At 65.1% G+C, this 54,777-nt stretch carries 53 protein-coding genes (2 of these 53 running past the window's edge); 30 read left to right on the top strand and 23 right to left on the bottom strand.

Annotated features, from left to right (window positions below):
• The 3 genes in view from AC1RJW_RS13035 to AC1RJW_RS13025 are tightly spaced (at most 5 nt apart) and all read right to left on the bottom strand, a layout consistent with a single transcriptional unit that may run on beyond the window.
• Window positions 1-1,878: the 5' portion of a transglutaminase TgpA family protein gene (locus AC1RJW_RS13035; protein ID WP_493045298.1), read on the bottom strand. It extends 144 nt beyond the left edge of the window; 1,878 of the gene's 2,022 nt are visible here — the first part of the coding sequence; it begins with the start codon at window positions 1,876-1,878; the stop codon falls past the left edge of the window.
• Window positions 1,875-2,861 carry a DUF58 domain-containing protein gene (locus tag AC1RJW_RS13030; protein ID WP_493045297.1) on the bottom strand — a complete coding sequence of 329 codons (987 nt, stop codon included), beginning with the start codon at window positions 2,859-2,861 and terminating at the stop codon, window positions 1,875-1,877. The genes AC1RJW_RS13035 and AC1RJW_RS13030 overlap by 4 nt, the downstream gene beginning before the upstream one ends.
• Window positions 2,862-2,866: 5 nt before the next feature.
• Window positions 2,867-3,775 carry an AAA family ATPase gene (locus tag AC1RJW_RS13025; protein WP_493045296.1) on the bottom strand — a complete coding sequence of 303 codons (909 nt, stop codon included), beginning with the start codon at window positions 3,773-3,775 and terminating at the stop codon, window positions 2,867-2,869.
• A 226-nt stretch (window positions 3,776-4,001) separates the two neighbouring features.
• Here AC1RJW_RS13025 and AC1RJW_RS13020 point away from each other — a divergent pair, with 226 nt between their 5' ends.
• The gene (locus tag AC1RJW_RS13020; RefSeq protein WP_493045295.1) at window positions 4,002-4,928 is read left to right on the top strand and encodes a histone deacetylase family protein; all 927 of its coding nucleotides are present in this window, start codon (window positions 4,002-4,004) and stop codon (window positions 4,926-4,928) included.
• 14 nt (window positions 4,929-4,942) lie between these two features.
• Here the strand turns inward: AC1RJW_RS13020 and AC1RJW_RS13015 are convergent, their stop codons facing one another.
• Together AC1RJW_RS13015 and AC1RJW_RS13010 are read right to left on the bottom strand one after the other, a co-directional pair.
• The gene (locus tag AC1RJW_RS13015) at window positions 4,943-5,269 is read right to left on the bottom strand and encodes a hypothetical protein (RefSeq protein ID WP_493045294.1); all 327 of its coding nucleotides are present in this window, start codon (window positions 5,267-5,269) and stop codon (window positions 4,943-4,945) included.
• Window positions 5,270-5,429: 160 nt separating this feature from the next.
• The gene (locus AC1RJW_RS13010; protein ID WP_493045293.1) at window positions 5,430-6,227 is read right to left on the bottom strand and encodes a hypothetical protein; all 798 of its coding nucleotides are present in this window, start codon (window positions 6,225-6,227) and stop codon (window positions 5,430-5,432) included.
• A 201-nt stretch (window positions 6,228-6,428) separates the two neighbouring features.
• Here AC1RJW_RS13010 and ylqF point away from each other — a divergent pair, with 201 nt between their 5' ends.
• Window positions 6,429-7,376, top strand: a complete 948-nt coding sequence (gene ylqF, locus AC1RJW_RS13005; protein WP_493045292.1) for a ribosome biogenesis GTPase YlqF — start codon at window positions 6,429-6,431, stop codon at window positions 7,374-7,376.
• Window positions 7,377-7,447: 71 nt separating this feature from the next.
• Here ylqF and AC1RJW_RS13000 read toward each other — a convergent pair whose 3' ends face one another.
• Window positions 7,448-8,251: a DODA-type extradiol aromatic ring-opening family dioxygenase gene (locus AC1RJW_RS13000; protein WP_493045291.1), complete on the bottom strand. Its 804-nt coding sequence runs from the start codon at window positions 8,249-8,251 to the stop codon at window positions 7,448-7,450.
• 114 nt (window positions 8,252-8,365) lie between these two features.
• Here AC1RJW_RS13000 and AC1RJW_RS12995 point away from each other — a divergent pair, with 114 nt between their 5' ends.
• Window positions 8,366-9,256 (top strand): LysR family transcriptional regulator, encoded by an 891-nt coding sequence (locus tag AC1RJW_RS12995; protein WP_493045290.1) that lies wholly within the window; start codon window positions 8,366-8,368, stop codon window positions 9,254-9,256.
• Here the strand turns inward: AC1RJW_RS12995 and AC1RJW_RS12990 are convergent, their stop codons facing one another.
• Both AC1RJW_RS12990 and AC1RJW_RS12985 read right to left on the bottom strand, forming a co-directional pair.
• A complete protein-coding gene (locus AC1RJW_RS12990) occupies window positions 9,257-10,141 on the bottom strand; it encodes a hypothetical protein (protein WP_493045289.1) in 885 nt (294 codons plus the stop codon).
• Window positions 10,138-12,390: a M1 family metallopeptidase gene (locus AC1RJW_RS12985; RefSeq protein ID WP_493045288.1), complete on the bottom strand. Its 2,253-nt coding sequence runs from the start codon at window positions 12,388-12,390 to the stop codon at window positions 10,138-10,140. The genes AC1RJW_RS12990 and AC1RJW_RS12985 overlap by 4 nt, the downstream gene beginning before the upstream one ends.
• 228 nt (window positions 12,391-12,618) lie before the next feature.
• Here AC1RJW_RS12985 and AC1RJW_RS12980 point away from each other — a divergent pair, with 228 nt between their 5' ends.
• The 5 genes from AC1RJW_RS12980 (at window position 12,619) to AC1RJW_RS12960 (ending at window position 16,877) form a co-directional block, all read left to right on the top strand.
• Window positions 12,619-14,160: a TonB-dependent receptor domain-containing protein gene (locus AC1RJW_RS12980; protein ID WP_493045287.1), complete on the top strand. Its 1,542-nt coding sequence runs from the start codon at window positions 12,619-12,621 to the stop codon at window positions 14,158-14,160.
• A gap of 146 nt (window positions 14,161-14,306) precedes the next feature.
• Window positions 14,307-14,978: a thiol:disulfide interchange protein DsbA/DsbL gene (locus tag AC1RJW_RS12975; RefSeq protein WP_070219418.1), complete on the top strand. Its 672-nt coding sequence runs from the start codon at window positions 14,307-14,309 to the stop codon at window positions 14,976-14,978.
• A 14-nt stretch (window positions 14,979-14,992) separates the two neighbouring features.
• Window positions 14,993-15,217, top strand: coding sequence for a hypothetical protein (locus AC1RJW_RS12970; protein WP_493045286.1), 225 nt, complete (start codon window positions 14,993-14,995; stop codon window positions 15,215-15,217).
• A gap of 234 nt (window positions 15,218-15,451) precedes the next feature.
• Window positions 15,452-16,198 (top strand): SDR family oxidoreductase, encoded by a 747-nt coding sequence (locus tag AC1RJW_RS12965; protein ID WP_493045285.1) that lies wholly within the window; start codon window positions 15,452-15,454, stop codon window positions 16,196-16,198.
• 130 nt (window positions 16,199-16,328) lie between these two features.
• Window positions 16,329-16,877, top strand: a complete 549-nt coding sequence (locus tag AC1RJW_RS12960; RefSeq protein WP_493045284.1) for an ester cyclase — start codon at window positions 16,329-16,331, stop codon at window positions 16,875-16,877.
• A gap of 9 nt (window positions 16,878-16,886) precedes the next feature.
• On the opposite strand, the gene AC1RJW_RS12955 is transcribed toward AC1RJW_RS12960, so the two are convergent.
• The 7 genes from AC1RJW_RS12955 to AC1RJW_RS12925 all read right to left on the bottom strand — a co-directional run bounded on the left by AC1RJW_RS12955 (window position 16,887) and on the right by AC1RJW_RS12925 (window position 23,513).
• Window positions 16,887-17,804: a LysR family transcriptional regulator gene (locus tag AC1RJW_RS12955; RefSeq protein WP_493045283.1), complete on the bottom strand. Its 918-nt coding sequence runs from the start codon at window positions 17,802-17,804 to the stop codon at window positions 16,887-16,889.
• Window positions 17,801-18,697, bottom strand: a complete 897-nt coding sequence (locus tag AC1RJW_RS12950) for an efflux RND transporter periplasmic adaptor subunit (protein WP_493045282.1) — start codon at window positions 18,695-18,697, stop codon at window positions 17,801-17,803. The genes AC1RJW_RS12955 and AC1RJW_RS12950 overlap by 4 nt, the downstream gene beginning before the upstream one ends.
• Before the next feature lie 38 nt (window positions 18,698-18,735).
• A complete protein-coding gene (locus AC1RJW_RS12945; protein WP_070224633.1) occupies window positions 18,736-18,936 on the bottom strand; it encodes a DUF1656 domain-containing protein in 201 nt (66 codons plus the stop codon).
• Window positions 18,926-21,070 carry an FUSC family protein gene (locus AC1RJW_RS12940; RefSeq protein ID WP_493045281.1) on the bottom strand — a complete coding sequence of 715 codons (2,145 nt, stop codon included), beginning with the start codon at window positions 21,068-21,070 and terminating at the stop codon, window positions 18,926-18,928. The genes AC1RJW_RS12945 and AC1RJW_RS12940 overlap by 11 nt, the downstream gene beginning before the upstream one ends.
• A gap of 10 nt (window positions 21,071-21,080) precedes the next feature.
• A complete protein-coding gene (locus AC1RJW_RS12935; RefSeq protein WP_046682655.1) occupies window positions 21,081-21,587 on the bottom strand; it encodes a MarR family winged helix-turn-helix transcriptional regulator in 507 nt (168 codons plus the stop codon).
• 64 nt (window positions 21,588-21,651) lie between these two features.
• A complete protein-coding gene (locus AC1RJW_RS12930; protein ID WP_493045280.1) occupies window positions 21,652-23,064 on the bottom strand; it encodes an efflux transporter outer membrane subunit in 1,413 nt (470 codons plus the stop codon).
• Between the two features lie 131 nt (window positions 23,065-23,195).
• Window positions 23,196-23,513, bottom strand: a complete 318-nt coding sequence (locus AC1RJW_RS12925) for a DUF4148 domain-containing protein (protein WP_071650291.1) — start codon at window positions 23,511-23,513, stop codon at window positions 23,196-23,198.
• Between the two features lie 286 nt (window positions 23,514-23,799).
• Between AC1RJW_RS12925 and AC1RJW_RS12920 the strand changes: the two genes are divergently transcribed.
• The 3 genes from AC1RJW_RS12920 to AC1RJW_RS12910 all read left to right on the top strand — a co-directional run bounded on the left by AC1RJW_RS12920 (window position 23,800) and on the right by AC1RJW_RS12910 (window position 25,147).
• Window positions 23,800-24,129, top strand: a complete 330-nt coding sequence (locus tag AC1RJW_RS12920) for a hypothetical protein (RefSeq protein ID WP_493045279.1) — start codon at window positions 23,800-23,802, stop codon at window positions 24,127-24,129.
• 115 nt (window positions 24,130-24,244) lie between these two features.
• Window positions 24,245-24,562, top strand: a complete 318-nt coding sequence (locus AC1RJW_RS12915; RefSeq protein ID WP_493045278.1) for a hypothetical protein — start codon at window positions 24,245-24,247, stop codon at window positions 24,560-24,562.
• Between the two features lie 96 nt (window positions 24,563-24,658).
• Complete coding sequence (locus AC1RJW_RS12910) at window positions 24,659-25,147, top strand: DUF2244 domain-containing protein (RefSeq protein WP_493045277.1); 489 nt, start codon at window positions 24,659-24,661, stop codon at window positions 25,145-25,147.
• A gap of 5 nt (window positions 25,148-25,152) precedes the next feature.
• Here the strand turns inward: AC1RJW_RS12910 and mgrA are convergent, their stop codons facing one another.
• Complete coding sequence (mgrA, locus tag AC1RJW_RS12905) at window positions 25,153-26,193, bottom strand: L-glyceraldehyde 3-phosphate reductase (protein WP_493045276.1); 1,041 nt, start codon at window positions 26,191-26,193, stop codon at window positions 25,153-25,155.
• Between the two features lie 120 nt (window positions 26,194-26,313).
• On the opposite strand from mgrA, the gene AC1RJW_RS12900 reads away from it, so the two are divergent.
• A complete protein-coding gene (locus AC1RJW_RS12900; RefSeq protein ID WP_493045275.1) occupies window positions 26,314-27,876 on the top strand; it encodes a CYTH and CHAD domain-containing protein in 1,563 nt (520 codons plus the stop codon).
• Between the two features lie 52 nt (window positions 27,877-27,928).
• Here the strand turns inward: AC1RJW_RS12900 and kdoO are convergent, their stop codons facing one another.
• The 4 genes from kdoO to AC1RJW_RS12880 all read right to left on the bottom strand — a co-directional run bounded on the left by kdoO (window position 27,929) and on the right by AC1RJW_RS12880 (window position 31,293).
• A complete protein-coding gene (kdoO, locus tag AC1RJW_RS12895) occupies window positions 27,929-28,804 on the bottom strand; it encodes a Kdo hydroxylase KdoO (protein ID WP_493045274.1) in 876 nt (291 codons plus the stop codon).
• A gap of 79 nt (window positions 28,805-28,883) precedes the next feature.
• Window positions 28,884-29,243 carry a lysozyme inhibitor LprI family protein gene (locus tag AC1RJW_RS12890; RefSeq protein WP_493045273.1) on the bottom strand — a complete coding sequence of 120 codons (360 nt, stop codon included), beginning with the start codon at window positions 29,241-29,243 and terminating at the stop codon, window positions 28,884-28,886.
• 240 nt (window positions 29,244-29,483) lie between these two features.
• Window positions 29,484-30,062: a superoxide dismutase gene (locus AC1RJW_RS12885; protein ID WP_076567501.1), complete on the bottom strand. Its 579-nt coding sequence runs from the start codon at window positions 30,060-30,062 to the stop codon at window positions 29,484-29,486.
• A 211-nt stretch (window positions 30,063-30,273) separates the two neighbouring features.
• Window positions 30,274-31,293 (bottom strand): LacI family DNA-binding transcriptional regulator, encoded by a 1,020-nt coding sequence (locus AC1RJW_RS12880; protein ID WP_493045272.1) that lies wholly within the window; start codon window positions 31,291-31,293, stop codon window positions 30,274-30,276.
• Between the two features lie 415 nt (window positions 31,294-31,708).
• Between AC1RJW_RS12880 and AC1RJW_RS12875 the strand changes: the two genes are divergently transcribed.
• The 6 genes from AC1RJW_RS12875 (at window position 31,709) to AC1RJW_RS12850 (ending at window position 39,855) form a co-directional block, all read left to right on the top strand.
• A complete protein-coding gene (locus AC1RJW_RS12875) occupies window positions 31,709-33,001 on the top strand; it encodes an extracellular solute-binding protein (RefSeq protein ID WP_493045271.1) in 1,293 nt (430 codons plus the stop codon).
• 43 nt (window positions 33,002-33,044) lie between these two features.
• The gene (locus AC1RJW_RS12870; protein WP_493045270.1) at window positions 33,045-34,040 is read left to right on the top strand and encodes a carbohydrate ABC transporter permease; all 996 of its coding nucleotides are present in this window, start codon (window positions 33,045-33,047) and stop codon (window positions 34,038-34,040) included.
• Window positions 34,037-34,855, top strand: a complete 819-nt coding sequence (locus AC1RJW_RS12865) for a carbohydrate ABC transporter permease (protein WP_493045269.1) — start codon at window positions 34,037-34,039, stop codon at window positions 34,853-34,855. The genes AC1RJW_RS12870 and AC1RJW_RS12865 overlap by 4 nt, the downstream gene beginning before the upstream one ends.
• 32 nt (window positions 34,856-34,887) lie before the next feature.
• Complete coding sequence (locus tag AC1RJW_RS12860; protein ID WP_493045268.1) at window positions 34,888-36,255, top strand: GH1 family beta-glucosidase; 1,368 nt, start codon at window positions 34,888-34,890, stop codon at window positions 36,253-36,255.
• A 1-nt stretch (window position 36,256) separates the two neighbouring features.
• Entirely contained in the window at window positions 36,257-37,297 is a 1,041-nt protein-coding gene (locus AC1RJW_RS12855; protein WP_493045267.1) for an ABC transporter ATP-binding protein, read from the top strand.
• Between the two features lie 107 nt (window positions 37,298-37,404).
• On the top strand, window positions 37,405-39,855 hold the full coding sequence (locus AC1RJW_RS12850) for a TonB-dependent receptor (protein WP_493045266.1): 2,451 nt from the start codon (window positions 37,405-37,407) through the stop codon (window positions 39,853-39,855).
• Between the two features lie 95 nt (window positions 39,856-39,950).
• Here AC1RJW_RS12850 and xseA read toward each other — a convergent pair whose 3' ends face one another.
• Together xseA and AC1RJW_RS12840 are read right to left on the bottom strand one after the other, a co-directional pair.
• Window positions 39,951-41,312, bottom strand: coding sequence for an exodeoxyribonuclease VII large subunit (gene xseA, locus AC1RJW_RS12845; protein WP_493045265.1), 1,362 nt, complete (start codon window positions 41,310-41,312; stop codon window positions 39,951-39,953).
• Window positions 41,313-41,628: 316 nt separating this feature from the next.
• Window positions 41,629-41,760 carry a hypothetical protein gene (locus AC1RJW_RS12840; RefSeq protein ID WP_493045264.1) on the bottom strand — a complete coding sequence of 44 codons (132 nt, stop codon included), beginning with the start codon at window positions 41,758-41,760 and terminating at the stop codon, window positions 41,629-41,631.
• 880 nt (window positions 41,761-42,640) lie between these two features.
• On the opposite strand from AC1RJW_RS12840, the gene AC1RJW_RS12835 reads away from it, so the two are divergent.
• The 9 genes from AC1RJW_RS12835 (at window position 42,641) to AC1RJW_RS12795 (ending at window position 50,164) form a co-directional block, all read left to right on the top strand.
• Window positions 42,641-43,246 (top strand): MotA/TolQ/ExbB proton channel family protein, encoded by a 606-nt coding sequence (locus AC1RJW_RS12835; RefSeq protein WP_070224614.1) that lies wholly within the window; start codon window positions 42,641-42,643, stop codon window positions 43,244-43,246.
• Window positions 43,243-43,686: an ExbD/TolR family protein gene (locus AC1RJW_RS12830; RefSeq protein WP_493045262.1), complete on the top strand. Its 444-nt coding sequence runs from the start codon at window positions 43,243-43,245 to the stop codon at window positions 43,684-43,686. The genes AC1RJW_RS12835 and AC1RJW_RS12830 overlap by 4 nt, the downstream gene beginning before the upstream one ends.
• 113 nt (window positions 43,687-43,799) lie before the next feature.
• On the top strand, window positions 43,800-44,855 hold the full coding sequence (lpxK, locus tag AC1RJW_RS12825; RefSeq protein ID WP_493045261.1) for a tetraacyldisaccharide 4'-kinase: 1,056 nt from the start codon (window positions 43,800-43,802) through the stop codon (window positions 44,853-44,855).
• Window positions 44,836-45,012 (top strand): Trm112 family protein, encoded by a 177-nt coding sequence (locus AC1RJW_RS12820; protein WP_010395789.1) that lies wholly within the window; start codon window positions 44,836-44,838, stop codon window positions 45,010-45,012. The genes lpxK and AC1RJW_RS12820 overlap by 20 nt, the downstream gene beginning before the upstream one ends.
• A 2-nt stretch (window positions 45,013-45,014) precedes the next feature.
• A complete protein-coding gene (gene kdsB / locus AC1RJW_RS12815; RefSeq protein WP_493045260.1) occupies window positions 45,015-45,773 on the top strand; it encodes a 3-deoxy-manno-octulosonate cytidylyltransferase in 759 nt (252 codons plus the stop codon).
• Between the two features lie 320 nt (window positions 45,774-46,093).
• Complete coding sequence (gene adk / locus AC1RJW_RS12810; RefSeq protein ID WP_034782090.1) at window positions 46,094-46,750, top strand: adenylate kinase; 657 nt, start codon at window positions 46,094-46,096, stop codon at window positions 46,748-46,750.
• Between the two features lie 178 nt (window positions 46,751-46,928).
• Window positions 46,929-49,052, top strand: coding sequence for a sodium-translocating pyrophosphatase (locus AC1RJW_RS12805; RefSeq protein WP_493045259.1), 2,124 nt, complete (start codon window positions 46,929-46,931; stop codon window positions 49,050-49,052).
• Window positions 49,053-49,245: 193 nt separating this feature from the next.
• Window positions 49,246-49,650 (top strand): hypothetical protein, encoded by a 405-nt coding sequence (locus AC1RJW_RS12800; protein WP_493045258.1) that lies wholly within the window; start codon window positions 49,246-49,248, stop codon window positions 49,648-49,650.
• Between the two features lie 13 nt (window positions 49,651-49,663).
• Complete coding sequence (locus AC1RJW_RS12795; protein WP_493045257.1) at window positions 49,664-50,164, top strand: glycine zipper family protein; 501 nt, start codon at window positions 49,664-49,666, stop codon at window positions 50,162-50,164.
• Here the strand turns inward: AC1RJW_RS12795 and AC1RJW_RS12790 are convergent.
• Entirely contained in the window at window positions 50,161-52,218 is a 2,058-nt protein-coding gene (locus AC1RJW_RS12790) for a TonB-dependent receptor domain-containing protein (protein WP_493045256.1), read from the bottom strand. The two genes, AC1RJW_RS12795 and AC1RJW_RS12790, sit on opposite strands and share 4 nt — an antisense overlap.
• Before the next feature lie 286 nt (window positions 52,219-52,504).
• Here AC1RJW_RS12790 and AC1RJW_RS12785 point away from each other — a divergent pair, with 286 nt between their 5' ends.
• From AC1RJW_RS12785 to ggt, 3 genes are all read left to right on the top strand, one after another.
• Window positions 52,505-52,921, top strand: coding sequence for a hypothetical protein (locus AC1RJW_RS12785; RefSeq protein ID WP_493045255.1), 417 nt, complete (start codon window positions 52,505-52,507; stop codon window positions 52,919-52,921).
• Window positions 52,922-53,081: 160 nt separating this feature from the next.
• Entirely contained in the window at window positions 53,082-53,840 is a 759-nt protein-coding gene (locus tag AC1RJW_RS12780) for a 3-hydroxyacyl-CoA dehydrogenase (RefSeq protein WP_493045254.1), read from the top strand.
• Between the two features lie 210 nt (window positions 53,841-54,050).
• On the top strand, window positions 54,051-54,777 hold the beginning of the coding sequence (gene ggt, locus AC1RJW_RS12775; RefSeq protein WP_493045253.1) for a gamma-glutamyltransferase. It continues 1,049 nt past the right edge of the window; the window shows 727 of its 1,776 coding nt (coding positions 1-727); it begins with the start codon at window positions 54,051-54,053; the stop codon falls past the right edge of the window.

The raw sequence follows: 54,777 nt of genomic DNA, 5'->3' as shown, positions 1-54,777 counted from the left end.
GGCCAACCTGGCAGCATAACCGTGCGGGCCTTCATGCGGCGCACGGCTGTAGCCGCGCCGCGCCTGCTGGCGGCAAAACTGCGCGTACAGGCGGTCGAGCGGATCGCCTTGCCGCGCCTGCCGCCACCAGACCAGTGCGCCGCCCCCGGCGGACAGCAGGGCCAGCACGGCGCAAGCGAGTGCCAGCTTGTTCGCTGGCAAGTTTCTCAAGCCATCGAGCATGGCGCGCTGGCGCTGCGGCGTGGTGTCGAGCACCCAGCTGCTCCAGGCGTGCTCGGCCTGCTGCCATTGCTGGCGCCAGGCGGCAAGCGCCCCGCGCGCGCCGCCGTCGAGGCCGGCCAAGGCGCGCCATGCCGTCAGCGGCGACGGGGGCGGCGGCAGGGCGGCATCGAGGTTGCGCTCCGTGCGCAGGGGCGCGACGGCGCCGGTGGGATCGATGCGCACCCAGCCCCGGCCCGCCAGCCACACTTCGCTCCAGGCATGGGCGTCGGACTGGCGCACGCTCAGGCTGTTGTCCGTACCGTTGCGCTGGCCGCCCTGGTAACCGGTCACGACGCGCGCGGGGATGCCCATTGCGCGCATCAGCACGACAAAGCTGCCCGCGTAATGTTCGCAAAAGCCCGCCTGCGTGCCAAACAGGAAGTCGTCGACGCCATGCTTGCCCAGCAGCGGCGGCTGCAGGGTGTAGCGGAAGGGTGCGCGGCGGAAGTGATCGAGCACGGCGGCGACGGCATCGGCGGGCGCCAGCGCGTGCGCGCCGCTGCCGCGCAGGGCGCGGGCCCAGGCCACGCTGCGCGGATTGCTGCCAGGGGGCAAGGCCAGCCATGGCTGTTGCTGGGCCAAAGACAGCTTGGCCTGCAGCCGGTAACGCGGCTGGGAACTGACGCGGTAACGCACGGTCGAAGTAATGGGCTGGATGGTCAGCACTTCCAGCGCGGACGAGACGACATACGGGTTGCCGGGCAAGCGTTCGATGCTGCGCGGCACGTCAAGCGCGAAGATGCGCCGCTGGCCGCTCGCCTGCAAGGTCACTTCATATTGGCTGGGCTGGCCTTCCAGCGCGATGTCGATGCGGCTGTCGCCGGCAGGCGCGCGCCCTTTCGCACCCCGGCGCGTCCAGGTGGCGCCGTCGAAGTCGCCCAGCACCACGCCGCGCCAATACAGCTGCTCTTGCGGCGGGAGCGGCGTGCTGAAACGGGCCGTGAAGACGGGGTCGCTTGACAGGGCCAGCGAGGCGATGGCACCCGGCTGCATGCTGTCGGACAAGCCCGTGCGCGCCTGCGCGTCTTCTGGCGCGGCGCCCCACAGGGGGCCGTCGACGCGCGGCACGGCAAGAAACATCACGGCCGACAGGGGGACGGCCAGCGCCAGCATGCGTCCCAGCAAATTTAACCGTTGCGCCAGGCGTGGCTGCACGGCGCCGTACTGGGCCGACAGCAGGGCGGCCAGCAGGACGATGACGGTGGCCAGCATCCACGCGGCGCTGAGGATGCCTTGCGCATGAAAGAAGTTCGCCAGCAGGAGGAAAAAACTGAGGAAGACAAAGACGAAGATATCGCGCCGGCCATGCATTTCCAGCGATTTCAAGGCGAGCAGCAAGGCCAGCAGGGCTACGCCGGGATCGCGTCCCAGCACGGTGCCATAGCTGGCGTACACGCCGGCGATGCCGAGCAGGGCCAGCGGCGCGAGCATTGCCAGCGGCGGCTGGCGCCGGCCCCGCACGGTGATTACGGCGCGCCACAGCAGCAGGGCGGCGCTTGCCGTCGACAGCCACGGGGGCAGGTGCAGCGCGTGCGGCGCCAGCACCATGGCGGCAGCCAGCAACAGCAGCACAATGTCCGCCTTGTCGCGTGGCAAGTTGGTCAGCCATTGCCTCATGCCATGGCCTCATGCTGTGGCAAGCCGTGCAGGGCCAGCGCGCGCAAACAGGCGTCGCGCTGGCTGGTGCCCAGGGCCGGCGCCAGCGTCAGTTGGCCCAGGCGCAAGCCGTACGGCAAGCCCGTGCGTTCCGCCTGCAGCACCCAGGCGGCCAGGCGCGACAGGCGCGCTTCCGGCGCCAGCGCGTGCAGGGCGGCTTCGTCGAGCATGAGGTTGCCATGCGCTGTGCGCTTTGGGGCGTCGGCGCCAGGCTGGAATTGCTTGCTGAATACATGCTCGCCGTCATGGCGGGCGATCTGGCGCCAGGCCAGGCGGTGCAAAGGGTCGCCGGGCTGGTAGGCGCGCACGCCGGCCAGTTCCGGGGCGCAGCCGGGCGAGTCTGGCTGCCGTGCCTGTTTTGCCTGTCGCAACGTGCCGGCAGGCAAGGGCAGCGGCGGCGCGTGGTGCTCGGGCTGCGGATACACGAGCACGCGGGCCTCGGGCTGCCAATGGCACCAGGCAACAAACAGGCCCAGCGGAAAACTGCCCGACAGGCGCACGGGAGGAGCAGCGAGCCATCCGCGTTGCCGCGCCGCCACGACGATGCTGACGGCCGTTTCGCCGTGGGCGGCGATGTCGGCCAGGCTGGGCGCTCCCGGCGAATCGCTTGCGGCCAGGTGGATTGCATGGCGCGGGCGCGTACTGCGGTTGATCAGGCGCAAGGTGAACGAGGCGTGGCTGCCCGCGAACACGGGGCTGCCCGGCGCGGCGGCCAAGGCCAGGCCCGCCAGGTTGCGGCTTGTAAACAGCATGTCGGCGATGGCGCAGGCGGCGGCGAAATACGTGAGCGCATAACCGAGGCCCAGGCGGTAATTGACGGCGGCGATCCACAGCGCCAGCAGCAGCGCGGCAAACGCCAGGCCCGCGCGCGAAGGGCGGATGTGCACGCGCTGCGCGCCCAGCCAGGGGCGCGCCGGCAGCCAAGAGATATTGCGCCAGCGCATGCCGGTCAGACGGGAATGCTCAAGAGCATGTGCTGCAGCAGCGCGCGGCTATCCGTGGATCCTTGCGCCGCATGCAGGCGGTGGGCGCAGACGGGCAGCAGCACGGCTTGCACATCGTCGGGCGTGACGTGGTCGCGTCCGGCCAGGGCGGCCCAGGCGCGCGCCGCCTGCAGCAGGGCCAATGCGGCGCGCGGGCTGAGGCCATCGGCAAACACGCCCGGCGCGCGGGTGGCATGCACGAGGGCCAGCACGTAGTCGACCACGGCGGCCGAGGCGTGGATGGCGCGCAGGCCCGCTTGCGCCTGCAGCAATTCTTCCGCGTTCATGACGGCCGGCAAGGTTTGCAGCATGGCGCGGCGGTCGGCGCCCAGCAGCAGCGCCCGTTCCGCGGCCGCATCGGGGTAGCCCAGGGTCACGCACATGAGAAAGCGGTCGAGCTGCGATTCGGGCAGGGGGAAGGTGCCCAGCTGGTGCGCGCAGTTCTGCGTGGCGATGACGAAAAACGGCTGCGGCAGCGCATGCGTGACGCCGTCGAGCGTCACTTGCCGCTCTTCCATCGCTTCGAGCAGGCCCGATTGCGTCTTTGGCGTGGCGCGGTTGATTTCGTCGGCCAGCAGCACCTGGGTGAACAGGGGGCCGGGATGAAAGAGGAAGCTGCCGCTGCCCCGGTCATACACGCTCATGCCGGCTACGTCGGCGGGCAACAGGTCGCTGGTGAATTGCTGTCGCTTCCATTGCAGGCCCAGCGAGATGGCCAGCGCATGGGCCAGGGTTGTCTTGCCCACGCCGGGCACGTCTTCGATCAGCAGGTGGCCGCCGGCCAGCACGCAGGCGAGGGTCTGGCGGATCTGCAAGTGTTTGCCGACGAGAACTTCGCCGATCTGCTGTGCGGCCTGGTGTATTTTCGAAAACATGCTATTTCTATCACAGTAAGTCGGATTATTTAATTTACAATCGCTTTGGCCAGGTCAAACCGTGCCGCCCGCCCGTTGCGCGCTCGTGGTAGATTAGAGAGGCAGCAAGGACGGCAAGGGCGGCACAGACCAGCCAGTGATTTTATGCGAGAACGCGCAGGGCGGACAGGAATGCCATGCAGTGTTCCCGGAGAATGGATAGAGACAGAGGTAACCAGTACAGCGCATGAGCACAGCCATTTATACCCATCCCGATTGCCAGCGCCATGAAATGGGCGACTGGCACCCTGAATCGCCGGCCCGCTTGCAGGCCATCAATGATCAATTGATCCTCGCGCACATCAGCGACCTGGTCGAGCACCGCGACGGCGTGCGCGCGCAATTGTCCGATATCGAGCGCAACCACAGCGCCACGGCCATCGGCCTGGTGCGCGACAATGTGCCGCCCGAGGGCGACTACTATCCGCTCGACGGCGACACCCTGCTCAATGCGCACAGCTACGAGGCGGCGCTGGCTGCCGCTGGTTCGGCCGTGGCCGCCACGGACGCCGTCATCGATGGCGAGATCAGCAACGCTTTCTGCGCGATCCGTCCGCCCGGCCACCATGCGCGGCCCAGCGAACCCATGGGTTTTTGCCTGTTCAACAATATCGCCATCGCCGCCAAGCATGCGCTCGACGTGCGGGGCCTCGAGCGCGTCGCCATCGTCGACTTTGACGTACATCATGGCAATGGCACGGCCGAGTCCGTAGCGCACGATCCGCGCATCCTGATGGTGAGCTTTTTCCAGCACCCGTTCTATCCGTACAGCGATGTCGAGTCCTACACGGACACGCGCGTCAACGTGCCCGTGCCCGCCCGCTCGAAGGGCGATGCCGTGCGCCAGCTGGTGCTCGACCACTGGCTGCCGGCGCTGCACCGGCAGCAGCCGCAGATGATTTTCATTTCCGCCGGTTTCGACGCCCACCGCGAAGACGACGTGGGCGGCATGGGCCTGGTGGAGGCCGACTACACGTGGATGACGCAGCAGATGATGGCCGTGGCCAGTCTGTACGGCAAGGGCCGCATCGTCAGCTGCCTGGAAGGGGGCTACAACCTGTCATCGCTGGGCCGCAGCGTGGCGGCGCACGTGAAGGCGCTGGCGGAACTGTAACGGCGCAGTTTTCACTACAGCAAGGTGGGACGGCTGCCGGAATTCGTGTGGCGGTGGGTCTGGTAGTCGAGCGCATCGCCGGCCATGAAGCGGCGCCAGGCTTGCGTGTAGACGAGCGATGATTTCTCCGCATCGAAGCTGTCGAGCTGCAGCATGTCGCGGTGGTGCTTGATTTCATTGACCAATTGGTCATACAGCATTTGCAAGCCATAACTGTCCGCGCTCTGGCGTTTCAATCGCTCTTCCAGCTGCGCCACTTGCCCCTGCAATTGCCGGCATTCCCTCTTCCAGTCATTGCGCGGCGGGCGCTTGGGCGCCATGCCAGTGTGTTCCATCATCATATCTACCTATCCCCATCGCGTATCTCCCTGCACCTGGCGGAGCCAGCCTGGAAATAATTGCTTTTCATTTAAGAGGCGATATTAGAGCACATTTTTTTATTACTCTCAGTAAATATAAAAATCCTTGTGGAAATACTTGACCTGGCTTCCCGGGCGCGCCTTACTGGTGCTGCGCTGCCTTCAACGGTGCCGCAGGGGCGGCTCCGGCCATTTTTTCATCGTCGGCGTAAGTCAGGGTCAGCAGGGTATTGTCGTCCCAGTTCGCGTCATGCAGCGGCGGCACGTAGCGCTGGCGGTCGTCCGTGATGCGGATGTCCAGCGTGCGCTCGCCCGAGCGTGCTTGCACGGCAAGCAGCTTGCGGAACACGGGAAACGGCACGTGGATCAGCGACGAGTGGCACGGCCCGCCCGCCAGGCGGAACAGGTTGCGCCGCACAAACGGCAGATCATCCTGCTCGACGGCCCAGCGGATTTCGCATTCCAGGCGCAGGTCGCCCAGGCGGCGCACATTCTGGGGCAGGCCCGGCGTGTGGATGTCGGCGCGCCAGCGCAGGGTGTCGCGCTTCTTGTTGCTGACCAGGTCGGCATTCGCATCGTAGGCGGTCTTGTCGCGCGTCAAGGTGAAGCCGCCGTCCGCGGCCAGCGGCACGGGGATGGACAGGTTGTCGGCCGACAAATGCAGGGTTACGCCATCGAGCCTGGCCTTCGGCGTGGCGGGGATCAGCATGAAGCGCAGCGGCGCACCGGGCGCCAGGCGCTGGTAGTCGGCGTACGCGTCGAGTCCCTTGAGCATGGTGCGGTAGGGGCGCAGGTCGGGATCGCGCGTGCCTTGCACATCGACAATCTGCTGCATTTCCTGGTTCACTGCGTCGCCTGGCCCCACCGGCTGTTCCTGGGCCATGGCGGGCAGCAGGCAGGCGCAAAGGGGGGCGAGGAGGAGGAAACGGGGAAGATGCATGGAAGGCGTGCCAGGTTGTGCTTGCAATGGGGAAACCGGCCAGGCTGGACGGACTGCGGATATTATCATTCGTGTAACTGCTAAATTATCACCAATTGTCTCGTTCGCGTCGCACGGCTGGCGCTGGCGGCGGAAAATGGGACGTCGCGGCGGCAACCACGTAAAATAGCGGATTGACCGAACGATTTTGAAAGCAAGAGCATGGCGATACAATGGTACCCAGGACACATGAACGCGGCCCGCAAGAAAGCGGCCGAGACCATGGAAAACACCGATCTGGTGATTGAAGTGGTGGACGCGCGCCTGCCGGCAGCCAGCTGCAATCCCATGGTGGACGAGCTGCGCCTGTTCCGCCAGCGCCCTTGCCTGAAAATCCTCAACAAGACCGACCTGGCCGACCCTGCCGCGACAGCCGCCTGGGTGGCGTACTTCAATGCCCAGGAAGGCGTGACCGCATATGCGATGACGACCAAGAAGCCGGGCGACGTGGCGCGCATTCCGGACCTGGCGAAATCGCTGGCGCCGCACCGCGGCGTGCCGACCAAGCCGCTGCGCATCATGATCATGGGCATTCCCAACGTGGGCAAGTCGACCCTGATGAACGCGCTGCTGAAAAAACGCGTGGCCAAGGTGGGCGACGAGCCGGCCGTGACGAAAATGCAGCAAAAGCTGTACTTGGACAAGAACACCATCCTCGTCGACACGCCCGGCATGCTGTGGCCGAAGATCGCCATCCCCAGCGACGGCCTGATGCTGGCGGCCAGCCACGCGATCGGCTCGAACGCGCTGATCGAAGAGGAAGTGGCCGTCTTCCTGGCCGAGGAATTGCTCAAGCGCTATCCGGACTTGCTGGCGGCCCGCTACGGCACCAAGGTCGGTGAAGTCGACGCCATCGGCGTGGTCGAGGGCATCGCCGCCAAGCGCGGCTTCCGCATCAAGGGCGGCGACTACGATTTCGAGAAAGCGTCGCACACCCTGCTGCTCGACTACCGCAGCGGCATCCTGGGCCGCATCTCGCTGGAAACGCCGGACACGCGCGCGGCCCTGATGGCCCAGCACGCGGCCGAGATGGCGGAAAAAGCGGCGAAAGCGGCGGAAATTGCCGCCGAAAAGGCGAAGAATGCGGCGCGGGGCAAGCGCGGCACCTGATTCAAGTTATGCCCTCCATGCAAAAAGCGCCGCGACATCACTGTCGCGGCGCTTTTTTATGCGCTGGCGGATTATCCGAATCTGAAACTGGTCACCGCCAGCGCCCCAAAGAAATCCTCCTCGTTGTACACGACCTGCGCCGCTTCCTGCTCGGCCGCGCCGAGCGCCACCATCAGCGGCAGCAGATGGTCTTCCTGCGGGTGGGCCTGGCGCGCGCCCGGGGCCCGGTCCCAGGCCAGCAACTGTTGCAGCCGCTGCTGTGGCGGCAAGGCCATCGTCTGGCGCAGCCAGGCGTCGAACTGGTGCGAGGCGACGGCGCCCGCCTGGCCGAACTGGCGCAGGTTATGGTAACTCAGGCCGCTGCCCAGTATCAGCACGCCTTGACGGCGCAGGCCGGCCAGCGCGCGGCCCACCTCGACGTGCGTCAGCGGATCGTAGCCGTGTTTCAGCGACAGCTGCACCAGCGGCACGTCCGCTTTGGGGTAGATGGGGAACAGGGCGCTGAAGGTGCCGTGGTCGAAGCCGCGCTCGTGGTCGAGGCGCGCCGGGTGGCCGGCCGCATCGAGCAACTGTTTGACCTGTGCCGCCAGTTCCGGCGCGCCCGGCGCCGGGTACTGGATTTGATAGGTGTGCGGCGGAAAACCCGAATAATCGTAGATCATGCCCGGCTTGGGGCTGGCCGAGACGAGAAACTGCGGCCCTTCCCAGTGCGCCGTCACGACCAGCACGGCTTTCGGGCGCGCGCCGATCTGGCGCGGGATATCCTGCAACGATGCTTCGAGCACGTCGTAGCGGCCGCCGAACTGGTCTTTCATGAATGGCCACGGGCCGCCGCCGTGCGACAGGAAGTAAGTAGGGAATGTGTGCTCTTGCATGGCGGCTCCTGGTGGGAATGGCTGATGATGGAATGATGATAGTCATGCGCGGTCAGTTGATCAAGATCGCAATTATTGATATATCATTTCCATTTTGTTGATGATTGGGCAGTCATGGATACCTTGCGCAGCATGCGCGTGTTTCGCGCCGTGGTGGAACTGGACAGCTTCGTACGCGCCAGCGAGCGCCTCGATCTGTCGCCGGCCATGGTCAGCAAGCACGTGATGCACCTGGAACGCCACCTGGGCGCGCGCCTGCTGAACCGCAGCAGCCGCCACCTGAGCCTGACGGAAATCGGCAAGGTGTATTTTGAACAGTGCCGCGACATGCTCGACAACCTCGACGAGGTGGAAGCGACCGTGGGCCGCACGACGGTGGTGCCGCGCGGCATGCTGCGCCTGAGCGCCCCCGTCTGGTTCGCCAATGCCATCTTTACGTGCACCCTGGTGGCTTACCGCGAGCGCTTCCCGGAAGTCACGTTCGACATCGATTTGAGCGGCAGGGTGGTCAACCTGGTGGAAGAGGGGTTCGACCTGGCCCTGCGCGTGAGCCAGGCGCCGTCGCCGGCCCTGATCGCGCGGCCCATCGGCAGCATCGCCTTTCACCTGGTGGCCGCGCCCGCCTACCTGGCGCGCGCTGGCCAGCCGCACACGCCGCAAGACCTGGCGCAGCACGCCATGATCAGCTATTCCTTGTTGTCAAACGGTAATGAATTGACGTTCGACGGGGCGCAGGGACGCGAGACGGTAAAGTTTACGCCCGTGCTGCAATGCAATAACGAAAGCCTGCTGCACGCGGCCGCGCTCGACGGCATGGGCATCGCCCTGCTGCCGTCGTGGCAAACGGATGCGGACCTGGCGGCGGGGCGGCTGGTGCGCCTCTTCGACGATTTCAAGCTGGCGGGCGGCAAGGTGTACGCCGTCTACACGAGCCGCCGCTACCTGTCGTCGAAAGTGCGCACCTTCATCGACTTCCTGGCTGATGAAGGGCGTCTGGGGGCCTGATTAGGCGATTGAACGCTTGACGCCGATCAAGGCGAACAGGCGCGCGCTGCGCATCCACGCCAGCACCAGCGCCGCCAGCTGCGTCGCCAGCAAGCCGGCCGCGATGGCCAGCGGACCCGGGCCGGCCAGGTTCAGCCGTGCCACGCCCAGCAGCGCATACAGCGCCAGTCCCAGCAAGGTGATGGCGAGGTAGATGGCCAGGCAGGCCAGCGGACGCCGGCGCAGCATGCCGAGACCGCGCCACCAGGCCTTGACGGCCGAGGTGCGGCGCCGGTCGACGGCCAGCGCCGCGCGGCCCGCGTCGAGCGTGGCGCAGGCCAGCAGGAACAGCACGCCCGCGAGCAGCAAGGCCAGGTGGCGGGCCAGGTCGGCGTCGGCTTCCAGGATGGCTGTCGCCGCGTGCCTGTCGGCCAGTTTCAGCGCGCCGGCGCCGATTGCCAGCGCCACGCCCAGCGGCACGATGCTCCACAACAGCATGCGCAGCATGCGGCCGTATTCGCTGAAGGCACCCGTCAGCAGGGCACCGAAACCCGGTGGCGCGGGGGCGCGCGCGGCCGTCACCACCAGGCCGCTCAGCAGCGGCGACAGCAGCAGGGTCAGGGCGATGGCGGCGATGGCGGCCTGGCTGATGGCGGCCCCATTGCGGCTGGCATTGGCGGCCAGGTCGGCCACCGTCATCAGGTCGAGCTGCTGTGCCAGCGCCGCCGCATGGATGGCCTGATCGAGGCTGGCGCCCAAGGTGCGCCAGAGGGGAATGACGGCAATGATGGCGGGGATCAGCAGCAGGCCCGCCCACAGCAGCAGCAAGCGCCATTGCAGGGCGGCGCGGCTGGCGCGCGTGGTCAGGGTCAGGCCGCTGGCCCATGGCGTGGAAGTGGCGCTCATACGATGGCGATCAGGGAAAGGAGGTATTGGAAGGCGGCGGCGATATCGAGGCTCCAGCGCCGCGCGGCGGACGTATCGGCTTTCAGGGTGCGGCTGTCATCGAGCTTGTTGACGTCGAGGTAGTGCACGCGGTCGGGGTCGAGTTCGGCCGAGACGGCCTTCACGGGCTTGCTCCAGGTGTAGCGCTGCCACAGCTGCCCGTTGTCCCACACCACGCGTTCGGAACTGCCGTCGGCGAACTTCACCAGCAGCACCTGCGGCACGGGCGCGCCGCGGCGGCGCAGCACCACGCTGGTGAGATAGGGATAGGGCCCGGTGCCGGGCTTGGCGTCCGGGTGCGCCTTCTCCCACGCCGCGCGCACCTTGTCCTCTTCTTTTTCCAGCGCCTCGGGCGTGTGTTCCACGCGCTTGCCGTTCACCAGCGCCAGGCCGGCCAGCGGCGTCTGCTCTTCGCTGGTGAAGCTGCCGATGCGGTCGTCGATATTCGCGCTGGCATGGACTTGCTGCGCGAAGACCTGTTCCACGATGCGCCGCTGGCCCGTCGCTTCGGCCAGCGCTTCGCGCAGGTCGGCCACGCTGGGGTGGCGGAATTTCCATTGTTCGTAATAGGCCTTGAAGCCCCGTTCCATGGCTTCGCTGCCGATGCGCGCTTCCAGGTCGCGCAGGGTGACGGCCGTGCGGCTGTACACGGCCCCCACGCCCTGCAGGCGGTTCCAGGCATTCTGACCCAGCGGGTCGGCCGCGTCCTGGCGCGGCGCGGCCATGCGCTCGGCCTCGAAGACCTTGAAGGCGGGAGCGAAGCCCAGGCGCTTGAGCAGGGGCGTGGTGGCGTGGATGTCCTGGCCGCGCGCGCGCAGCATGCGCTGGTCCCAGTACTCGTTCAAGCCTTCGTCGAGGATGGGTTCCTCGAATTCGTTCGAGGCCAGGATGCCGTAGAAATAGCCGTGGCCGAATTCGTGGATGGTGACGAAGTCGAGGCCGAATCCGGCGATGGTCTTCGGCTGCAGGCTGGCGAAGCTCGAGGCGGTGATGAAGGTCGGGTATTCCATGCCGCCCGCTTCGGCCGCATTAAACGGCGGGATCACCACCGTCAGGGTCTTGTACGGATACGGGCCCAGGGTGCGCGAGAAATACGTGAGCGAGTCCTTGGCCGCCTGCAGCGCGGGCGCCGCATTCGATGCGTACTCGGGCGGGTACAGCACCCGGATGGCCACGGGCGGGCTGCCAGGGGCGCTCCAGCTGCCCGTCAATGGCGCTGCGCTGCGCTTGTCGGCCGTCCAGGCGAAATCGTGCACGTCGCCCTGCACGTAGTGATGCGTGAGCATGCCGTCCTTTTCCTGCGGCGCGCCCTGCAGTTCGCCCGTGGCGCCCACCGTGTACTCCTTGGGCACGGTCAGCTTCACGTCGTAGTGGCCGAAGTCGGCATAGAACTCCGAATTCAGGTGGAATTCATGCGCGTTCCAGCGCGGCGCGGTGGCGCCCCGTTCGCCGGGCAGTTCCAGCACGGCGATCTTCGGGAACCACTGGCCCACCAGGTGGAAGCTGCCGAAATAGCCGGTGCGCGCGATGACGCGCGGCAGCTGGTCGAAGAAGCGGATGTCGAGCGTCGTCTCGGCGCCCGGCGCGACGGCCTGCGGCAAGTCGACGCGCACCACGGTGCGGTCGGTGGCCGGGCCGTTGTCGGGCTGGACGAAATGCCAGGGCGCCGTGGCGCCGTTCTGCGTCATGCTGCGCAGTTCCATGTAGCCCCACTCGCCGTCGCGCGTGCCGACGCCCGAGCGGAAGCCCGTATCGAGCTTGCGCTTCTCGGTAAAGAAGGTCGAATGCTCGCCTTCGAACGCATTCAGGTACAGGTGCAGGTACACGCTGCTGACGGCTTGCGCGCTGCGGTTGCGCCAGCGCAGTTTCTGCCGGCCGTCTATCGTGTGCTTGACGGGATCGAGCGTCGCTTCGATCTGGTAGTCGACCACGCGGTCCGACAGGGTCGCTTGCGCGCCCGTACGCGCGCCGCCCCAGGCGTTGCTGGCGCTGGGCGTGGCGACGGCGGCCGCGTGCGGCGACGCCAGGGCGATGCCGTCGGCGGACGGCGCCGGCGGCACGGCCGCGCTGGCCGGCTTGCCCTGGTCAGGCTGGGCGAACAGGTCGGCCTGCAGGGCCAGGCCGGCCAGCAGCAGGGCAGTGATGGCAAGGGCTTTGAGCTTGCCCGGGAGGGGGGCAATGCGGCGGCGCTGTATGCTACGACTTTCCATGCGTGACTCCCACAGTGGCTTGTTGATTTTCAAATGCGGCCGGCTGCGCCCAGGATCGCCGGACGCTCGTTAATATACCCGTAAAAATTACAAATAAGCAATGAATTATGCTGGCAGCCCCGCGCGCTGTTGCGGCGCCGCGCGCCGTGCGTATAATGATTCGCTTTTGCCATCCCTCCGTCCCCTTACCGTGCGTCCGCGCCCCACTAGCGCACCCAGCTATCCGCCATGATGCCTGCCCCTTCCGCCCTGACCATCGCTACGCGCACCTTGCTGTTGTGCGCTCTGGCCATGCCGGCGTGCGCGCAGGAGCTGGCGCCGCCGCCCGTGCCGCAGGCCGGCGTCACGCACGGCGACTTGTCCGCCGAACTGGCGCACGGCGGCCAGCACAGCGTGCGCGCCGCCCTGTCGCGCGACCAGGACGGCATGTCGCTCGATATGGCCATCGACGGCCTGCGCAATGGCAATTACCGCGATGGCAGCGTGTTTCACCAGCGCGGCTTCAACGGCGGCGCGGAATGGAAGCTGCGCCAGGGCCGCTTCGGCTTCAGCGCCGACCAGCTGAAGCAGGACACCCGCTATCCCGCGCCCGAGGCGCCGTTCCTGTCCTTGCTGGCGGCCCGTCCGGAAGACCTGTACCGCTATGAGGTGCGGCGCGCCAGCGCCTTCGTGCAGCGCTATGTGGGCAGTTTCGAGCTGGGCGTGGAATTGTCGCAGCGGGAAAAGCGCGCCACGGCCCACTATGCGGGCGAGGATGGCAGCAGCGAGTCGAGCTACAGCAGCCGCCGCCGGCAACTGGCGCCCCGCGTGCGCCATTACGGCAAGGTGGGCGGCGTGGGCACGGATACGGAAGTGGGCCTGGACCTGATGCAGTGGCAGCGGCGCTCGGGCCGCGCGGGCGATGCGCAGCGCCGCCAGTACTCGCGCGCGCTGCTGCTGCGCGAAGAGCTGGCCTTCGGCGGCGCATATGCGCCGCGCCTGCTGCTGGGGCTGCGGCATGAACAGTTCCAGCTCGACCCGGCCGACATGCCCGCCGGGGGCAGCGACTGGGAAAACCAGAATGCCTGGGACTTGCAGGGCAGCCTGCAGCTGCGCCCGCAGCTGAGCGTGTACGCCAGGGCCGCGCGCAGCTACCGCATCGATGACGATGGCTATACCCGCGCCGGCTACCGCCCCCTGGCGGGACAGCTGCGGCGCGAAACGGAGGTGGGCGCCACCTACGGCGACGCGGCGCGCAGCGCTTCCGTGCGCGTGTTCAGCGAGCGCCTGAGCAACCAGATCGTCTTCGACCAGAGCCTGGGCCAGCTGGGCTTTGCGGGCAACCTCGATCCCTCGCGCCGTGCCGGCATCGCCATCGAGGCCAGCATGGCGCTGGCGCGCGACTGGCGCCTCGACGCCCAGGTGCGCCAGGTGCATGCGCGCTATGACGATTACGCCTACGACGGCCCGGACATCGCCCTCGTGCCCAAGACCCTGGCCAGCCTGCGCCTGTACTGGACGGGGCAGGGCGGCGCCAGTGCCGACGTGGGCGTGCAATGGCTGCGCGCCTTGCGCTACGGCCCCGATTTCGCCGGCAGCTGCCTGGCGCAAGTGCCCGCGTTCGCCACCGTGGACGGGCGCTATGTGCGCAAGCTGGGCGCGTGGGAGCTGGAACTGGCCGGCAGCAACCTGGCCAACCGCCGCCATTACGGCGATGCGCCGGGCTGCCGCTCCAGCATTTACCTCAACGATGCGCGCCAGCTGCGCGTGTCGGCGCGCTACCATTTCTGAGGCAGCGGCGCGGCGGCGCTTAAAAGTGGCTTAATCGGGCGCAAACGGGGCGTGTAAAAGCGCTTTTTTTCCGGCCGGGCCTCATCGCCCGGCGCAAAAAGTGGTAATCTCGCCCCGTTCACGACCACTTATGATGAAGGATTATTATGCGTTTTCTGCGTTTCTTGCGTCCCCTGCTTGCCGCCGTCACCCTGGTGGCGGCCACCGGCGGCGCCATGGCGGCCGATACCGGCTTTACCACGCTCCCGACGCCAGTGCGCACGGACACGGGCAAGAAGGTGGAAGTGGTCGAGTACTTCATGTACTCCTGCCCGCATTGCTATGCGCTCGATCCGCTGATGCACGACTGGGTCAAGAAGCAGGGCGACAAGATCGCCTTCCGCCGCATCCACCTGGCCTTCTCCGGCCCGAAAGACCCGCAGGCACACGCCTATGCCACGCTCGAAGCGATGGGCCAGCTGGACCAGTTCCACGACAAGATCTTCCGCGCCATCCACGTCGAGCGCAACCGCCTGAACCGCGATGACGCCATTCTCGACCTGCTGGTGAAGAACGGCATCGACAAGGCCAAATACCTGGACATGTTCAACTCCTTCGGCGTGCAGACCAAGCTGAAACGCAATGAACAATTGATCGCCGCCAGCAAGATCGACAGCGCGCCGACCATCGTCATCGACGGCCGCTTCGTGACGTCGCCGGCGCAGTTGTCGCGTCCGGGCCAGTCCGAGCCGCAGACCCAGGCGGCGACCCTGCGCGTGATGGATGAACTGGTGGCGCGCGTCCTGAAAGAGCGCGCTCCCGCGCCAGCGAAGAAGTAACACTGGAGAACACCATGAAACAGCTGCCCTGGACCCTGTGCGTGCTGGCCGTCGCCCTTGTGGCGTGGTTGTCGATTGCCATCGTCAACGTGGAAAACCAGCGCAATGCGCTGGCCAGCAAGGCTTGCGTGGACCCCGCGTTCAAGAACGAGGTCGATGCGAAATGCCTGGCGTCCGTGCAGACGCGCGAACACTGGTGGCAGCACCTGACTTATGCCATGACGCACTTCAGGTCATAGAACGCCGGATAAAATCTACTGCGCGTCGCGCTTTGCGGCCGGCGATGCTCACCGGCTCGGCGCCCCCGTACAAAGTACGGTTGCGCTTCTCGGCCACAAATCACTGCCGCTCGCTACGATTTTCTCCGGCGTCGTGACGATGAGGGATGGATCGGCAAACTGCCCGCTTTGTGCGGGCTTTTTTACGTCTGCACCTTGCGGGTATCATGAGACCACAACCATCGAGGAGGGGTAATGAAGGAAGTGATCCTGATTACGGGCAGCAGCCGCGGCATCGGTGCGGCGACGGCGCTGCTGGCGGCGCGCCAGGGCTATGCCGTCTGCGTCAACTATGTGCGCGATGCGCAGGCGGCCGGGGAACTGTGCGCGCGTATCGTGGCCGAGGGCGGCGAGGCCATCGCCGTGCAGGCCGACGTCAGCGATGAGGCGGACGTGGCGCGTTTGTTCGATGAAGTCGATGCGCGCCTGGGCACGCTCACGGCGCTGGTCAACAATGTGGGCGTGCTGGAGCAGAAATGCCGGCTGGCCGACATTTCCGTGCAGCGCCTCGAACGCGTGCTGCGCACCAACGTGATCAGTTACTTTTTGTGTTGCCAGCAGGCCGTGCGGCGCATGTCGACGGCGAACGGCGGGCAGGGCGGGCGTATCGTGAATGTTTCGTCGGTGGCCGCGCGCATCGGCTCCCCGGGCGAATACATCGATTACGCCGCTTCCAAGGGCGCCGTCGATACCCTCACCTTGGGCCTGGCGAAGGAAGTGGCGGCCGAAGGCATCCGCGTCAACGGCGTGCGGCCCGGCATCATCTACACGGACATCCATGCCTCGGGCGGCGAACCGGGCAGGGTGGCGCGCCTGGCATCGGGCGTGCCCATGCAGCGGGGCGGCCAGCCGGAAGAAATCGCCGACGCCATCCTGTACCTGCTGGGGACGGGGGCCAGCTATGTAACGGGCAGCATCCTCGACGTGGCCGGCGGGCGCTGATTTTCAGGGCATTTTCAACTTATTTTCAATCCTGGCAAGCAATTGCTTCAAGCGCGGGGTCAATTATCAAGCAGGGCAAGCGAGCCCAGAATGGCGGTGTGCCATGTGCACGCCGATCAACTCACCTGGAATGACCATGTCCGCTTCTGCCTCTGTTCTTGCTCCCGCCATCCTGGCACTGTCCCTGCTGGCCGCCGCGCCAGCCCATGCCGCCATCAATCTGCCTATGCCCGCCCATTTGTCCGGCGCGAAAGCCGACGCCACGGTGGCGCTGGCCGCGCGCCGCTATGCCGCGTTCTGGGAAAGCGGCGACCCGGCCCTGGCGCGCCTGGCGCTGGCCGACGATTTTACGGACCGCACCCTGCCCTCAGGCCGCCCGCAGGGACTGGCCGGCCCGCTGCAGGCGTCGCAGGTGTTCCACGCGGCCGTGCCGGACTTGAAGGTGGTCATCGAGGACATGCTGGTGGCGGGCGACCGGGTCACCCTGCGCCTGCATTTCACGGGCCGTTTCACGGGCGTCTTCCCCACGCCGCAGGGGCCCTTGCAGGGGCAGGGGCAAGCCATCGATTTCCATGCGTTTGATTTATATCAGGTCAATGCGCAGGGGCGCATCAGCGACAACTGGCACCTGGAAGACAACCTGACCCTGCTGCGCCAGCTGGGCGTGCTGGCGCAGTAAGGGCGGCCGTCAGGTTTGCAGCGCGGCGAACTGCTGCTGCAGGAAGTCGGCCAGCAGGGCGACGCGCGGCGGCTGGAAGCGGCTGCGCCGGTACAGCAGATTCAGGGGGACGTTGTCGGCAAAATAATCGTCGAGCACCGTCTGCAGGCGCCCCGCGCGCAGGTCGTCGCCGATGTCGAGCAGGGATTTGTAGGCATAGCCATGGCCGGCCACGGCCCAGCGGCGGATGATTTCGCCGTCGTTGCTGTGCCAGGCGCCTTGCAGGCGCAGGCTGTGGCGCTTGCCGTCTGCGCGGTAGCGCCATTCCTGCGGCGCGCCGTCGCCGGCCGTGAGCACGAGCGTGGGCAGCTGTGCCAAGTCGCGCGGCGCGGCCGGCACGCCGACCCTGGCGGCCAGCGCGGGCGCCACGCAGACCACGCGCCGTCCCGGGTGCAGCAGGCGCGCCACCATCTCGCTGTCGGGCAGCTCGCCGTAGCGGATGGCCAGGTCGATATCGTCCTGCACCAGGTTGGCCGTGATGTCCGTCAGGGTCAGCGCATGGCGCAGCTGCGGGTGCAGCGCGGCGAAGCGGTCGAGCATGGGCAGCAGCAGCTGGCGGCCGATGTCGGACGGCGCCGAGATCCGCACCATGCCGCGCACGGCGCCGCCGCCCCCGTGCAAGCCGTCTTCCGCCTGCGCCAGCAAGTCCAGCGCCTGTTCGCTGTACTGGCGGTAGTGCAAACCCTCTTCCGTCAGGCGCAGCTGGCGCGTGGTGCGCTCGAACAGGGTGGCGCCCAGCGCCGTTTCCAGGCGCGCGATGGCGGCGCTGGCGGCGGCCGGCGACAGGCCGTGCTTGCGGCCGGCGGCGGAAAAGCTGCCCAGCACCGCGGCGTCGAGGAACAGGGCGATTTCCGCCAGGCGTCCGGCGCCGCCGCGCATCATGATCATGCCGGGTGCGCCGCCGCAGGCTTGGGCGCCGGTGCCGACTGAGGCGTGATCACCACGGTGCAGGTGGTGCCCGCCACCAGCAATTGCCCCTTCGGCTGCTCGTCGATGTGGATGCGCACGGGCACGCGCTGCGCCAGGCGCACCCAGTTGAAGGTGGGATTGACGTCGGCCAGCAGTTCGCGGCCCGTGGCGGCGTCGCGGTCGGTGATGCCGCGCGCGATGCTCTCGATATGGCCATGCAGGGTGCCGCCGCTCATCAGGTTCATTTCCGCCTTGTCGTCCTGCGCCAGCATGCCCAGCTTGGTCTCTTCGAAGTAGCCGACGACGTAGTACGAGGCGCTGTCGATGACGGCCAGCTTGGCCGCGCCGACGGCGGCAAAATCGCCCTTGTGCACGTTCAGGTTCGTCACGTAGCCGCTGACGGGGGCGCGCACGGTGGTGCGTTCCAGGTTCAGTTGCGCCAGCGCGCGGGCGGCCACGGCGGCCTGCACTTGCGACGAGGCCGATGTGGCGGCGTAGGCGGCGCTTTCGCGGCTTTCCGTCGAGATGATGCTGGCGTCCAGATTGGCGCGGCGCTGCGCTTCCTTGCCGCGGCGGCCCATTTCCGTTTTTTGCGTGGCCAGCACTGCGTCGGCCTGCGCCAGCGCGCTGGCATAGCGTTCCTTGTCGACGACGAACAGGATATCGCCCTTCTGCACCACCTGGTTGTCGCGCACCAGCACCTCCGTGACGGTGCCGGCCACGTCGGCGCTGATGTTGACGATGTCGGCCTTGATGCGCCCGTCGCGCGTCCACGGCGACTCCATGTAGCGGTCCCAGACGGTCTTGCCTATCCATAGGGCTGCGGCCAAGAGCAGCAGGGTGATTGCATAGCGGGTCAGTTTGCTTACCATGTCGGCAGCCTTTCCTTGATCAGGTTGAACAGTTTTTTTTATTTGTAAAGCGATAGAGCCAGTGCACCGAAGATGGCGATGAAGATGCACAGCCGCGCCAGCGACGGGTGCCACACCATGCGGTACACGCCCAGCCAGCCCAGCACGCGGTCGAGCAGGGTTTGCAGGCCGATGCTGAGGATGAACAGGGGCAGCAGGGTAGGAATCAGAATTCCGAACAGGGCGAATTCACGCGGCATGGTGGTCTCCGGCGCCAGGCGCCATGTGGTCGAGTAATGAGGTGTAGATCGAATGCAGGTCGGCCAAGGCCGTCTGCAGGCGCGCGCTGCGTTCGGCTGTCGCATCGGCTTGCGTCTGGGCCGCGCGCACCACGGCGCCCGCCTGCAGGGTGGCGTCCAGCGCCGCCTGCAGTTGCGCATCGCCGCGCGTGCGCAGCCAGGCGGCGATGCCGTCCACGCACTGCTGCAGCGCATGGCGCGTGGCGCCCGGGCGGGCGGTCGCGATCAGTTCGCGCAACTCGATCACGGAGTGGCCGATTTCCAGCAGGGTCAGGGCCTGGCGCACGACGGCGCGCGTGGCCTCGCCCGGCGCCGGTCCGGCCGCTGCATTGAGCTGGCTGAGCAGGTCGCGCACGCGGTTGTCGAAGCGGTGCTTGACCCGGCGCGCCGGCGCCGTGCACGCCTGCAGCGCTTCGCGCCAGAGGGCCGGGCCGATATGGTCCTTGTGGCCCATCGTGTGCTCGGGCAGCAGCACGGCGAACACGAGGGCGGCCAGCATCAGGCCTACGATCAGCGCCATGCCCGTGTTCAAAAAGGCCGCGCCGTCGACGTGCATCAGATTCGTCGGCGCCATCTGCGTGATGAAGGTCGACACGCCCAGGCCCACGCCCAGCTTGGCGGGATTCGTCATCAGGTACAGGCCGACGGCGAGGAACGGTGCAAAACTCAGTACCAGCATGGGGAAGCCGTCGCCGTGCACCAGCACGAAATACACGCAGACGAGCGACAGGGGCATGGCGATCAGGAAGCCCGCCAGCACTTGCCGGATCATCATGATGGGGCGCGGCGAGGACGAGGCCAGCGCGCAGAACACGGCCGCCATCAGCATCGCCGTGCTGGCGTAGGGCCAGGCGAGGAAGTAGGCGCCCAGCGCCAGCAGGGCCAGGCTGATGCCGGCGCGCGCGCCGCTGGCGAGCACCAGCGCGGGCGGCGTCTTCGGCGCATATGCCTGCGGCGTGCTCACCTCGAGCGGCGTGTCGTGCACGAGGCTGAAATACACTTCGTGAAAGCGGCTCATGTCGCGCGCGAAGCGCTCGAGCAGCTCGCACACGGTGTCGAAGTCGATGCGCTGCGCATGCATGATGGCCGCGCTGTCGATCTCCGCGCGTGCCTGCGCCAGTGCCGTCTGCAGGTGGCGCTGCATGGTGTCGAGCGAGTCTTGCGAAGGCGTCGCCTGCAGCGCCTCGGCGACGATGGCGTACAGGGGCGCGCAGGCCTGCATGACTTGTGTCTCGCCATCGCGCTGCAGGCGGTCGAACAGGCGGTGAAAGGTATAGAAGGTGGTCAGCGCCGTCATGAAGGTGGCGTTGAAGGCGTGCAGCTTGCGGTTCTGCGCACGCACGTGGCTCACCTTGCTGGTGACTTCGAACAGCGCGGCCGAGCGGCCCAGTTCCAGCGCCGCCACGTCGGCGGCAAACTGCAGATGCGTCAGTTCCACCTGGGCCGGCGTGAGCTTTTGCTGCAGCACGTCATGGCAAAAGGTGAGGAATTTGCCGTAGCGGGCCTGCACCGTGCGCATCACCTGCGTGCCCTGGTGGCGCGGCAGCAGCACGCTGGAGACTGCCGCCGAGCAGATGATGCCCAGGCCGACTTCGGCCACGCGCGTGACGGCCAGCGCGAACACCTGCATCGGCTGTTCGATGGCGGGCAGCACGATCATGCAGGCCGTGTAGCCGGCCAGCACGTACACGTACGACTGGGCGTTGCGGTGCAGGGCCGAGCCGCTCGTGCACAGGCCCACCCACAGGGCCAGGCCGGCGAACAGCAGCACGGGCTGCTGCGGGAACAGGCCGATCAGGGTCAGCGCGGCCGTGCATCCGAGCAGGGTGCCGCACAGACGGTAAAAGCTTTTTTCCAGCACCATGCCGCTGCTGGGCAGGGCCAGGATGATGGTGGTGGTCATCGCCGTGCTGGGCGAGTCGAGGCCCAGGCGGTAGGCCAGCCACAGGGCGCAGAACGATGCGATGAGGTTCTTGCCGACGTAGATCCAGCGTTCGCCTTCCGTCGCGCGCCAGTCCTGCAGCGCCAGCGCCAGCCAGTGGGCCGCCCGGGTCAGGGGGCCATATGTGGGTTTTGTTGCTGTGGCTGGCGTCATCGATAGGCTATCAGTTCTGGTTGTTGAGATTATTGAGGTTGCGCAACTGGCGCATGTACAGCTTGTCGAGCACTTGCAGCTCTTCTTCCGTGAACCCTTCGTACAGGGCCGAGGTTTCCTGGTACACGTCGGGCAGCGCCGTTTCGATCAGCGCGCGGCCCTTGTCGGTCAGCGAAATCATCACGGAGCGGCGGTCGCCGGGGCGCGTGCCGCGGTGGATCAGGCCACGCGTTTCCAGGTCGTTGCACACGCGCGTCAGGTTGGCCGGCTTTTCATGGCACGCCATGCCCAGGGTGCAGGCGTTCGAGGTTTCGTCGTCCGTGCCGTACAGCACGGCCAGTACCATGTAGCTGGCATCGACCAGGTCGTGCTTTTTCAGCGCGGCATTGGTCAGGTCCTTCATGCCTTTTTGAATGTGGTACGTCATGCGCAACAGGCGCATCAGTTCCATGGGGAAGCCTGGCATGCGCGTGCGGATGTTTTGCAGCCGCTTGGAGGTGGCGTCAAAAGCGGTCATGTCATATTCCTTCATGTGTGAATAAAGCTCCGATTGTATCTTGTTGGGCTATGGCAACGCGAGCCTAGATGCCGCCTCCCAATGCATTCATCAAGGAAACGTACAGATCGAGCTCGCGCGCTCCATTCTGCGCCTGCTGTTGTTCTTCCGCCAGCAGCGCCACTTGCGTGTTGAGCATGTTGATGGCGTCGCTCATGCCCGCCTTGTACGCTTTTTCCGCCAGGTCGCGCGCGCGCTGCGCCGTGGCCAGCGCCTGCACGGTTAGCTGGTGCTGCTTTTCCAGCGATTGTGCCTTGGTGACGGCGTTGGCCACGTCCGACATGGCGTTGATGACGGTGGCGTTGTATTGCTCCACGGCACCGTCGTACACGGCCGTCTGGCTGCCCAGCTGGGCGCGCAGGCGGGCGCCGGCAAAGATGGGCAGGCTGAGTGCGGGAGAGGCGCCGCGGATCTCAGAGTTGGCGTCGAGAAAGTGGCTGAAGCCGAAGGCCTGGAAGCCGGCAAAGGCCACCAGGTTGACGTTCGGGTAGAACTCGGCCTTGGCCGCGTCGATGCGCTGCGCTGCCGCTTCCACTCTCCAGCGCTGGGCGGCGATGTCGGGACGGCGGCCGATCAGGTCGGCCGGCAGGGCGGCGGGAATGGCCAGCGGCTGGTCCAGGCGCAGCACGGGGCGCGTGAGCGCCGCGCCGGCGCCCGGGCCCTTGCCCGCCAGCGCGGCCAGCTGGTTGCGCAGCAGGGCCAGCGATTCGGCCGACTGCTCCAGCTGGCGGCGTCCCGCGGGCAAGGTGGTTTCGATTTGCGCCACGTCAACATCGGTGCCGATGCCGGCCGCCTTGCGCTGGCGCGTGATGTCGAGGATGCGGGCGCGCTGCGCCAGGCTGCGTTCGATCACGTCCTGCAGCTGGAATTCATACGACAGCTGGATGTAGGTGCGCACCAGCGCCGTTTCCAGGGCCAGGCGGGCCATCTGCGATTCGGCCGACGCCATCTGCACGTCGCCCAGCGCGGCGGACAGGGCGGCGCGATTGCGGCCCCACAGGTCCAGGTCGTACGAGGCCGTGACGGTGGCCTGGTTGCGCCAGGCATAGTTGCCGGCCAGCGGCGCGGGCGTGCTGCCGTGCTGCGAATACAGTTCGCGGTTGATGGAGACGTTCGCGTCCGCCTGCGGGCGGGTCTTGTCTTCCGCCGCACCGGCCAGCGCCTCGGCCTGGCGCACGCGCGCCTGGGCGCCGCGCAGGGTGGGGCTGTCGGCCAGCGCCTGCTCCATCAGGTGGTTCAATTGCGGGTCGTGCAAGTCTTGCCACCATTGCGTGCGCGGCCATTGTATGGCGGCGCTGGCGGCGGCATCCATGGCCTGGCTGGCCTGCAATTTATTGGCGTCGAGCATGGCCGATTGCGGCGCGATATGGCCCATGTCGGCGCAAGCGCTCAAGGCAAGGATCAGGCTGGCGGCAAGCAGACGGCGGTGCAGGGACATGCAGGAACTCCGGGAGAGATATGTTGGGGGTGCTGCGGGGAAATCACAGCTCGCCGCGGGGAGCTTCGGGAGTGGCCCGAGTGCTGCGCCGCAACTGAGTTGTTACTGACTGAAACCGGCTGACTGGTTTCTTATTGCACGACGTGCTTGGCCGTTTGCGCGACATCAAAGTCCGCTTCCGTTTGCGGGATCAGGCCAGCCTTGCGGGCGGCGTAGAACTCGGCCATGACTTGTTCGCGCGTCACCTTGCTGGCGGCGGTGGCCGGCGTTTTCGGGTAGTCGACTTCGCTGGTGGCGATTTCGCCGGCGTTGCGGGCACGGATGTATTCGGCCGTGACGTCAGCGCGCGTGAGTTGCTGGCTGGCAGCGGCAGGCGCGGCGCTTTGGGCGAAAGCCGAAGTGGCGGTGGTGATGGCAAACAATGCTGCGATGAGTGATTTGGCTTGCATGATAAGACTCCAAAATGTGCATGATGGCTGGGTGGATGGGCCGGATCGCCACGTACCGGTCGGTTCGGCGGCGCCGCGCTGGTGGGCGCCGTGCCGCCGATGAAGCAGTTTCTGGATGAGAAGATGCTTACTTGAATTAACTATAGCAATGAATAGTACATTTGTGAAGTAATTTTTGAAAATATTTGTGCGTCGCCGCATTTTCCCCTTGGAAAAGGTCGTGCAGGCGTGCGCCGCTGGCCGGGCCAGGGGAGTAAGCTGGTTTTTTTGTTAACGGGAGTCAGCCATGAGCAGCAGCACACTCGATCCGGACAATTTGCCCGTCACGCCCGACCGCGTCCTGGGTAGCGGCCATGGCAAGGGCGCGCTCGGTCCCAGCGACAGTTCCGACAGCGGCAGCGACATGCAGGGCGTGCCTGGCCAGGACGCGGAAGCGTTGGAGAACGACAGCGATGCGGCCGGCACGGGCGAACGGGCCGGCGTGGAACCGCGCAATACGGCGCCCGATGGCGGCGACATCGACGTCGATCATGTGGAAAGCCTGGCGCCCGTGCTGCCGGCAGAGGGGGACGATGGCGAGCCCGGCGCTCCCCAGGCGCCAGCGCCGCGACCCTGATGCCGGCGTCCGGCCGCAAATTGCCGCCGCTCTGGCGCCATCAGCGTAAAATGAGGGCAAGGCGGCGTGCGCGCCGCCATGGCCAGCCGGCCGGCACAGGATAGGATGTCAGAGGATGCAAACGCAGATGTCGGAAGAGAAAGAAAAAGACTTGATGTCGATGTACCGCGAGACGCGGCCACGCGAGTTTTTTGGCGAAAAAAGTAACACCAATCACCTGGCCTGGAGTGCGCTGGTGATCTTGCTGGCGCTGGCGTTCTGGCTCGTCGTGGCCCTGGCCGCGGCGGAAAACCAGCGTTATGCCCTGGAAACGAAGGTGTGCCAGGATCGCGTGTTTCCCACGGAAATCGACATGTCTTGCCTGAAACAGGCCAAGTCGCGCGATCACTGGTGGCAGCATGTGGGCCATGCGCTGGTGAGGATGGGCGCCTGAGCCGGGCGTGAGCTGGCGGTGGTGTGAGCCGCCGCAGTGACAGGGGAACGGGGCGACAGGTAAATGGGGCAGTAGTGCGACAGTGCGGGAGGCGCCATGCCACGCGATCACTCGCGCGAGCAGCCGCAATGGCTGCTGGCGCGCCACAGTGCCTTGACGGCGCGCCAGTTGCTGCGCGCCTATGGCTTGCTATGCCTGTTTTCCCTGACGATTGCCGCCGCCTTTGCGCTGCGCGGCCTCTGGTACATTCCCGTCTTTTCGTTCGCCGAACTGGGCCTGGTGGCCGTCGCCCTGCTGCATTACCTGCGCCATGCGCGCGACTATGAGCACATCGCCCTGCGCGATGGCGAACTGATCATCGAACAGGTCAGCGCCGGCCACTGCCGGCGCCACCACTTTTCGCCATGGCGCACGCGCGTCGAAGTGCCGTGCTGGCCGCGCCAGTTGATACGCATCAAGGATATCGGCCGTGGCGGCGTGCAGGTGGACGTGGGCGTCTTCGCCACGCCCGAACGGCGCCGGCAGGTGGCGCAGGAACTATGCGCGCTGCTGCCAACGCCCCTGTCGCCGCCAGCGCTGCCCTGAACGCCTTACACGGCCCGCGACGGGCCTTCCCACAGATTGATATGGCCTTCGCGTGCCTGCACGTCGATGGCGGCCAGCTCGTCGGCCGTGAACGACAATTGCTGCAGCGCTGCCACGTTTTCGCGGATTTGCGCGCTGCTGCTCGCGCCGATCAGGGTCGAGGTGACGCGCGGATCGCGCAGCACCCAGGCCAGCGCCATCTGCGCCAGGGTCTGGCCCCGCTGCGCGGCGATCTGGTTCAGCGCGCGCACGCGGGCCAGGTTTTCCGCGCTCAGGTGCTGTTGCAGCAGCGAGCCGCCGCCGGGGCGGTTGACGCGCGCATCCTGCGGCACGCCGTCCAGGTATTTGTCGCTGAGCAATCCCTGCGCCAGCGCCGTGAACGTGATGCAACCCATGCCTTCTTGCTGCAAGGTATCGAGCAAGCCGTCTTCCTCGATCCAGCGGTTGAGCATATTGTAGGCAGGCTGGTGGATCAGGCACGGCACTTTCCACTCCTTCAGCAGGGCGGCCGCCTCGGCCGTCTTTTGCGGCGAATACGACGACAGGCCCACGTACAGCGCCTTGCCCTGCTGCACAGCGGTGGCCAGCGCGCCCATGGTTTCTTCCAGCGGCGTGTCGGCGTCGTAGCGGTGCGAGTAAAAGATGTCGACGTAATCGAGGCCCAGGCGCTGCAAGCTCTGGTCCAGGCTGGCCAGCACGTATTTGCGCGAACCGCCGCCCTGGCCATACGGACCCGGCCACATGTCCCAGCCTGCCTTGGTGGAAATGATCAGTTCATCGCGGTACGGTAAAAAATCGTCGCGCAGCAGCTTGCCGAAATTGCTTTCTGCGCTGCCATACGGCGGGCCGTAGTTATTCGCCAGGTCGAAATGCGTGATGCCCAGGTCGAAGGCCGTACGCAGCATGTCGCGCTGCGAAGCCAAATTGTTGCTGTCGCCAAAGTTGTGCCACAGTCCCAGGGACAGCAGCGGCAGTTTCAGCCCGCTGCGCCCGCACGTGCGGTATTGCATGCTGTCGTAGCGGTTCTCGGCGGCATGGTAGGTCATGGCATCTCCTTGTAAATGAATCGCCTATTTTCGCGCAAAATCAAGGTGTGCGTGCGTGATCCTTGCGCGCGGCCGGACGCGCCTTACAATGGGCGTTGAGGAATCTCGCAAGGAGCGGTCATGGAAATCGAATTGAAATTGCTGCTGGCGCCGGAGGACGCGTCCCGCCTGCGCGCCCACCCGCTGCTGGCGCAGACTGCGCAAGCAGAGGTGCAGCTGCTGCAGATGCACGATATCTATGTCGATACGCCCGATTTGCAGTTGTGCCGCCACCATGCGGGCTTGCGCGTGCGCCAGGTGGACGGGCACTGGGTACAGACCCTGAAGGCGGGCGGCACCGTCAACGGCGGCTTGCACAGCCGCCACGAATGGGAGGGCGACGTGCCGGGGCCGCAGCCGGATCTCGCCGCGCTCGATTCGGCCATCGGCCGCAAGCAGCCCGTCCGCGCGCTGCTGCGCCAGGACGCCGTCCGCGACGCCTTGCAGCCCGTGTTTACCACGCGCATCGAGCGCACCGTCTGGCAGTTGCGCACGCCGCAGGGCGACCAGATCGAATGCGTGCTGGACCAGGGTGTCATTGAAAGCGGCGCGGACGGGGCCGCGCGCAGCGTGCCCGTCAGCGAGGTCGAACTGGAATTGAAGCAGGGGCAAGCGGCCAGCCTGTTCGACGTGGCGCTGGCCCTGCTGCAGGACGTGCCGCTGCAGCTGGGCCACATGAGCAAGGCGGAACGCGGTTACCGGCTGGCGGCGTCGCAGCCTCTGCGGGCCGTCAAGGCGCAACCGCTGGCGCTGGACGCGGCGATGTCGGTGGAGCAAGTGTTCCTGGCCATCGTCAACAATTGCCTGGAACAGGTCAGCGGCAACCAGGATGGCGTGGCGGCGGGCGAGGATGTGGAAAGCGTGCACCAGATGCGCGTGGGACTGCGCCGTTTGCGCTCTGCGCTGGGCATGTTCAAGACCTTGCTGGCCTTGCCTGACGCCTTGAAGGCCGAACTCGACTGGCTGGGCGGCGCGCTGGGCGAGGCGCGCGACTGGGATGTGTTGGCTGGCAATACTCTGGCGCAGCTCGATGGCGAGGCGCAGGCCGATGCGGCGGCGCTGGCCGAGGCGGCGCACGCGCAGGCGCGGCTCAAGCACGTACAAGCCGCCCAGGCCGTCACCTCGGCGCGCTACACGGCCTGCATGCTGGGCTTGCAGCGCTGGCTGCAGGCGCGCGCCTGGCGCGACGGTTGCTCCATGCGCCAATTGCGGCGCCTGGACGCGCGCGTGTTCCCGTTCGCCCGCGCTACCCTGCGCAAGGACCAGCGCCGCCTGATGAAGCGCGGCAAGCGCCTGCTGCATGCCACGCCGCAGCAGCGCCATCAAGTGCGCATCGCGGCCAAGAAGACGCGCTATGCGACGGAATTCTTTGCCTCGCTGTTTGCCGCGCGCGCCGTGAAACCGTATGTGGGGCGGCTGTCGGCGCTGCAGGATGAACTGGGCTGGCTCAACGATGTGCAGGTGGCCGACCGGCTGCTGCAGCAATTGCCCGATGCCCAGGCTGACGTGCCCGCCCAGGACGGCTTGCGGCTGCACGCGGCCTTCATCCGTGGCTACTTGGCGGCGCGCGCGCAGGCGCAGGGCGCCGATGGCCGCATGCACAAGGCCTGGCGGCGCTTCAAGGCGGCCCGCTTGCCGGCCTGAGCCTAAGTCTGAGCCTGAGCCTGAGCCAGCGGCATGGCCAGACCAAATCAGGCTAGGCCAGCGGACGTTGCAACTGGCGCTCGAGGATGGCCAGCGGCGACTTGTGCGGCGCGGCCATGGCGGGCACGGGCAGCAGCCAGGTTTGTTCCAGCGCATGCTGTCCCCGCAGGGCCGCGTGCGATACGGCGTCGCTGAAGACGATCCACGTCTGGCCCGGCGCGAATGCGTGGGTGTGCTGCTCCACCCGCGCCTGGTAATCGAGATCGGCCTTCATGGCGTCGTGCAGCTGCAGCATGTAGTGATCGTAGGCCGTGCGCCGCGACTTTGTGATGCGCAGCCATTGCAGCAGCGCCGCCAGCACGGGCTGCGGACGCTTCGCGACGGGTAGAAAACGCTGCGCCACCTGCTCGAATGGCGGGCCCAGTTTCCACACGCGGGGCGCGTCGCGCGGATGGATGTTGGTGAAGACGCGCAGGATGCGCCGGCCCTGCGTGGGCGAGGCGGGAAAGCTGTCGACATGCAGGCGCGTATCGTCCTTGCGCCAGGAGGTGATGCGCCCGGCGATTTCCACCGGGCGAAAGCTGCCCTTGCCTTGCTGCAGATGGGGAGCATAGCCGGGCAGCAAGCCGGCCAGCAAGCGCTGCGTGTGCCGCGCGTAGCGCCGCATCAGCGCGGCCAGCAGGGCCGCATCGCAGGCATCGCCCTGGCCGCGCACGCCGCGCGCCGGTTCCCAGCTGATGTTCTTTGTGCTGCTGGCGCTACCCACAGCGCCGTCGAGCAGCGCATGCTCTTCCTGTTGCAGGGTGAAACCCAGGCGGGGCAGCAGCACGACCTGCCCATCTTCGAGCGCCTGCAGCGCCACCGCCTGCTGCGCGGCGCTGCCGCTGGCGTCCCAGTCGTGCAGGGGAATGTCGATGAGTTTGCTCATGGCAAAAACGGGGAAGACATCGGAGCGGCCAGTATGGGCGCTTGCCGCCCGCTTCCGTTTGCGCTGGCGCAGAGTTACATCACAGTTTGCTGTTCTGGCAGCCGGCGCTGACGCATTCGCGCACGCGGTCCTGCAGGAATTGCGCGCGCTCGATGGTGGTCTTGGTGGCGCAGTCGAGGTTGACATAGAAGCCCGACGATTCGCGTTTGGAGCAGGTGTCGTTGCGGTTGGCTATCCACGCCAGCTGGCCTGATTTCAGTTTTTGTTTGCCGCCGGCATCGAGCTTGGCGGCGAGTGTCTTGTAGCTGGCGTTGAGTTCCTTGTCAGCTTCCTGGTACACCTTGTTGAGGCAATACAGGCCGTCGAAGTCATTGCGCGGCGTGTCGCAGGCGGAATTGGCGAAGGCGGAGCCGGAGGCAAGGACGAGCAGGGCAAGCATGAATTTTTTCATTGTTTTCTTTCAGCAAGTAGGAGAGGGCAGGGCGCATGGAGGAACGAAGCTCTTGCGCATCTTATAACACTCCTGCTGTGGCACCGGTTCGGTTGACGGGAGGCAGCGAGCATGCGCTTTCCGTAGGGACATAAAAAAAGCCCGCGCTCGCAAGCACAGGCTTTTTTTCAAGACGGGTTACTGCGGCGCAGGCCGCGGGCGCGTCCGTTTTACGTTGTCAGGAACCGCTTACGCGAAGTTCTTGGCAACGAAGTCCCAGTTGACCAGGCCCCAGAACGTTTCCACGTACTTGGCGCGCAGGTTGCGGTAGTCGATGTAGTAGGCGTGTTCCCAGACGTCGCAGGTCAGCAGCGGCTTGTCGCCGGTGGTCAGCGGGCAGCCGGCGTTCGAGGTGTTGACGATGTCGACGGAACCGTCGGCTTTTTGCACCAGCCAGGTCCAGCCCGAACCGAAGTTGCCCACGCACGATTTGGTGAATTCTTCCTTGAACTTGTCGAACGACGACCATTTGGCGTTGATCGCGTCAGCCACGGCACCCGTAGGTGCGCCGCCGCCGGCCGGCTTCATGCCGTTCCAGTAGAAGGTGTGGTTCCATACTTGCGCCGCATTGTTGAAGATGCCGCCCGACGATTTCTTGATGATGTCTTCCAGCGACAGGTTCTCGAACTCGGTACCCTTGATCAGGTTGTTCAAGTTGGTGACATACGCCTGGTGATGCTTGGCATAGTGGTATTCCAGGGTTTCTTTCGAAATATGCGGCGCCAGAGCGTCCATTTCATACGGCAGTGGTGGCAGAGTATGTTCCATGTGATGTCCCTTTGTGGTGAGTATTCGGAGTCTACCGGCCTGCGGCCGGAGGGTTGAGCCAAGCTTGCTTGAAGCAGGCATTCTTGCTGAACGAGCCACTATTGTAAAGCGGATGCGCCATTGCTGCAGATTCCGGCACGCGTTGCGGATGCCGCTGGCGTAGTGATTCTCGTTCAGCCTGAATCGGGTGCCGTGTTCCCCGCCGCGGGCGCTATCTGATGCGCCGCGTGGTTTCCCTGACAATCAGTTCCAGCGGTGGAATGGCTGCCTGCACGGCTTCGCCATTGATCAGGCCCAGCAGCGCTTCGGTGGCGATGCGGCCGATGTCGTACAGGGGCTGGTGGATGGTCGTCAGGGGCGGCGTCGTGTAGGACGAGCCGGGCAAGTCATCGAAGCCCACCAGCGAAATATCGTCGGGCACGCGGATGCCCTTGCGGTACAGGCACAGGCGCACGCCATAGGCGGACAGGTCATTCGCGGCAAAGACGGCGCTGAATTGCTGCTGCGTATCAAACAAGTGGTTCATGGCCAGCATCCCGCTGGCCTCGTGGAAATCGCCCTCCACCATCAGTTTCGGGTCGATGGCGATATCCGCTTCGCGCAGCGCGCGCTGGTAGCCCGTCAGGCGCTCGGCCGCATCCGTGTTGTTGGCGGGGCCGGCGACAAACGCGATGCGCCGGTGGCCCAGTTCGATCAAGTGGCGCACGGCCAGGTAGGCGCCGTATTCGTTGTCGAGCTTGAAGCCGATGGCGCTTTTCGTGGCCAGCAGGCGGCCCGTCGAGACGATGGGCCGCTGCTGCGAGAAATCGAGCACGCTCTCGTCCGAGATGCGCCCCGACAGCAGGATGATGCCGTCGACCTTTCTCGCCAGCAGCAAACGGATGCGGTCCGCCTCTTCCTGCGCATTCCAGTGCCCGCTGACGATGACGGACGCATAGCCCGTGTCCTTCAGCCCGTCGTCCACGCCGCGCAGGCTTTCGTCGAAGAAGGGGCTGGAAATATCCTGCACCACGATGCCGATGGTCATCGAGCGCCCCTTTTTCAGCCCCTGCGCCATCTGGTTCGGTGCGAATTTCATGTGCGCGATGGCCGCCAGCACGGCGTCGCGCTTGTCGTCGGACACCCTGGCCGTGCCGTTCAGGATGCGCGACACGGTGCTGGGCGACACGCCGGCCTGGCGGGCGACGTCGAGCAGGGTGGAAGGGGGAGCAGCGTGGGCGCTATCGTTCAAGGCGGTTCCTGGATATCAAGATGGCTGGTCGTCAGTGCTCTGAAAACCTTTTCATCGAAAGATTACCATAAATGGCCGCGGGGGCTGTAGGTCGGGGTAGGTCGGGTTAGCCCGCAGGGCGTAACCCGACATATTGTTGGCCGTGCACGTCGGATTACGCGTTGAAACGCCTCGGCGGCCCCGCTAATCCGACCCACGCTTGAAAACGTTTTCACAAAAAACAACGGCGGCTCAAATGACGAATTTTTGCGCTTTTTCATAGGAGAACACGCGCCACGGCGTGCAGCTTGCCACACCACCGTCAATAAAAATGACAACTTTTTCGGTTGACTTGATTTTCTTTGCGGTGTTAAATGGACACATGTTGTGAAAACGTTTTCAAGATAGAAGACGCTCAATAATCGGAGATGAAATAATGAAGTCAAGCATCCTTGGCGCCGCCCCCCTGGCCGCGCTGACCCTGGCCGCCAGCGTGGCCGCCGCGCCCGCCGCCGTCCCCGCGGTCGCGTCGCCTGTGCCGGCGCTGGCCCCCGCTACGATCACCGTCGCTTCGTTTCCCGACCTGGACCGCGCCGTCAAGACGGCCTTGCCCCTGTGGGAAAAGCTGTACCCGCAAGTGAAGGTCAAGCTGGTCAGCCTGCAGATCGACGACCACCATAACTCGATGACGACGGCACTGGCGGCCGGCGCGCGCCTGCCCGACGTAATGGCCATCGATTTCCGCTATGTCGGCAGCTTCGCCGAATCGAAGGGCATGGAAGACTTGCTGCAGCCGCCATACGGGGCAGGGCAGTACCGCGCCCAGTTCGTGCCGTTCACCTTCGTGCAGGCCACCAGTTCGCGCGGCACGCTGGGCGCCATGCCGGCCGACCTGGGACCGGGTACTTTGTTCTACCGCAAGGACCTGATGGACAAGGCGGGCATCAAGGAAGCCGACTTGACGGCTTCATGGGAGTCCTACATCGCCGCCGGCAAGAAGCTCAAGGCCGCCACCGGCACCTATCTGCTGGCCGGCGCCAGCGACCTGGCCGACATCGTTATCCGCGCCAATCTGAAGGATGGCGAAGGCATTTACTTTGGCGACAAGGGGCAGGTGCTGGTCGACTCGTCCCGCTTCGTCAAGGCCTTCGAGCTGGCCAAGGCGGCCAGGATCGCTGGCATCGACGCGCGCGCCGTGGCCTGGACGGGCGAGTGGGCCGAAGGTTTTAAACGCGACAAGGTGGCCAGCCAGATGATGGGTTCCTGGCTCAGCGGCCACCTGGCGAAATGGCTGGCGCCCGATTCGAAGGGCCAGTGGCGCGCGGCCAACCTGCCGGCCGGTGCGCTGGCGTCGTACGGCGGCTCCTTCTACGGCATCCCGAAAAAGGCGGCGAATAAAACCCAGGCCTGGGAATTCATCAAGTTCATGACCGTCAACAAGGATATCCAGCTGCACTCGCTGAAAGAGATCGGCGCCTTCCCGGCCCTGAAAGCGGCATATGCGGACCCGATGATGGACGAGCCGCAAGCGTACTTCGGCGGCCAGAAGACGCGCCTGCTGGCACGCGACACGGCGGCGAAGATTCCCGTCATCCGCGTCGACAAGTTCGACGCCGTGGCGCGCGACATCGTCAATATGGAACTGGAAAGCGTGCTGGCGCAAAACAAGGATATCAAGACGGCGCTGGCCGACGCCAAGGCCCTGATCACCCACCGCGCGCGGCGCTAGGAAGCAGCATGACTCTTGATATTGATCAAACGGGGAGCCGGCCATGAGCGTACCTTCCGCATCGCTGGCGCAAGGCGCGCCCGTCTCGGCGCGGCCGGCACGAAAGCGCTTCAACATGAAAAAATGGGCGCCGTATATTTTCATCAGCCCCTTCTTCATCCTGTTCGCCGTCTTCAGCCTGTTCCCGCTGCTGTTTTCCATCTATTTGTCGTTCAACCAGTGGGAAGCGGCCAGCGGCGTGGAAGCCATGCAGTGGGTGGGCCTGGACAACTACAAATATGCCTTGAGCGACCCGTGGTTTTTGCGCTCGCTGGGCAATACCGCCTGGCTGGCGCTGGCCTCGGGCGTGCCGCAGCACCTGGTGGCCATTCCGCTGGCAGCGTTCATCCACAACAGCTTCAAGCGCTCGCGCAACCTGGTGATCGGCATTTACTTTTTACCATTCATCACCTCCAGCGTGGCCATCGCCATGGTCTTCAACACCCTGTTCTCGCGCGACTATGGCCAGATCAATGTGCTGCTCCAATGGTGCGCCAGCCTGCCGCTGGTGGGAAGCCTGTTCCCGTCGGAGTCCATCGACTGGCTGGGCAGCTCGCTGTTCATCAAGCCGGCCGTCGCCTTCGTGATTTTCTGGCGCTACCTGGGCTGGAACCTGGTGCTGTACCTGTCCGCGCTGCAGGTGATACCGAAGGATCTATACGAGGCGGCCACCATCGACGGCGCCTCGACACGCCAGCAATTCTGGTACATCACCCTGCCGCAGCTGCGCCCCATGATCTACCTGGCCGTGACCCTCACCATCATGGGCAACCTGCAGCTGTTCGAGGAGCCGTTTGTGCTGGTGGCCGAATCGAGCGGCGTGAGCCAGTCGGTGATGACGACGGCCATCTTCGTCTACAAGACGGCGTTTTCCTCGGGCGACTTCGGCACGGCGTCGGCCATTTCCTGGCTGCTGTTCCTCATCATCGCCAGCACCACCTGGGTCAACAACCGCATCTTCGGCCGCAATGAACGTCAAGAACGCAAGGAGGCACGATGAAAACCACGCGCTGGACGGCCTATGCCATGGTGGCCATCGGCGCCCTGATCATGGTCGCGCCGTTCTACTTCATGTTCGTCTTCGCCACGCACACGAGCGCCGAGATCTACAGCCTGCCGCCGCCGCGCTGGTTCGGCACGGCCCTGCTGAACAACCTGGAACTGCTGCAGGAGCGCCTGCCGTTCTGGCGCAATATCGGCATCAGCCTGTACGTGGCGCTGATGACGACGGCGCTGACCCTGTTCTTTTGCTCGCTGGGCGGCTATGCGTTCGCCACGTACGAATTTCGCTTCAAGCGGCCCCTGTTCACCCTGGTGATGGCGTCGATGATCATCCCGTCGTTCATGAACATGATTCCCACCTTCATGCTGATGGATTTCCTCGGATGGCTGGACCAGCCGCGCGCCCTGTACGTGCCGGGAGCGGCCGGCGCGCTGGGGATTTTCCTGATGCGCCAGTACATCGGCACGGCCATCCCGAAGGACCTGATCGAGGCGGCGCGCATCGACGGCTGCGGCGAATTCGCCATCTACTGGAGAGTCGTGCTGCCGCTGATCGGCCCCGCCATGGGCACCCTGGGCCTGATCACCTTCATCAACTCGTGGAACAATTTCATCACGCCGCTGGTGGTCATGCGCTCGGTCGAGAACTACACGATCCCGCTGGCCCTGCGCAGCATGCAGGCGCCGAACAACACGGAGTGGGGCGCGCTGATGACGGGCGCCGCCATCGCCGTGCTGCCGCTGCTGCTGATGTTTTTTGTCGCCTCCAAGCGTTTAATTGAAGGCTTGACCCAGGGCGCCGTCAAAGGCTGATCCACACATTTATCTCAACCCCTCACACTGACATGACCACCATGCATAACGACGACATCGACACCAACTTCCCCGCCACGTTCACCTGGGGCGTGGCCACCAGCGCCTACCAGATCGAGGGCGCCGCCGCCATCGACGGCCGCGGCCCGTCCATCTGGGATACCTTCAGCCACACGGACGGCAAGATCATCGACGGCAGCAATGGCGACGTGGCTTGCGACCACTATCACCGCTACGCCGGGGACGTGGAGCTGATCGCCAGCCTGGGCGTAAACGCCTACCGCTTTTCCATGTCCTGGTCGCGCGTGCAGCCGACGGGTTCGGGCGCCTGGAACGAGGCCGGCTTTGATTTTTACTCCCGCCTGCTCGACGCGCTGGCCGCCAAGGGCCTCGACGCGCATCTGACCCTGTACCACTGGGACTTGCCGCAAGCCTTGCAGGACGAGGGCGGCTGGCTCAATCGCGCCACCTGCTATCACTTCGCCGCCTATGCGGCCGAGGTGGCGCGCCGCTTCGGCCACAGGGTCGCCAGCATCGCCACCCATAACGAGCCGTGGTGCACGGCCGTGTTGGGCCACGGCACGGGCCAGTTCGCGCCCGGCATGGCCGACCCGGCCGCCGCCGTGCAAGTGTCGCACCACCTGCTGCTGTCGCACGGCCTGGCCATGCAGGCGATGCGCACGGTGAACGCGCCCGCGAAACTGGGCATCGTGCTCAATCAATGGACGGCCACGCCGGCCACCGACAGCGCCCAGGACCGCGAACTGGCCGAACTCGAATATGCGCGCTCGGTGCAGTGGTATATGGACGCCATCTTCAAGGGCCGCTACCCGGCGCTGGCCCTGAAACACGCCGACGCTTCTGCTTTGGCCATCTTTGAAAACGATTTCATAGATATCAAACAGCCTATCGATTTCCTCGGCGTGAACTACTACACGCGCGCTTACATGAGCGCCGAGACGCCGCCGCGCAAGCCCGAATGCAAGCTCGGTGTCAACGACATGGGCTGGGAAACCTATCCGCAAGGTTTGACGGAACTGCTCGTGGGCCTGCACCGTGAATACCGGCTGCCGCCCGTCTACATCACGGAAAACGGCATGGCCGTGGCCGACAAGCCTGTCGGCGGCAAGATCCATGACGCGGCGCGCATCGAGTATGTGCGGCTGCACCTGGACGCCTTGCGCGCCGTGATCGCGCAGGGCATCGACGTGCGCGGGTATTTCTACTGGAGCCTGATGGACAACTTCGAGTGGAACTCCGGCTACGCCAAGCGCTTCGGCATGCTGTACGTCGACTACGCCACGCAGCAGCGCAGCTTCAAGGACAGCGCCCTGTGGTACCGCGACTTCATCGCCGCGCAGCGCGCGTCCCACGCTGCCGCCCTGGCCGGGGAGCACTGACATGGCCGCCATTTCCCTGCGCGGCATCCGCAAGACCTACGGCGACGGCCCGGAAATCGTCAAGGGCCTGGACCTCGATATCCATGACGGCGAATTCATGGTCTTCGTGGGACCGTCCGGTTGCGGTAAATCAACCCTGCTGCGCATGATCGCGGGACTGGAAGACATCAGCGCGGGCCAGTTGCGCATCGGCGACCTGCTGGCCAACGACGTGGCGCCGGCCGAGCGGGGCATCGCCATGGTCTTCCAGAGCTACGCCCTGTATCCGCACATGACGGCGCGCGACAACATGGGCTTTGCCCTCAAATTGGCCGGCAAGGGGGACGCCGAGGTGCGCGCCGCCGTCGGCAAGGTGGCCGAGATTTTGCAGATCACGCACCTGCTCGACCGCAAACCCAAGGCCTTGTCCGGCGGCGAGCGCCAGCGTGTGGCCATCGGCCGCTCCATCGTGCGCCAGCCCAAGGTGTTTTTATTTGACGAGCCGCTGTCGAACCTCGACGCCTCGCTGCGCGTGCAGACGCGCATCGAGCTGGCCAAGCTGCACCAGGAACTGGGCACGACGATGATCTACGTCACCCACGACCAGGTCGAGGCCATGACCCTGGGTGACAGGGTCGCCGTTTTCCACGGCGGCCATCTGGAGCAGGTGGGGGCGCCGTTGGCCCTGTACCGCCATCCGGCCAGCCAGTTCGTGGCCGGTTTCATCGGCGCCTTGCGCATGAACTTTTTGCCGTGCGCCGCCGTCCCGGCCCTGGCCAGCCAGCTTGGGGGCGAGGCGGGCATGCAGGTCGGCATACGTCCCGAACACCTGCGCCTGGTGCCGCGCAATGAAGGCTACGGGGCCACGGTCACCCTGATCGAGCAGCTGGGCGATGCGCAGATCATCCACGCGACGCTTGAAGATAGCCCGCATGCGGTGGCCATCAAGCTGCACGGCGAGGCGCGCCACGCGCTGGCGCAGGGCAGCGCCATCGGCTTCGCGCCGGAAGAAGGCCATGCCTTTCTGTTCGACACGGCCGGGCGCGCCGTGGCCACCCATTGACCCCGCACGGAGGCGACATGACTTCAGATTGATACCCAAAAAATGTGCAGCAGTAGCCAAAGAGCTATGTGATCATCATTCAACCAGCGGTACAGGAGACAACAACAATGCAACAGCTCAAACGCAATACCATCGCCCTCAGCCTGGCGCATGCGACCTTCGCCCAGTTCATCCTGCTGGGCAGTGGCGCCGCCATGGCCCAGCAGGCTGCAGCCACGGACGCGGCAAAACCAGCAGCCGAACAGATGGACCGCATCGTCGTCACGGCCACGCGCCGCAATACCTTCGTGCAGGAGACGCCGCTGGCCGTCACCGCCTTCAACCAGGACACCCTGCAAAACAACCAGGTCAAGGATCTGGCGTCGCTGGCCACGATGGTGCCCAGTCTCGTCGTCGAGCAGCATGGCGACTCGGGCGGCGTGCACGTCTACATGCGCGGCGTCGGTTCGGCCAACCACACGGAGCTGGGCGACCCGGCCGTCGCCTTCTATGTCGACGGCGTGTATTCGCCGCGTCCCCAGGGCGCCACGGCGCTGATGTACGACCTGTCCCATGTCGAGGTGGCGCGCGGACCGCAGGGCACGCTGAACGGCCGCAATTCGACGGCCGGCGCCGTCAACCTCGTCTCCGCCGCGCCGAGCACGGCCAAGTTCATGGGCTCGGCCGGCATCACCGTGGGCGACTACCGCCACCTGCAGACGCAAGGCATGCTCAATATCCCGCTCTCCGACGACGTGGCGCTGCGCATCGCCGCCATCAAGGATAGCCATGACGGCACGGTGGACTTCCGCCGCGGCTCGAACGTCATGCCGGGCACGGCCAAGTATGGCGCCGGCGACCAGATGGGCGTGCGCGCCTCGCTGCTGTGGAAGTTCACGCCGCAGCTGCGCGGCACCTTCATCGCCGACTACTTCCTCGACCAGGGCGCCGGCAACGTTTACCTGGCGGCCGAACCCAAGCCGGGCGAGAAGCTGCGCTCGGCCCTGATCGACACGCCGGGCACGCTGGACCAGTCGATTTTGACCTACAAGGGCAAGCTCAATTACAAGCCGACGGATGCGCTGGACTTCACGTACCTGGGCAGCTGGAGCCGCTACAAGCGCCAGAACAGCAATGATGCCGATGCGGGCCTGTTCCCCGGCTTCAAGTCGGAAAACCGCACCGACTGGGCGCAGTTCGACAGCTATTCGCACGAGCTGCAGGCGCGTTCGGACGACGATGCGCCGTTCCAGTGGGTGGCCGGCCTGTTTCTGTTCAATGAAAAGAACAAGGTGCGCTTCGATATCGACCGCAGCCAGATTTCGCAGGCGGCCGTGCAGCAGGATATCGCCAACGGCGCCGTGATTTTCGTGCAGCCCACCGTGGGCCAGTATGCCTCGTCCATGTCCTTCATCCAGGGCGACCGCCAGCTCAAATCGAAAGCCGTGTTCGGCCAGGTCAGCCAGCAGCTGACGGACCAGATCAAGCTGACGGCCGGCGCGCGCTACACGAAAGACCATAAATTCGACATCGGCGGCCAGAACTGGGCTTGCCCGAACTGGCCCGCGAACACGCCGCTGGGCACCACCGTGCTGACCGCCGACCAGCTGCGCCAGCTGGTTACGCCGGGCACGGGCCTGGCCAACACGCACAATATCGGCCCCGGCGGCGCCATCACGGCGGCCGCCTGCGGCAATACGCCGGGCGACAATACGGCCGACCTGAAATACGGCCAGGCCACCTGGCTGGGCCGCATCGAATACAAGCTGCGCCCGGACATTCTGCTGTTCGGCTCCGTGACGACGGGCTTCCACTCGCCGGCCATCGGCGACGGCGGCGCCACCACCAAGCCGGAAAAGCTGACCAGCTATGAAATCGGCTTCAAGTCGGACTTGCTGAACCGCGAACTGACATTGAACCTCGATGCCTTCCTGATGAAGTACAAGGACAAGCTCGAATCGCAGGTGGTCAACAGCGTGCTGGCCAACTTCAACGCGGCCGGCGCCACCGTCAAGGGCCTGGAAGCGGAATGGGTGTGGCGGCCAACGAAGGTCGACCGCCTGACGGGCAACGCCACCTGGCTCAAAGCCGTGTATGACGACTTCATGTCGTGCGACGTCGATGCGGCGCGCGCGAATGGCCAGTCCTGCGGCTCGACGGCGCCACTGGTGAACGTGGGCGGCAGCACCATGAAGCATGCGCCGAAGTTTTCCACGACCGTCCAGTACGAGCATGATTTCACGGTCGCCGGCGGCCAGCTGACGCCGCGCGCTTCGGTGCACTATGAAACCATGTCGTACGTGGGCGCGGGTGCGTTCAACGGCGACGTGCCGGGCCATGCGGGCGTCAAGCGCCAAGAAGCCTACACGACCCTGGACCTGAGCCTGCGCTTCCAGCCGGCGAACAAGGCGTACACGGTGGAAGCGTTCGTGCAGAACGCCACTGACAAGGCGGTCAAGCTGGACGTCAATGAAATCTGCACGGACGTGGGCATGCCGTGCCAGCCGACGCAGCAGATCTACGGCGCCTTCTACAACGCGCCGCGCACGTTTGGCGCGCGCGTGTCGATGAAGTTTTAAATGGGGTAGTGTGAAAGAGCAGTTGCAGTCGCAGTCCACTCAGTAGGGGAAGGTGTTGGGCCGGGGAGCTTCCCCGGCCTTTTTTATGCCAGCGCTTATTCCAGAGTCGCCTGCACGCTGGCGATGCCGATTTGCGCGCTGCCTTCGGCCAGGCGCACGTTGACGTTCTGGCGCGCCTGCAGCTGCGCCGGCGAGCGCACGATGGCGCCTTTTTCGTCGCGCAGGATGGCATAGCCGCGTTCCAGGGTGCGCTGCGGATTCAACAGTTCCAGCTGCGCCGCCAGGCCGTCGAGGCGGTGGCGCCGCTGGCTGAGCAGCTGCGCCATGGCCGCGCCGCCGCGCCGCTGCGCTTCCAGCAGGCGGGCGCGCGGCGCCGTGACGTCGGGCCGCAAGGCGGCCCAGCGGCTGCGCAGGCGTTCCAGTGCATATTGCGACTGGTTCACGGGCGCGCGCGCCGCATGCGTCATGGCCGTGGACAGGGCCAGCAGCTGCAGGCGCTGCTGCTGCAGCTGCGCTTTCGGGTTGAGCAGGCGGCGGCTGTGGCGGTCCAGGGTCTGCGCCGCGTCGTCCAGGCTGCGGCGCATGGCGCGGCGCAGGTCGGCCGCATCGGCGCGCAGCGAAGCCATCCAGTCGGCGCGCGGCGTGGCCGCCAGTTCGGCAGCTGCCGTCGGCGTGGCCGCGCGCAGGTCGGCCGCGAAGTCGGCGATGGTGAAATCCGTCTCGTGGCCCACGCCGCTGATCACGGGCATGGAACAATCGGCGATCGCATGCGCCACGGCTTCATCGTTGAACGACCATAAATCCTCGATGCTGCCGCCGCCACGGCACACCAGCAGCACGTCGCACTCGGCCCTGGCTGATGCCGTGCGGATCGCGTGCGCGATTTTTTCCGGCGCCTGCTGGCCCTGCACGGGCGTGGGATACAGGATGATGGACACGTGCGGCGCGCGGCGCTTGAGCGCGATCAGCACGTCGCGCAGGGCCGCCGCCTGCGGGCTGGTGACGATGCCGATGCTGCGCGCGAACATGGGGATGGCGCGCTTGCGTTCCTGGTCGAACAGGCCTTGCGCGGCCAGCTTTTCCTTCAGACGCTGGAACGCTTCGTACAGGGCGCCCACGCCGGCGCGGCGGATGGCTTCCACGTTGATCTGGTAATCGCCGCGCGCGCCGTACAGGGTGACGAGGGCGCGCACTTCGACCTTGTCGCCTTCGCGCGGCGTAAAGCCGGCGTACTGGGCGCGGCCGCGGAACATCACGGCGCGCACCTGGGCGCCATCGTCCTTCAAGGTGAAATACCAGTGGCCGGAAGCGGCGCGCGTGAAGTTGGAAATCTCGCCGGCGATCCAGGTCAGGGGAAACGAGCGCTCGAGCAGGCGCGCGACGGCCTGGTTCAGGGCGCTGACGGTCAGCACGGGCGGGGCGGCAAAGCCGCTGTCAGTCGGGGTGTCTGTCATCATAAAGCTGGGAGCGGGAAGGGAACTGTCCACATATTATCGGCGAGGTCATGCTTATGTCATATATCGTGCAAAACAACAAGATCTATTTCTAAGTAATTGATTTCATGAAGAATTCCCGTATGCCTGATTTGCGTGCACAGGGAAAAAATCCTTTAATATCAAGCACATCAGTGCAGCCCCTGCCACTTACGCACAAAGTTATCCACAGAAAGTGTGCGGAACTTTTTGCCTTGGACAAACGTGGCCGTGCAGACCTCTTTATACCAATAAAAGTGCCTTGCTACATTTTTGCGCACGGAAATAAAGTGCATAGGAATCAAGCGCTTAGTATGCCATGCATGGCCTTGCGCACAATCTTATCCACAAAAAATGTGCAGAACTCTCGCGCAGCGCCGGATTTATCCACCGGAATGTCCATGGCATGGCTTGCCTGAATTTTGCGCAGCATGAAAATATCCTTATAGATCAAGGATCTAGCGTTCGAGCGTGCGCCTTGCTCACAATCTTATCCACAGAATATGTGCAAAACCGCATAAACCGTTTCGTCTTTTCTCCGGGTTTTCCACGACGCGAGCAGGCGCTTGTGCTGCCTTATTTTTCAGCATTGAAAAAAACTCCTTTAAAATCAATGCTCTTGCATGGAGTCAATCGGCTTGCTCACAATCTTATCCACACTTTATGTGTGGAACTGCCCTCGCCATGGAAAACTGCCTTTTTGCAGTGAAATCTGACGCTGAAAAGCGTGCTTTCCAGTCCTTGCTACATTTTTATGCACTGCAATAAAAACGATATAAATCAATGTACTTAGCGCTTATCTTTGCGCTTGCGCACAATCTTGTCCACAGATTGTGTGCAGAACTTTGAGGGTCCATCTGCCGCCGATTGCGCATGGTCTGCCACTTTTTTACTCATTGAATTAATTTCATTTTAAATCAATGACTTAATTGAATTCCACGGCTTTGCGCACAATCTTGTCCACAGTAAATGTGCAGAACTCTCCAAGTATTAATTTATTGACATTGACTACTGCCGATAAGCTGCTATGCCTGTATTTTGCGCAGCACGATAATTTCCATGTGAATCAAGGACTTGCATGCTGGACTTCATGCTTGCTCACAATCTTATCCACACAAAGTGTGCAAAACTGTGCGCTGGAGTACCGGCCCGCCGCGCGGTGTGGATAAGGGCAGATGCAGGCGCCACTTGCCGCCGGCGCGGCAACGCGCTACATTGCGCCATTCCTGCGCGGACGTATCATCGGTCTTCGGCGCTCGGTACAATACAGGCTGTCCGGGCGGTCATCGCCTTCCCTTTACCAGGAGTTTCTTTTGCTCGCTATATTTCAAGCCGCTGGCTGGCCCATCTGGCTGTTGTTGATCGCTTCCATCGTCGCCCTGGCCCTGATCATCGAGCGCCTGCTGTATTTGCGACGCGCCAAGATCCTGCCCCGCAAGCTGTTCGATGAAGTAGTGCAGGTATATCGCAGCGGCAAGATCACGCCGGACACGGTGGCCAAGCTGGAAGACAATTCGCCGCTGGGCGTGGTGCTGGCCGCCGCCTTGCGCAATGTCGACGCGCCGCGCGAAGTGATGAAGGAATCGATCGAGGAGGCCGGCAGCGGCGTGGCCCACACGCTGGAACGTTTCCTGACGACCCTGGGCACCATCGCCACCCTGGCCCCGCTGATGGGGCTGTTTGGCACGGTGGTGGGCATGATCGAAATCTTCGGCTCGCAAAACGCCAGCGGCTCGAATCCCGCCCAGCTGGCCCACGGTATCTCGGTCGCCCTGTACAACACGGGCTTTGGCCTGGCCATCGCCATGCCGACCCTGGTCTTCTACCGCCATTTCCGCGCCCTCGTCGACAGCTTCGTCATTGACATGGAGCAGCAAGCGGTCAAGTTCGTCGACATCGTCCACAGTGGCCGCAAATGAACTTCCGCAAAGGCAAGGGGCGTGAAGACCCCGAAATCAACCTGATCCCGTTCATCGACGTGCTGCTGGTGATCCTGATCTTCCTGATGGTCAGCACCACCTACAGCAAGTTTACGGAGCTGCAGATCACCTTGCCGACGGCCGACGCCGAGCAGGCCAAGGACAAGCCGCAGCAGATCGACGTTACCGTTGATGCCAAGGGTAATTACACGGTCAACCGCGAACCCGTCTCGTTCCGCGACGTGGCCGGCCTGGCCGAGGCCCTGCAGAACGCGGCGAAAGCAGCCAATGGCGGCAAGGCGCCCGCGCAGACGCCCGTGGTGGTGGTCAACGCCGACCAGTTCGCCATGCACCAGATGGTCATCCACGTGATGGAAGCGGCGCGCCTGGCCGGCTATGAAAAGCTGACGTTCGCGGCGCAGGCGGGCGGCAGCAAGTAGGTCGGCTTAGCCGGAACGGCGTAAGCCGACACAAGCCGCAGCCGAGCATGTCGGATTACGCTGCGCCTGGCGGCGCGGCTAATCCGACCTACACCATTTTTACGTCTTCCTTCATGCCCACATCCTCCCCCGCCAAGCTTGAAACCACATTCACCCGCGCATGGCTGACGCGCGGTCCGCTGGCGTGCGCGCTGTGGCCCGTCTCCCTGCTGTTTGGCGCCCTGAGCGCCATCCGGCGCGGCCTGTATCGCGCCAACATCATCAAATCCGAGCGCCTGCCCGTGCCTGTCGTCGTCGTCGGCAATATTTTTATCGGCGGCACGGGCAAGACGCCGCTGACGATCTGGCTGGTGCAAGCCTTGCGCGACGCGGGCATGCGCCCGGGCGTGATTTCGCGCGGCCATGGCAGCGCCGACCGGCTGCCGCGCGCCGTCACCGCCACTTCCACGCCGCAGCAGGTGGGCGATGAGCCGCTGCTGATCTTCCAGCGCGGCGGCTGCCCCGTGATGGTGGGGCGCGACCGCGCGCAAGCGGGCAGGGCGCTGCTGGCGGCGCATCCGGACGTCGACGTGCTGGTGACGGACGATGGCTTGCAGCATTACGCCTTGCGGCGCGACGTGGAAATCGTGCTGTTCGACGGCCGCGGCGCGGGCAATGGCTGGCTGCTGCCGGCCGGCCCGCTGCGCGAATCGCCGCGCCGCCGGCGCGATGTGACGGTGATCAATGCGCCCGAGCTGGCGCCGGCGCTGGTGGACAAGGTCGCGCCCAAGGGCGGCCTGGTGGTGCAGATGCGGCTCGATGGCGGGGTCGCTGAGCGCTTGACGGAGCGCAGCGAGCGCATGGCGCTTGAAACCTTGGCGGCCAGCGGCCAGCGCATCGTGGCGGCGGCCGGCATCGGCAACCCCCGGCGTTTCTTTGCCATGCTGCGCGGGGCCGGATTGGACTTCACGGAACTGCCCTTGCCCGATCATCACGACTTTCTCGACCAGCCATTTGCCGCCCTCGACACGGATGTGATCTTGATCACCGAGAAGGATGCAGTAAAATGTGCGCAAATTGAATATCTCAAAGATGACCCGAGACTGTGGGTCGTCCCCGTCAGTGCGCGCATCGATAGCGTGCTGGCCCAACAAATTGTGGAGAAATGTCGTGGACGCTCGACTGCTTGATATCCTGGTCTGCCCTGTTTGCAAGGGTCCGCTTGAACACGATAAGAAGGCGCAGGAACTGATTTGCCGCGCCGACCGCCTTGCCTATCCTATCCGCGATGGCATCCCCATCATGTGGGCGGACGAAGCGCGCACCCTGCAAGACGCAGTGGAATAACGATGGCGTTCATCGTCATCATCCCGGCCCGCCTGGCTTCGACGCGCCTGCCGGGCAAGCCGCTGGCCGACCTGGGCGGCAAGCCCATGGTGGTGCGCGTGGCCGAGCAAGCGCTGCTCTCGGGCGCCGCGCGCGTCATCGTCGCCACCGACCATGACTCCATCCGCGATGCCTGCGCGGCGCATGGCGTGGAAGTGTGCATGACGCGCAGCGACCATCCGTCGGGCACGGACCGCATCGCCGAAGTGGCGCGCACGCTCGCTTTGCCGCCGGACGCCGTCGTCGTCAATCTGCAGGGCGACGAACCGCTGATCGATCCGGCCCTGCTGGCCGCCTGCGCGGCGCAGATCAGCGCCGCCGTCCCCATGGCCACGTGCGCCCATCCGCTGCACGACGTGGCCGACGCCTTCAATCCGAATGTCGTCAAGGTGGTGCTGGACAAGGCAAACCGCGCCTTGTATTTTTCGCGCGCCACCATCCCCTGGCACCGCGACGGCTTCGCCCAGTCCCGCGAAAACCTGCCGCAAGGCTACGTGCCGCTGCGCCATATCGGCCTGTATGCGTACAGCAATGCATTTTTGCAAACGTATCCCACGCTCTCCGCTTCGCCTCTGGAAGCGATCGAGGCGCTGGAGCAGCTGCGCGTGCTGTGGCACGGCTATGCCATCGCCGTGCATGTCACGGACTCGGCCCCGGCCGCGGGCGTGGACACGCCGGAAGATCTGGAGCGCGTGCAGGCGCACTATCGCCACGCCACCTGAGAAAACGTCCAGGGCTGCGTTGCCCCGCCTTGCCGTACATTCGTACTGTCAGCGGCGGGGCGCCTTGCCTTGAACGTTTTTCAGGCGCCGTGCGCGCGCGAGAAAAACTTTATGCGGGGCCTGCCACAAAAAACCACATTTTGAAACACCTGCTTCGCTAATTGCTGGCTTTGATCAATCAGGGCATAGCAATTCGACAGCAAACTGGCGTTCCGGGGATTTTTTGTGGTAAGTTTCGTAGGGAAAGATAGCCATAGCAACATCATCTAAAAATAATTACACATACCACCATCCAAAATCTGTTTTTTAGGAACTTTTCAATGCGTCTGATACTTTTAGGAGCACCCGGTGCCGGCAAGGGCACCCAAGCTAACTTCATCAAAGAAAAATACAACATTCCACAAATCTCCACGGGCGACATGCTGCGCGCGGCGATCAAGGAAGGCACCGAACTGGGCCTGGCAGCGAAAAAGGTCATGGATGCGGGCGGCCTCGTGTCGGACGACATCATGATCGGCCTGGTCAAGAACCGCCTGCAGGAAGCCGATTGCGCCAATGGCTACCTGTTCGACGGCTTCCCGCGCACCATCGCGCAAGCGGACGCCATGAAGGATGCCGGCATCAATGTCGACTACGTGCTGGAAATCGACGTGCCTGACGCGTCCATCATCGAGCGCATGGACGGCCGCCGCAGCCACCCGGGTTCGGGCCGCGTCTACCACGTCAAATTCAATCCGCCCAAGGTCGACGGCATCGACGACATCACGGGCGAGCCGCTGATCCAGCGCGACGACGACAAGGCGGAAACGGTCAAGAAGCGCCTGGATGTGTACCACAACCAGACCAAGGTCTTGCTCGGTTACTACAATGACTGGGCCAAATCCGGCCTGCCAGGCGCGCCGAAATACCGCCGCATCGCCGGCGTCGGTCCGGTCGAGCAAATCCGCGACAGCGCATTTGCCGCCCTGGCGGAATAAGCAGTATTGAAAAGCGGACCTGAGTGTCCGCTTTTTTTGTGTCCGCGCTTCAGGCGGGCGCCGTATCGTTTTCGTAGTTCAGGTTTTTTGCAGGTCGTGTTTTCCTGGCTGCGCGCGCCTACCCGGTGCGGTCTGCAGCTGTCGGCAATGACGTCGGATAAAAACAGAAGGGGACGATATGGCAGCCAGTTTGTGGTTTGCGGTAGCCTGCGGCGTGGTCGCAGTCATCTATGGTTTGGTGTCGCGCAGCTGGATCCTGCGCCAGGATCCCGGCAATGCGCGCATGCAGGAAATCGCCCTCGCCATCCAGCAGGGCGCGGCCGCCTATCTGGCGCGCCAGTACCGCACCATCGCCATCGTCGGCGTGGTGCTGCTGATCGCCATCTATGTGCTGCTTGGCCTGCATACGGCGCTGGGCTTTCTGATCGGCGCCGTGCTGTCGGGCGCCTGCGGCTTCATCGGCATGAATGTCTCGGTGCGGGCCAATGTGCGCACGGCGCAGGCGGCCACCCTGGGCATCAACCAGGCTTTGAGCGTGGCCTTCAAGGGCGGGGCGATCACGGGCATGCTGGTCGTCGGTCTGGGCTTGCTGGGCGTGACCCTGTTCTACTGGCTGCTGGTGACGACGGGCGCGCCCGGCCTGACCCAGCATGACCTGATCAAACCCCTGATCGGCCTGGCCTTCGGCGCCTCGCTCATTTCCATCTTCGCGCGGCTGGGCGGCGGCATCTTCACCAAGGGCGCCGACGTGGGCGCGGACTTGGTGGGCAAGGTCGAGGCGGGCATCCCCGAGGACGATCCGCGCAACCCGGCCGTCATCGCCGACAACGTGGGCGACAACGTGGGCGACTGCGCCGGCATGGCGGCCGACCTGTTCGAAACCTATGTCGTGACCCTGATCGCCACCATGCTGCTGGGCGCCTTGCTGATGGCCGAGGCGAGCAGCACGGCCATCATCTACCCGCTGCTGCTGGGCGCCGTCTCCATCCTCGCCTCCATCGTCGGCTGCTCGATGGTCAAGACGGCACCCGGCAAGAAGATCATGTCGGCCCTGTACACGGGCCTGTGGTGGGCCGCCGGCCTGTCGCTGGTGGGCTTTGCCGTGGTCACGTGGCTGCTGTGGCCCGACGACGCCATGCGCTACAAGATGCTGGGCGCCACCGTCGTCGGCATCGTCCTCACGGGCCTGATGGTGTACATCACCGAGTACTACACGGGCACGGACTTCAAGCCCGTGCGCCACATCGCCGAAGCGTCGACGACGGGCCACGGCACGAATATCATCGCTGGCCTGGGCGTGTCGATGAAGTCCACGGCCTATCCGGTGCTGGCCGTCTGCGTCGCCATCCTCGTCTCGTACCAGCTGGCGGGCCTGTACGGCATCGCCATTGCCGCTACCTCCATGCTGTCGATGGCGGGCATCATCGTCGCGCTCGACGCGTATGGCCCCATCACCGATAACGCGGGCGGCATCGCGGAAATGTCGGGCCTGCCCGACTCCGTGCGGGCCATCACCGACCCGCTCGACGCCGTGGGCAATACCACCAAGGCCGTCACCAAGGGCTACGCCATCGGCTCGGCCGGCCTGGCCGCGCTGGTGCTGTTCGCCGACTACACGCATGCGCTCGAATCCGTGGGCCAGCACATCACCTTCGATTTGTCGAACCCGATGGTCATCGTCGGCCTGTTCATCGGAGGCCTGATTCCGTACCTGTTCGGTGCCATGGCGATGGAAGCCGTGGGCCGCGCGGCCGGTGCCGTGGTGGTCGAGGTGCGCCGCCAGTTCCGCGACATCAAGGGCATCATGGAGGGCACGGCGAGGCCCGAATACGACAAGGCCGTCGACATGCTGACGGCGTCCGCCATCCGCGAAATGATCGTGCCCTCGCTGCTGCCCGTGGTGGTGCCCATCGTCGTCGGCATGCTGCTGGGGCCGGCGGCGCTGGGCGGCCTCTTGATGGGAACGATTGTGACGGGCCTGTTCGTGGCCATCTCCATGACCACGGGCGGCGGCGCCTGGGACAACGCCAAGAAATACATCGAGGATGGCCATTTCGGCGGCAAGGGTTCCGACGCACACAAGGCGGCCGTCACGGGCGACACCGTGGGCGACCCGTACAAGGACACGGCGGGACCGGCCGTCAATCCCTTGATCAAGATCATCAATATCGTGGCCCTGTTGCTGGTGCCGCTGCTGCCGGCCACGGGCTGGCTGGCCGTGGCCGCGCCGGCGCCCGTCCACGCGCCCGCGCCGCCCATCCTGGCGCCGGCGACACCCGTGCAAAGCTTGCCCGCGCAATAACAAGGCGCCTTCTCTGCAGCCCCGTGGCCCGCGCCGCGGGGCTGTTTGCGTTTTGCGCTGCTGAAACTTTCCTGCCTTCCATATCCTCAGCGTATCAAAAGTGAGCAATTGTTACGGCGCCTTTGCTTGTGCCGGCGCTCTGCCAATAATGGAGTGAGCTTCGCAGTTTGGCAGGGAAAGGCAGGAGGATGTCATGGACAGCAATAACACAGGCCGCTGGGCGTCGCTGGCGCTGGCGGCGGCGATGGGACTGGCAGTGGCGGGCGGCGCCTGGGCCGCGCCCGGCGGACATGGCGGGCACCATGGCGGTTTCCACGGCGGCCACGGCCACTTCCATGGCCATTCGCACGTGGGCGTCTGGCTAGGTTCGCCATGGTGGTATGGCTACGGGCCTGGCTGGTATGGCGACCCGTGGTATGGCTATCCTTATCCGTATGGGCGCACCTTGATCGTACAGCCGCCACCCGTGTACATCGAGCAGGGCGGCGAGCCGACGGCGCAGATGTGGTATTACTGCGCGCGGCCGCAAGGCTATTTTCCCTACGTGAAAAATTGCAGTACGGCATGGCGTGCCGTGCTACCGACCAGCGTGCGCTGACGGGGAGAGCAACATGAACACGAGAGCGTTGAGGGGGTATGCCGGCCTGCTGGCCCCCCTGCTGCTGGCCGCCTGCACGGTGATGCCGGAAGGGCCGTCGGCCATGGTCTTGCCCGGCACGGGCAAGAGTTTCGAACAGTTCAGCCGCGATGACGGCAGTTGCCGCGGCTATGCCCGGGCGCAGCTGGGCGGTGCTTCGGCGCAGCAGGCCAGTGTCGACAGCGGCGTGCGCAGCGCGGCGCTGGGCACGGTGCTCGGCGCGGCGGCCGGTGCCGCCATCGATGGCGGCCATGGCGCCGGCGTGGGAGCGGGCACGGGCTTGCTGTTCGGCGCGCTGGCCGGTACGGGCGCGGCCGACAGTTCTTCGTACGGCATGCAGCGGCGCTACGATAATGCCTACCAGCAATGCATGTATGCGAGCGGGCACAAGGTGCCCGTCGCCGGGCAGATGCTGAGCAGCGTCCCGGCAAATGCCGCCACGCCGCCGCCCGATGCGCCGCCGCCCCGTTATTAGAACCTTGAGGTCAGGCCCACGAACATGCGGCGTCCCGGCACGTAGTAGTCGACCAGGCCATCGGCCATGGGGCCTTTCTTGAACAGGTTTTGCACGCCGCCGCGCACGGTCCACTGGGGCGTGACCTTGTACGACACGACGGTGTCGACGATGGTGTAGGCCTTGTCGGCCAGCTTGCCCGCGTCGAGTTCCTTGCCCGTGTACTGCGCCGATACTTCGCCGAACAGCTGGTCGTTGACTTGCCAGCCCAGCGCCGAGTACCACGACAGCTTCGGCGTCGACAGCAGGTTGGCGCCCGTGGTCAGGTTTTTCGCCTCGGCCATGTAGGTTACGTTGTTACGCCAGTTCAGGTTTTTCGTCAGCGGGATGTTCGCCGTCGCTTCCAGTCCGCTGGTGCGCGCTTTCTGGATATTCGTCATCTTGGTCCACCACTGCTTCTGGTAAAAGCCCAGCGGCGCGTAGTCGATCTTGTTCTTGAAGTCCGTGTGGAAGTACGTCAGGCCCACATCCCAGCCATTCTGCTCCCACGCCACGCCGATCTCGCCGGCCGTGCTCGTTTCCGGCTTCAAGTCCGCATTGCCGGCCATGTAGCAGCCGCCCGTGATGTAACCGAGCGGTTTGAGGCTGCCGCAACCGCGTCCGCCCGACTGCGTTGCCGCCGCCGGCGAGTTTTCCTTCAGGCTCGGTGCGCGGAAGCCTTGCGACACGCCGCCCTTGATGGTCCAGGCGGGGGCCGGGTGGTACACGAGGTACAGGCGCGGGCTGTAATGGTTGCCGAACTTGCTGTGGTGATCGAGACGCAGGCCGGCCGTCGCCGTCAGGTTCTCGCGCAGGAACAATTGATCTTCCGCAAACAGGGCCGAGGTGGTGCCGGACAGGGTGGCGCCGCTGACGGGGTTGCCCAGGTAGTCGGTGGGCACGGTGCCGATGGTGTCCGTATTCGTCAGTTCCTGGTGCTTCCACTGGCCGCCCATTACCAGCATCTGCTCGATGCCGCCCCAGCCGACGCGTTTTTCCAGGCTGGCGTCCAGGGTGCTGTCCTTGGATTTCGCCACCGTGCCGACGACTTCGTTGTCGAAATCGTTGTGGTACAGATTGACCGTCGTCTTGCCGAAGTCCCAGCGGCCTTCGTAGCCGATGCTGGCGCTCTTGCGTATCAGCTTGCTGGCGCCCCAGGCGCCGAACAGCGGGTAGCCGTCCGCATCGAGCGTGGTCGAATCCGTCGATTGCTGCTTGCCGTAGCTGGCGTCCAGCGACAGGTTCTGCTTCTTGCCCAGCGCCCAGTTCAGCTGTCCCGAGACGGTCTGGTTGCGTTCGCCGCCGATGCCGCCCGATTTGCCGATGGCTTTTTCATCGGGATTCTGGCGCGTCTGGCCCACGCCCAGGCGCATGCCCACCGTGTCCGACAGGGGACCGGCCAGGTTCAGACCCAGCTGGTGCGCCGTGCCGCGGCCGCTGTCCTGCGGCTGCGTGTAGTTGGCCGTGGCCGAGCCGTTCCACTTGCCCGGCACCTTGCGCGTGATGATGTTGATCACGCCGCCCATGGCGTCCGAGCCGTACAGCGAGGACATGGGGCCGCGCACCACTTCGATGCGCTCGATCATGTCGGGCGAGATCCAGTTCAAGTCCTGGCGGCCCAGGTCGGGACGGTAGGCCGTGTCGGCCGAGCTGCCCACGCGCTTGCCGTCGACGAGAATCAGCGTGTATTTGTCGGGCAGGCCGCGCAGCTTGATCTTCGATTCCTCGCCCACGGGGCTGGTGCCGCCCGTCACGCCGGGGATGCGGCGCAGCAGGGTATTCAAGTCATACACGGGCTGGCGCTCGATTTCCTCGCGCGTGATGACGCTGATGCTGGCCGGCGCATCCTTGATATCGATGGCCGTGCCCGAGGCGGTGACCACCACCGTGTTCATCGTGGGATCGGCAGCCACGTTGCCTTCGGCCCAAGCGCTGCCGACGGCCAAGGACAGCAGGCAGGGCAGGAGCAGGGTGGCGGAATGGATGCGGCGGGCGGGCGTAACAGGATGAGTGAATGCGGGACTACGCTGGGTCATGGTGAACTTTCCGGATGTTGTTATTTCCTGGCTGCCTTCCGGGTGGCTCGGGTATGAATGAAAAGGTAATAAATTGCGCTCGAATTCTGCTAATGAGAATAAGAATCGTTCTTATTGTAATGCCATCCTGGCAAGAAGGAAAGTGCTGAAAGGAAATAAAACACCGTTGCAGCGTTGGCATTGCCGTTGCAAGCGTGAGAAATTGTTACCTGCGCTGGCATCTGGCATGACGTGTGCCAATAATGAAAGTAATGTGATCGATGTTTGGGGAGGCGGCATGACAAGGATGACAAAAACTATGCTGGCGCTGGCCTGCGCCATGCTGGTATCGGCTGGCGGCCATGTCTGGGCACAGGAGCCGGCGGCGTCCGATGCACTGCCCGTGTGCCAGCTCGACCCGCGCGACAGCAGCAAGCTGGCGGTGGAACCGTGCCGCCCGGCGCCGCCCGTGCAGCCGCGCCGCTCAGTGGCGCAGGTGATCGGCCGCATGCCTGCGCCACCTGCGCCAACGGTCGTGCCCATGGCGCCCCTGCCGCCCAGCCCGGCCGTGCCCATGCCGCGCGCGCCGCAGCCTATCGGCGCCTGCGACACGGGCGGCTGCCGCGATGCGGCCGGTGCCCGCTACAACGGCACTGGCAATGCCACGCTCGATGCCAGCGGGCGCATCTGCCACCGCAATGGCGCTTTCATGCAGTGTTTTTAACCTTGCCAGTCGCTGTCGCTGCAAGTTTTCGCTCGGTACGCTCAAAAATGGCTACAATTGTCGCCGACATTACGTTTACGTAAACGTAATAGCATAATCATGGCATCGTGCATCAACCATCAGGCGCCGGGAACACGGCCCTTATCACTCAGGAGATTTCATGCAGATTCAGGACAATGTATTCATCATCACGGGCGGCGCATCGGGCTTGGGCGCGGCCACGGCACGCATGCTGACGGCCGCTGGCGGCAAGGTCGTGCTGGCCGACGTGCAGACGGAGGCGGGCCAGGCGCTGGCCGCTGAACTGAACGGCGTGTTCGTGCAGTGCGACGTGACGTCGGAAGAAGACGGCCTGGCCGTGGTGGCGGCGGCCGCCCAGCTCGGTACCTTGCGCGGCCTGGTCAACTGCGCCGGCGTGGCGCCGGCCGTGAAAACCGTGGGCAAGGATGGCCCGCATCCGCTGGCCCTGTTCCAGAAGGTCGTCAACATCAACCTGGTGGGTACCTTCAATATGTGCCGCCTGGCGGCCGACGCCATGGCGAAACAGGATGCGACGGCGGAAGGCGAGCGCGGCATCATCATCAACACGGCTTCCGTGGCGGCCTACGATGGCCAGATCGGCCAGGCGGCCTACGCCTCGTCGAAGGCGGCCGTGGTGGGCCTGACCCTGCCGATGGCGCGCGACCTGTCGCGCAACGGCATCCGCGTGATGACGGTGGCGCCCGGCATCTTCGAAACGCCCATGCTGCTGGGCATGCCGGCCGAAGTGCAGGATGCGTTGGGCAAGATGGTGCCGTTCCCATCGCGCCTGGGCAAGCCCGGCGAATACGCGCAACTGGTGAAAGCCATCGTGGAAAACGTCATGCTCAATGGCGAAACCATCCGTCTAGACGGCGCCATCCGCATGCAGCCAAAGTAAGAGCACCTGGACAATGCCCAGGGCGTTGTTGCATGGCCTGGGCTTGTCATGCTTTGTACTATTCGTACTGTCTTCGGCCACGCGCCTAGCCCTGGACATCGCCAGGCACTCTTACGAAGGCAGTGCCCTAATGGGCATTTGATGTAGGATACCCCCGTATGGGGCGTACAGCCTTGCCTGGCTGTGCGCCCTTTTTTTATCGGAGAATCCATGATCGCATTGAAGCCGCTGGCACTGAGCCTGACCTTGCTGGGAGCCCTCGCTGCCAGTCCCGTATTTGCCGAAGTGCCGCAAAAGGCGCCGGAAATCGCCACCGCGTATGCGGAAAAAAGTGGCTGGGCGGCGCAGAAATTCATGGTCGCCGCCGCCAATCCGTTGGCCGCCGATGCCGGCTACCAGATGCTGAAAAAAGGCGGCAGCGCCATCGACGCGGCCATCGCCACGCAGCTGGTGCTCACCCTGGTCGAGCCGCAATCGTCGGGCATCGGCGGCGGCGCCTTTTTGCTGTACTCCAGCCCCAAGGGCGTGCAGGCGTTCGACGGGCGCGAAACGGCGCCCGCCGCGGCGGACGAACACCTGTTCCAGAATGCGGACGGCAGCCCCGTCTCGCGCGCCACGGGCGTGGTGGGCGGGCGCTCCGTGGGCGCGCCGGGCGTGCTGCGCATGCTGGAACTGGCGCACAAGGAGCACGGCAAGCTGCCGTGGGCGACCCTGTTTGGCCCTGCCATCAAGCTGGCGCATGGCGGCTTTCCCGTCAGCCAGCGCCTCAACGGCCTGTTGAACTGGGACCAGGCCCTGAAGCGCGACCCTGTCGCCGCCGCGTATTTCTATGACGGCGAGGGCAAGGCCTGGCCCGTCGGCCACTTGCTGAAAAACCCGCAGCTGGCGCGCACCCTGCGCGAGATCGCCCGCGGCGGCGCCGACGCCTTTTATAACG

This window comes from Janthinobacterium sp. GW822-FHT07A03 (genome assembly GCF_058798815.1).
The sequence above is the reverse complement of the archived record's forward strand: the minus strand, read 5'-3'. Positions and strand labels throughout refer to the sequence as shown.

What these genes read in the sequence shown, in the direction of transcription:
- xseA (WP_493045265.1), bottom strand. Translation starts at nt 41,312, where the DNA reads ATGATGACAGACACCCCGACTGACAGCGGCTTTGCCGCCCCGCCCGTG.
- AC1RJW_RS12930 (WP_493045280.1), bottom strand. Translation starts at nt 23,064, where the DNA reads ATGTCCCTGCACCGCCGTCTGCTTGCCGCCAGCCTGATCCTTGCCTTG.
- AC1RJW_RS12785 (WP_493045255.1), top strand. Translation starts at nt 52,505, where the DNA reads ATGACAAAAACTATGCTGGCGCTGGCCTGCGCCATGCTGGTATCGGCT.
- AC1RJW_RS12850 (WP_493045266.1), top strand. Translation starts at nt 37,405, where the DNA reads ATGCAACAGCTCAAACGCAATACCATCGCCCTCAGCCTGGCGCATGCG.
- AC1RJW_RS13000 (WP_493045291.1), bottom strand. Translation starts at nt 8,251, where the DNA reads ATGCAAGAGCACACATTCCCTACTTACTTCCTGTCGCACGGCGGCGGC.
- AC1RJW_RS13015 (WP_493045294.1), bottom strand. Translation starts at nt 5,269, where the DNA reads ATGATGATGGAACACACTGGCATGGCGCCCAAGCGCCCGCCGCGCAAT.
- AC1RJW_RS12980 (WP_493045287.1), top strand. Translation starts at nt 12,619, where the DNA reads ATGATGCCTGCCCCTTCCGCCCTGACCATCGCTACGCGCACCTTGCTG.
- AC1RJW_RS12795 (WP_493045257.1), top strand. Translation starts at nt 49,664, where the DNA reads ATGAACACGAGAGCGTTGAGGGGGTATGCCGGCCTGCTGGCCCCCCTG.
- AC1RJW_RS12960 (WP_493045284.1), top strand. Translation starts at nt 16,329, where the DNA reads ATGACCATGTCCGCTTCTGCCTCTGTTCTTGCTCCCGCCATCCTGGCA.
- kdoO (WP_493045274.1), bottom strand. Translation starts at nt 28,804, where the DNA reads ATGAGCAAACTCATCGACATTCCCCTGCACGACTGGGACGCCAGCGGC.
- AC1RJW_RS12920 (WP_493045279.1), top strand. Translation starts at nt 23,800, where the DNA reads ATGAGCAGCAGCACACTCGATCCGGACAATTTGCCCGTCACGCCCGAC.
- ylqF (WP_493045292.1), top strand. Translation starts at nt 6,429, where the DNA reads ATGGCGATACAATGGTACCCAGGACACATGAACGCGGCCCGCAAGAAA.
- AC1RJW_RS12950 (WP_493045282.1), bottom strand. Translation starts at nt 18,697, where the DNA reads ATGGTAAGCAAACTGACCCGCTATGCAATCACCCTGCTGCTCTTGGCC.
- kdsB (WP_493045260.1), top strand. Translation starts at nt 45,015, where the DNA reads ATGGCGTTCATCGTCATCATCCCGGCCCGCCTGGCTTCGACGCGCCTG.
- AC1RJW_RS12875 (WP_493045271.1), top strand. Translation starts at nt 31,709, where the DNA reads ATGAAGTCAAGCATCCTTGGCGCCGCCCCCCTGGCCGCGCTGACCCTG.
- AC1RJW_RS12805 (WP_493045259.1), top strand. Translation starts at nt 46,929, where the DNA reads ATGGCAGCCAGTTTGTGGTTTGCGGTAGCCTGCGGCGTGGTCGCAGTC.
- AC1RJW_RS12870 (WP_493045270.1), top strand. Translation starts at nt 33,045, where the DNA reads ATGAGCGTACCTTCCGCATCGCTGGCGCAAGGCGCGCCCGTCTCGGCG.
- adk (WP_034782090.1), top strand. Translation starts at nt 46,094, where the DNA reads ATGCGTCTGATACTTTTAGGAGCACCCGGTGCCGGCAAGGGCACCCAA.
- AC1RJW_RS13020 (WP_493045295.1), top strand. Translation starts at nt 4,002, where the DNA reads ATGAGCACAGCCATTTATACCCATCCCGATTGCCAGCGCCATGAAATG.
- AC1RJW_RS12855 (WP_493045267.1), top strand. Translation starts at nt 36,257, where the DNA reads ATGGCCGCCATTTCCCTGCGCGGCATCCGCAAGACCTACGGCGACGGC.
- AC1RJW_RS12840 (WP_493045264.1), bottom strand. Translation starts at nt 41,760, where the DNA reads ATGCTGCGCAAAATTCAGGCAAGCCATGCCATGGACATTCCGGTGGAT.
- AC1RJW_RS13025 (WP_493045296.1), bottom strand. Translation starts at nt 3,775, where the DNA reads ATGTTTTCGAAAATACACCAGGCCGCACAGCAGATCGGCGAAGTTCTC.
- AC1RJW_RS12800 (WP_493045258.1), top strand. Translation starts at nt 49,246, where the DNA reads ATGGACAGCAATAACACAGGCCGCTGGGCGTCGCTGGCGCTGGCGGCG.
- AC1RJW_RS13030 (WP_493045297.1), bottom strand. Translation starts at nt 2,861, where the DNA reads ATGCGCTGGCGCAATATCTCTTGGCTGCCGGCGCGCCCCTGGCTGGGC.
- mgrA (WP_493045276.1), bottom strand. Translation starts at nt 26,193, where the DNA reads ATGACCTACCATGCCGCCGAGAACCGCTACGACAGCATGCAATACCGC.
- AC1RJW_RS12970 (WP_493045286.1), top strand. Translation starts at nt 14,993, where the DNA reads ATGAAACAGCTGCCCTGGACCCTGTGCGTGCTGGCCGTCGCCCTTGTG.
- AC1RJW_RS12990 (WP_493045289.1), bottom strand. Translation starts at nt 10,141, where the DNA reads ATGAGCGCCACTTCCACGCCATGGGCCAGCGGCCTGACCCTGACCACG.
- AC1RJW_RS12790 (WP_493045256.1), bottom strand. Translation starts at nt 52,218, where the DNA reads ATGACCCAGCGTAGTCCCGCATTCACTCATCCTGTTACGCCCGCCCGC.
- AC1RJW_RS12995 (WP_493045290.1), top strand. Translation starts at nt 8,366, where the DNA reads ATGGATACCTTGCGCAGCATGCGCGTGTTTCGCGCCGTGGTGGAACTG.
- AC1RJW_RS12945 (WP_070224633.1), bottom strand. Translation starts at nt 18,936, where the DNA reads ATGCCGCGTGAATTCGCCCTGTTCGGAATTCTGATTCCTACCCTGCTG.
- AC1RJW_RS12925 (WP_071650291.1), bottom strand. Translation starts at nt 23,513, where the DNA reads ATGCAAGCCAAATCACTCATCGCAGCATTGTTTGCCATCACCACCGCC.
- AC1RJW_RS12865 (WP_493045269.1), top strand. Translation starts at nt 34,037, where the DNA reads ATGAAAACCACGCGCTGGACGGCCTATGCCATGGTGGCCATCGGCGCC.
- AC1RJW_RS12830 (WP_493045262.1), top strand. Translation starts at nt 43,243, where the DNA reads ATGAACTTCCGCAAAGGCAAGGGGCGTGAAGACCCCGAAATCAACCTG.
- AC1RJW_RS12915 (WP_493045278.1), top strand. Translation starts at nt 24,245, where the DNA reads ATGCAAACGCAGATGTCGGAAGAGAAAGAAAAAGACTTGATGTCGATG.
- AC1RJW_RS12780 (WP_493045254.1), top strand. Translation starts at nt 53,082, where the DNA reads ATGCAGATTCAGGACAATGTATTCATCATCACGGGCGGCGCATCGGGC.
- AC1RJW_RS13010 (WP_493045293.1), bottom strand. Translation starts at nt 6,227, where the DNA reads ATGCATCTTCCCCGTTTCCTCCTCCTCGCCCCCCTTTGCGCCTGCCTG.
- AC1RJW_RS12860 (WP_493045268.1), top strand. Translation starts at nt 34,888, where the DNA reads ATGACCACCATGCATAACGACGACATCGACACCAACTTCCCCGCCACG.
- AC1RJW_RS12975 (WP_070219418.1), top strand. Translation starts at nt 14,307, where the DNA reads ATGCGTTTTCTGCGTTTCTTGCGTCCCCTGCTTGCCGCCGTCACCCTG.
- AC1RJW_RS12910 (WP_493045277.1), top strand. Translation starts at nt 24,659, where the DNA reads ATGCCACGCGATCACTCGCGCGAGCAGCCGCAATGGCTGCTGGCGCGC.
- AC1RJW_RS12935 (WP_046682655.1), bottom strand. Translation starts at nt 21,587, where the DNA reads ATGACCGCTTTTGACGCCACCTCCAAGCGGCTGCAAAACATCCGCACG.
- AC1RJW_RS12955 (WP_493045283.1), bottom strand. Translation starts at nt 17,804, where the DNA reads ATGATCATGATGCGCGGCGGCGCCGGACGCCTGGCGGAAATCGCCCTG.
- lpxK (WP_493045261.1), top strand. Translation starts at nt 43,800, where the DNA reads ATGCCCACATCCTCCCCCGCCAAGCTTGAAACCACATTCACCCGCGCA.
- AC1RJW_RS12940 (WP_493045281.1), bottom strand. Translation starts at nt 21,070, where the DNA reads ATGACGCCAGCCACAGCAACAAAACCCACATATGGCCCCCTGACCCGG.
- AC1RJW_RS12885 (WP_076567501.1), bottom strand. Translation starts at nt 30,062, where the DNA reads ATGGAACATACTCTGCCACCACTGCCGTATGAAATGGACGCTCTGGCG.
- AC1RJW_RS12985 (WP_493045288.1), bottom strand. Translation starts at nt 12,390, where the DNA reads ATGGAAAGTCGTAGCATACAGCGCCGCCGCATTGCCCCCCTCCCGGGC.
- AC1RJW_RS12965 (WP_493045285.1), top strand. Translation starts at nt 15,452, where the DNA reads ATGAAGGAAGTGATCCTGATTACGGGCAGCAGCCGCGGCATCGGTGCG.
- AC1RJW_RS12900 (WP_493045275.1), top strand. Translation starts at nt 26,314, where the DNA reads ATGGAAATCGAATTGAAATTGCTGCTGGCGCCGGAGGACGCGTCCCGC.
- AC1RJW_RS12890 (WP_493045273.1), bottom strand. Translation starts at nt 29,243, where the DNA reads ATGCTTGCCCTGCTCGTCCTTGCCTCCGGCTCCGCCTTCGCCAATTCC.